Annotated in this window: 35 protein-coding genes (2 of these 35 cut by a window edge); 5 read left to right on the forward strand and 30 right to left on the reverse strand. The window is 71.5% G+C overall.

What is annotated here, in order from left to right; genetic code table 11:
* The 14 genes from AB1046_RS05915 to AB1046_RS05980 all read right to left on the reverse strand — a co-directional run.
* A protein-coding gene (locus AB1046_RS05915; protein WP_369373322.1) for an LLM class flavin-dependent oxidoreductase crosses the window boundary here: on the reverse strand, nt 1–530 show its beginning. The gene continues 589 nt to the left of window position 1, outside the view; 530 of the gene's 1119 nt are visible here — the first part of the coding sequence; it begins with the start codon at nt 528–530; the stop codon falls past the left edge of the window.
* The gene (locus AB1046_RS05920) at nt 530–1663 is read right to left on the reverse strand and encodes an LLM class flavin-dependent oxidoreductase (RefSeq protein ID WP_369373324.1); all 1134 of its coding nucleotides are present in this window, start codon (nt 1661–1663) and stop codon (nt 530–532) included. Before AB1046_RS05920 ends, AB1046_RS05915 begins: the two co-directional genes overlap by 1 nt.
* Nucleotides 1664–1704: 41 nt before the next feature.
* Nucleotides 1705–2922 carry an LLM class flavin-dependent oxidoreductase gene (locus AB1046_RS05925; protein ID WP_369373326.1) on the reverse strand — a complete coding sequence of 406 codons (1218 nt, stop codon included), beginning with the start codon at nt 2920–2922 and terminating at the stop codon, nt 1705–1707.
* Nucleotides 2923–2930: 8 nt separating this feature from the next.
* Nucleotides 2931–3941: an ABC transporter substrate-binding protein gene (locus AB1046_RS05930; RefSeq protein WP_369373328.1), complete on the reverse strand. Its 1011-nt coding sequence runs from the start codon at nt 3939–3941 to the stop codon at nt 2931–2933.
* A gap of 59 nt (nt 3942–4000) precedes the next feature.
* Entirely contained in the window at nt 4001–4765 is a 765-nt protein-coding gene (locus AB1046_RS05935; protein ID WP_369373330.1) for an amino acid ABC transporter ATP-binding protein, read from the reverse strand.
* Nucleotides 4762–5865, reverse strand: a complete 1104-nt coding sequence (locus tag AB1046_RS05940; protein WP_369373332.1) for an amino acid ABC transporter permease — start codon at nt 5863–5865, stop codon at nt 4762–4764. Before AB1046_RS05940 ends, AB1046_RS05935 begins: the two co-directional genes overlap by 4 nt.
* Entirely contained in the window at nt 5862–6497 is a 636-nt protein-coding gene (locus AB1046_RS05945; RefSeq protein ID WP_369373334.1) for a GNAT family N-acetyltransferase, read from the reverse strand. Before AB1046_RS05945 ends, AB1046_RS05940 begins: the two co-directional genes overlap by 4 nt.
* 181 nt (nt 6498–6678) lie before the next feature.
* Nucleotides 6679–7668, reverse strand: coding sequence for a uridine diphosphate-N-acetylglucosamine-binding protein YvcK (gene yvcK / locus AB1046_RS05950; protein WP_369373336.1), 990 nt, complete (start codon nt 7666–7668; stop codon nt 6679–6681).
* Nucleotides 7669–7685: 17 nt separating this feature from the next.
* Complete coding sequence (rapZ, locus tag AB1046_RS05955) at nt 7686–8624, reverse strand: RNase adapter RapZ (protein ID WP_369373338.1); 939 nt, start codon at nt 8622–8624, stop codon at nt 7686–7688.
* Nucleotides 8625–8643: 19 nt separating this feature from the next.
* The gene (uvrC, locus tag AB1046_RS05960; RefSeq protein WP_369373340.1) at nt 8644–10593 is read right to left on the reverse strand and encodes an excinuclease ABC subunit UvrC; all 1950 of its coding nucleotides are present in this window, start codon (nt 10591–10593) and stop codon (nt 8644–8646) included.
* A 41-nt stretch (nt 10594–10634) separates the two neighbouring features.
* Entirely contained in the window at nt 10635–11336 is a 702-nt protein-coding gene (locus AB1046_RS05965; protein ID WP_369373342.1) for a hypothetical protein, read from the reverse strand.
* A 108-nt stretch (nt 11337–11444) separates the two neighbouring features.
* The gene (locus AB1046_RS05970; RefSeq protein WP_369373344.1) at nt 11445–11930 is read right to left on the reverse strand and encodes an OsmC family protein; all 486 of its coding nucleotides are present in this window, start codon (nt 11928–11930) and stop codon (nt 11445–11447) included.
* Between the two features lie 47 nt (nt 11931–11977).
* Nucleotides 11978–14923, reverse strand: coding sequence for an excinuclease ABC subunit UvrA (gene uvrA, locus AB1046_RS05975; RefSeq protein ID WP_369373346.1), 2946 nt, complete (start codon nt 14921–14923; stop codon nt 11978–11980).
* 82 nt (nt 14924–15005) lie between these two features.
* Nucleotides 15006–17804, reverse strand: a complete 2799-nt coding sequence (locus tag AB1046_RS05980; RefSeq protein ID WP_369373348.1) for a tetratricopeptide repeat protein — start codon at nt 17802–17804, stop codon at nt 15006–15008.
* Nucleotides 17805–18028: 224 nt separating this feature from the next.
* Between AB1046_RS05980 and AB1046_RS05985 the strand changes: the two genes are divergently transcribed.
* Nucleotides 18029–18265 (forward strand): hypothetical protein, encoded by a 237-nt coding sequence (locus AB1046_RS05985; RefSeq protein WP_369373350.1) that lies wholly within the window; start codon nt 18029–18031, stop codon nt 18263–18265.
* Between the two features lie 93 nt (nt 18266–18358).
* Here the strand turns inward: AB1046_RS05985 and sthA are convergent, their stop codons facing one another.
* Nucleotides 18359–19777: a Si-specific NAD(P)(+) transhydrogenase gene (gene sthA, locus AB1046_RS05990; protein WP_369373352.1), complete on the reverse strand. Its 1419-nt coding sequence runs from the start codon at nt 19775–19777 to the stop codon at nt 18359–18361.
* A gap of 89 nt (nt 19778–19866) precedes the next feature.
* Between sthA and AB1046_RS05995 the strand changes: the two genes are divergently transcribed.
* On the forward strand, nt 19867–20148 hold the full coding sequence (locus AB1046_RS05995) for a YciI family protein (RefSeq protein WP_369373354.1): 282 nt from the start codon (nt 19867–19869) through the stop codon (nt 20146–20148).
* A 39-nt stretch (nt 20149–20187) separates the two neighbouring features.
* Here AB1046_RS05995 and AB1046_RS06000 read toward each other — a convergent pair whose 3' ends face one another.
* Nucleotides 20188–22230, reverse strand: a complete 2043-nt coding sequence (locus AB1046_RS06000; RefSeq protein WP_369373356.1) for an NPCBM/NEW2 domain-containing protein — start codon at nt 22228–22230, stop codon at nt 20188–20190.
* A gap of 250 nt (nt 22231–22480) precedes the next feature.
* Here AB1046_RS06000 and AB1046_RS06005 point away from each other — a divergent pair, with 250 nt between their 5' ends.
* Nucleotides 22481–23347, forward strand: coding sequence for a hypothetical protein (locus tag AB1046_RS06005; protein ID WP_369373358.1), 867 nt, complete (start codon nt 22481–22483; stop codon nt 23345–23347).
* Between the two features lie 12 nt (nt 23348–23359).
* On the opposite strand, the gene AB1046_RS06010 is transcribed toward AB1046_RS06005, so the two are convergent.
* From AB1046_RS06010 to AB1046_RS06040, 7 genes are all read right to left on the reverse strand, one after another.
* On the reverse strand, nt 23360–24406 hold the full coding sequence (locus AB1046_RS06010) for a TerC family protein (protein WP_369373360.1): 1047 nt from the start codon (nt 24404–24406) through the stop codon (nt 23360–23362).
* A gap of 292 nt (nt 24407–24698) precedes the next feature.
* Nucleotides 24699–26807 carry an excinuclease ABC subunit UvrB gene (gene uvrB, locus AB1046_RS06015; RefSeq protein ID WP_369373362.1) on the reverse strand — a complete coding sequence of 703 codons (2109 nt, stop codon included), beginning with the start codon at nt 26805–26807 and terminating at the stop codon, nt 24699–24701.
* 48 nt (nt 26808–26855) lie between these two features.
* Nucleotides 26856–27542 carry a pyroglutamyl-peptidase I gene (locus tag AB1046_RS06020; protein ID WP_369373364.1) on the reverse strand — a complete coding sequence of 229 codons (687 nt, stop codon included), beginning with the start codon at nt 27540–27542 and terminating at the stop codon, nt 26856–26858.
* Nucleotides 27543–27574: 32 nt separating this feature from the next.
* Nucleotides 27575–28204 carry a dephospho-CoA kinase gene (coaE, locus tag AB1046_RS06025; protein ID WP_369373366.1) on the reverse strand — a complete coding sequence of 210 codons (630 nt, stop codon included), beginning with the start codon at nt 28202–28204 and terminating at the stop codon, nt 27575–27577.
* Between the two features lie 77 nt (nt 28205–28281).
* Nucleotides 28282–31110: a BTAD domain-containing putative transcriptional regulator gene (locus tag AB1046_RS06030; RefSeq protein WP_369375590.1), complete on the reverse strand. Its 2829-nt coding sequence runs from the start codon at nt 31108–31110 to the stop codon at nt 28282–28284.
* 144 nt (nt 31111–31254) lie between these two features.
* Nucleotides 31255–36954: an RHS repeat-associated core domain-containing protein gene (locus AB1046_RS06035; RefSeq protein WP_369373368.1), complete on the reverse strand. Its 5700-nt coding sequence runs from the start codon at nt 36952–36954 to the stop codon at nt 31255–31257.
* On the reverse strand, nt 36951–43187 hold the full coding sequence (locus tag AB1046_RS06040; protein ID WP_369373370.1) for a LamG-like jellyroll fold domain-containing protein: 6237 nt from the start codon (nt 43185–43187) through the stop codon (nt 36951–36953). Before AB1046_RS06040 ends, AB1046_RS06035 begins: the two co-directional genes overlap by 4 nt.
* A gap of 231 nt (nt 43188–43418) precedes the next feature.
* Between AB1046_RS06040 and AB1046_RS06045 the strand changes: the two genes are divergently transcribed.
* A complete protein-coding gene (locus AB1046_RS06045) occupies nt 43419–45710 on the forward strand; it encodes a S8 family serine peptidase (RefSeq protein WP_369373372.1) in 2292 nt (763 codons plus the stop codon).
* Nucleotides 45711–45731: 21 nt separating this feature from the next.
* Here AB1046_RS06045 and AB1046_RS06050 read toward each other — a convergent pair whose 3' ends face one another.
* Complete coding sequence (locus AB1046_RS06050; protein WP_369373374.1) at nt 45732–46964, reverse strand: cytochrome P450; 1233 nt, start codon at nt 46962–46964, stop codon at nt 45732–45734.
* Between the two features lie 166 nt (nt 46965–47130).
* On the opposite strand from AB1046_RS06050, the gene AB1046_RS06055 reads away from it, so the two are divergent.
* On the forward strand, nt 47131–48999 hold the full coding sequence (locus tag AB1046_RS06055) for an ABC transporter ATP-binding protein (RefSeq protein ID WP_369373376.1): 1869 nt from the start codon (nt 47131–47133) through the stop codon (nt 48997–48999).
* Between the two features lie 39 nt (nt 49000–49038).
* On the opposite strand, the gene AB1046_RS06060 is transcribed toward AB1046_RS06055, so the two are convergent.
* From AB1046_RS06060 to AB1046_RS06085, 6 genes are all read right to left on the reverse strand, one after another.
* The gene (locus AB1046_RS06060) at nt 49039–51780 is read right to left on the reverse strand and encodes a tetratricopeptide repeat protein (RefSeq protein ID WP_369373378.1); all 2742 of its coding nucleotides are present in this window, start codon (nt 51778–51780) and stop codon (nt 49039–49041) included.
* A 216-nt stretch (nt 51781–51996) separates the two neighbouring features.
* Nucleotides 51997–53487 (reverse strand): 30S ribosomal protein S1, encoded by a 1491-nt coding sequence (gene rpsA / locus AB1046_RS06065; RefSeq protein ID WP_369373380.1) that lies wholly within the window; start codon nt 53485–53487, stop codon nt 51997–51999.
* Between the two features lie 186 nt (nt 53488–53673).
* Nucleotides 53674–55395 (reverse strand): dipeptide ABC transporter ATP-binding protein, encoded by a 1722-nt coding sequence (locus AB1046_RS06070; protein WP_369373382.1) that lies wholly within the window; start codon nt 55393–55395, stop codon nt 53674–53676.
* On the reverse strand, nt 55392–56354 hold the full coding sequence (locus AB1046_RS06075; protein ID WP_369373384.1) for an ABC transporter permease: 963 nt from the start codon (nt 56352–56354) through the stop codon (nt 55392–55394). The genes AB1046_RS06070 and AB1046_RS06075 overlap by 4 nt, the downstream gene beginning before the upstream one ends.
* Nucleotides 56351–57358, reverse strand: a complete 1008-nt coding sequence (locus AB1046_RS06080) for an ABC transporter permease (RefSeq protein ID WP_369373386.1) — start codon at nt 57356–57358, stop codon at nt 56351–56353. Before AB1046_RS06080 ends, AB1046_RS06075 begins: the two co-directional genes overlap by 4 nt.
* A gap of 121 nt (nt 57359–57479) precedes the next feature.
* A protein-coding gene (locus AB1046_RS06085; RefSeq protein WP_369373388.1) for an ABC transporter substrate-binding protein crosses the window boundary here: on the reverse strand, nt 57480–57671 show its final stretch. Its footprint extends 1452 nt past the window's final position; only the last 192 of its 1644 coding nucleotides appear in the window; its start codon lies beyond the right edge, outside the window; its stop codon occupies nt 57480–57482.

Raw genomic sequence — 57671 nt, forward strand, 5'->3', positions numbered from 1 at the left:
TGCCAGATGCGGAACGGGCCCGCGAACGGGCGTGGCAGCGTGGTCGCGTGCTCCAGCCTGGGCCGGTGCCTGCCCTCCCACGTGACGTCCTCGCTGGCCAGCAGGAGTCGGAGGAGCTCGTAGTTCTCCCGCAGGTATTCGTACTGCTTGGTGATGTCCAGCCCAAGCAGCGGGTACTGCAGGTCCTCGTTGCCCTTGCCGATCACGATCTCCAGGCGGCCGCGGCTGAGCTGGTCGACCGTCGCGAGGTCCTCCGCGAGCCGGATCGGGTCGTGCAGGGACAGCACCGTGACGCCGGTGGAGAGCAGGATCCGGGACGTGCGGGCCGCGATGGCGCCCAGCAGCACGGTCGGGGCCGACGACAGCACCGCGCCCGCGTGCCGCTCCCCCACCGCGAAGGAGTCGAACCCGAGCTCCTCGGCGAGCACCGCCGTGTCCACGATCCGGTTCAGCCGGTCGGCGGGGGCCACCGTCTCGCCCGTGACGGGATGGGGCGGGTTGAACGCGATGTCCAGGACCTGGAAGCGCACTAGGCGGCCGCCCCCTCGGTTGCCTGCCCCGCCGTGGCGACCGCGCGGTCGCGCTCCGCGACACCCTCCTTGACCAGCGGGATGACGTACCGGCCGAAGTCGATCGCGTCGTCTACCAGGTCGTAGCCCCGGGCCGAGATGACCCGCACACCCAGGTCGTAGTAGGCGAGCAGCGCGTCGGCGACCTGCTCGGGCGTGCCGACCAGCGCGTTGGAGTTCCCGGCACCGCCGGTCGCCTTCGCGGTGGCGGTCCACAGCGCCGTGTCGAACCGCTCGCCCTGGGCGGCGATCTCCAGCAGGCGCTGCGACCCGGCGTTCTCCGGCTTGTCGATCGGGTGCCGCCGGCTCAGCACACCGCCCTGGGCGGCCTTGCGCGCCTCGATCCGGTCCAGGATGCCGTGCGCCTTCTCCCAGGCCAGCTCCTCGGTCGGCGCGATGATCGGCCGGAACGCGGCGTGGATCCGCGGCGGCGTGGTGCGGCCCGCCGCCTGCGCCTCGGCGTGCACGCGGGCGATCTGCTCGGCGGTGCGGTCCAGCGGCTCGCCCCAGACCGCGTAGATGTCGGCCTCCGCGGCGCCCACCGGGTAGGCCGCCTCGGACGAGCCGCCGAACGAGATGGTGGGCACGTGCCCGGGATACGGCTTGGCGTCCAGCACGAAGTCGTCGAAGTCGTAGAACTGGCCGTGGTGGTCGAACGGCTCGGCGCTCGTGAACGCCCGCTTGACGATCTGGATGTACTCGCGGGTGCGGGCGTACCGCTCGTCCTTCGTGAGGGTGTCGCCCTCCCGGCCCTGCTCGCGGTCGTTGCCGCCCGAGATGAAGTGCACGGACAGCCGCCCGCCCGATACCTGGTCGAGCGTCGCGAACGTCTTGGCCGCATACGTCGGGTAGGAGACGTTGGGCCGGTGCGCCAGCAGCAGCTCGATGTTCGGCACGTGCGCGGCCACGTGCGCGGCCAGCGCGGCGGGCTCCGGCCCGGACGAGCCGTAGGCGAACAGGACGCGGGTCCAGCCGTTGTCCTCGTGCGCGCGCACGATGCGGACCAGGTAGTCGAGGTCGAACGGCTTGGTGGTGCGCTCAGTGGTCTCGGAGGCGTCATTGGTGGCGGCGATGCCGAGGAACTCGACGGGCATGGGGGTTCTCCTTCGGTGCGGGCTGAATCTTGTGGATCAGGTCAGACGGCGCCGGCCGCCGCCGGGGTGGGCACCCGGTCGGTGCTGCCCCAGGCCTCGGCGAGCAGCTCGAAGGACCGGCGCGTCTCGGCGGGGTCGTGGGTGGCGGTGGTGACGAGCAGCTCGTCGGCGCCGGTCACGCGCTGGAGCGTCTCGAGCCGTTCGACGACGGTCGCCGGGTCACCGACGATCCGCGTGTCGACCCGGTCGGCCACCAGCGCACGTTCGGCGTCGGGCCGGTCGGTCCAGGCGGTGGCCGCCGACGGCGACGGGTAGGCGATCGCACCGCGCTCGCCGCGGCGGATGGACAGCACCCAGTCGGCGAACGGCTCGGCGAGCACACGGGCGCGTTCCTGGGTCTGCGCGACGAGCACGTCCGCGGAGACGGTCACGTAGGGCTCGGCCACCACCCCCGGCCGGAACGCCGCCCGGTAGGCGGCCACCGTGTCCAGGATCGTGGCGGGGCTGACGTGGAAGTTCGCCGCCAGCGGCAGGCCCAGCGCGCCCGCGACGGTGGCGCTCTCGCCCCCGCTGGACGCGAGCAGCCACAGGTCGAACGCCGCTCCCTCGACGGGCGGGCTGGTGTAGGCGCCGCCGGTCCGGTCCCGGTAGGTGCCGCGCTGGACGTCGAGCACAAGCTCGACCTCCTGCCGGAAGTCGGCGGGCGTGCGCTGCGCGCCGATCACGTCCTGCTGGGCGAGGATCCGTTCACGCAGCGCAGGGTCGTTGAGCCCGTTCGGCGGGGCGGGCGGCACGTACAGGCCGTCGACGAGCCGCGGCGCGGCGGACGCCGGTGGGCGGGCGGGCGGCCCGGCGTCGGGGGCCTTGGCGGCGTCGGGCTTTCCAGCACCACCCGGCTTGGCCGACGGCGGCACCGTGAACGCGCGCCCGAGCCCCAGGTCGACCCGGCCCGGGTGCAGCGCCGCGATGGTGCCGAACTGCTCGGCGGCGACCAGGGGCGACGTCGTGGACAGCAGGACCGCGCCGGAGCCGACGCTGATCTGCGTGGTGCGGGCGGCGACGGCGGCCGCCAGGACCGCCGGAGCGGCGGAGGCGACGCCGGGGGCGAGGTGGTGCTCGGCGTACCAGACGCGCCGGTATCCGAGCTGGTCGAGGTCGACCGCGAGCGCCACGGCGCGCTGGATCGCCTGGACGCCGGTGGAGCCCTCGGCGACCAGGGCCAGGTCGAGGACGGACAGCGGGACTCTGCGTGTGGTCATGGTGGTGGTCACTCCTCGGTCTTGGGCAGGCCGGGCGGGTTGGTCTCGGCGCGTTCCACAGCCTCGACCTGGAGGCCCCAGCGTTCAAGCACCTGCTGGTAGGAGCCGTCCTCGATGGCGTGGTTGAGGGCGGCGGTGACCGCCTCGGCGGCGCCGGCGCCCTTCCTGGTCGCGACGGCGATCTGCGCCGTGTCGGGCCAGCCGCCGTTCAGGGTGCCGACCACCTTGAAGTCGTCCGGGGATACGGCCGCCTGGTAGGCGAGGGAGGCGTTCGGGCCCACGTATGCCTCGACGCGTCCGGACTGGAGGGCGAGCAGCACGTCGGAGAGCTGCTCGTAGTACTCGGGGCCCTGGATGGGCTCCAGGCCGTCGGCCTGGTTGAGGCGGTCCCACTCGAGCAGGATCGCCTCCTGGTTGGTCCCGGAGCCGACGCCCACCACCCGCCCGGCGATGTCCTCGCGCGAGTCGATGACCAGGTCGGAGTCGGCAGCGGTGAGCCAGCCGAGCTCGTCGATGCGGTAGCTGGAGAAGTCGATGGTCTCCTTGCGCTCCTCGGTCACGGTGACGTTGGAGATGACGGCGTCGACGTCGCCGGACTGGAGGGCGAGCGGCCAGTCGGCCCAGGCCCGCACCTCGAGCCGCAGGTCCTTCCCGAGGGCGTCGGCGACAAGCTGCGCGATGTCGGTCTCGTTGCCGATGGGGGTCTCGTCGTCGTCGGCGAGGAAGGCGAGCGGCGCTGAGCCGCTGGCACTGACGGCGAAGACGATCTCGTCCTTGTCCGCCCACTCCTCGGGGAGCAGGTCTATCGCCGCCGAGTCCTCGGTGGTGCGCACACGGTCCTGGTCCGGGCTGGTGCTGACCTGCAGGCCCGCGGACTCGGGGGCGTTCCCGGCGAGGCCGGCGGCGTCGTCCGTCTCGGGTCGCTCGGTGCTGACGGCCGAGCAGGCGGCGGTGAGCGCGAGCAGCGGTACCGCGGCCAGCACGAGCAGGCGGGTTCGGACGGGTCGGGAGACGGTCACGGTGGGTCCCTTCGGGTCTGGTGCAAGGTTCGGGGTTGAGCTCGGTTCAGGAGCGGCGGTCACAGGACCTTCTCCAGGAAGGCCTTGGTCCGGGGGTTGGTGGGGTGGTCGAGCACGTCGCCGGGCGGTCCCTGCTCGACGACGACGCCCTCGTCCATGAAGACGACGGTGTCGGCGACCTCGCGGGCGAACCCGATCTCGTGGGTGACGACGACGAGCGTGGTGCCGGTGCCGGCCAGCTCCTTGATCACCTCGAGCACCTCCCCGACGAGCTCCGGGTCGAGGGCGGAGGTCGGCTCGTCGAAGAGCACCACGGACGGCCGCAGGGCGAGCGCGCGGGCGATGGCTACCCGTTGCTGCTGGCCGCCGGAGAGCTGCCGAGGCCGGGAGTCGGCGCGGTCGGCGAGCCCGACCCGGGCCAGGAGATCGCGGCCCTGAGCCTCAGCCTCGGCGCGGGGCCGGCCCTGCGCGAAGATGGGCGCCTCCACGACGTTCTCCAGCGCGGTGAGGTGCGGAAACAGGTTGAAGTTCTGGAACACGAACCCGATCTGGGTCCGCCGGCGCAGGATCTCGCGCTCGGTCAGCTCGCGCAGGGTGTTGCCGCGCCGGGTATACCCGATGAGCTCGCCGTCCAGGGACACGAACCCGCGGTCCACCTTCTCCAGGTGGTTGATCGCGCGCAGCAGGGTCGACTTGCCGGAGCCGGACGGACCGATGATCGCGACCACCTCGCCGGACCGGACGGTGAGGTCCACACCCCGCAGCGCCTCGAGCAGGCCGTACGACTTGTGCACGCCCCGGATCTCCAGCAGTCCCCCGCTCATGCGGCACCCCCTGGCGTTCGCGGGGCGGCTCCGTTGCGTGGGGCGACCCAGCGCCCGACCCGGACGCGGGCGGCGAGGGCGGGCGGGACGCCGTCGGGCACGGGTGTGCCGGTGAGGCGCGACCAGCCGACCTGGATCTCCCACCGGACCCGCTGCAGCGGGGTGGGCGGCAGGGTGCGCAGCGCACCCTTCGCGTAGTGCCGCTCCACGTAGTACTGGACCACCGTGATGAGCGTGGTCAGGGCCAGGTACCAGATCGCCGCGACGATGAGCAGCGGCACCACCCGGCCGTTGCGGCCGTAGATGACGCTCACTATGTAGAACAGCTCGCCGTAGGCGAGGACGTACACGATCGAGGTGCCCTTGAGCAGGCCGATCACCTCGTTCACGGCGGTGGGCACGATGGACCGCATGGCCTGCGGCAGGATGATCCGCCGCACCTGCCGGTGCCGCGGGAGGCCCAGCGAGGCCGCGGCCTCGTGCTGGCCCTGGTCGACGCCGAGGATCCCGGCCCGGACGATCTCCGCGCTGTACGCCGCCTGGGACAGGCCAAGTCCCAGGATCGCCGCCCAGAACTTGTCGATCAGGGAGAGCGTGTCGAAGAACAGGAACTCCGGCCCGAACGGGATGCCGATGCTCAGCACCGGGTACAGGTAGGCGAGGTTGTACCAGAGCAGGAGCTGCAGCAGCAGCGGCACCGAGCGGAACACCCAGGTGTAGGCCCAAGAGACCGCTTGCAGCAGGGGCGAGCGTGACAGCCGCATCAGGGCCAGCACCGTGCCGAGCGCGAAGCCCACCACGGACGCCGTCGCCGTGAGCCGGACCGTGGCCCAGGCGCCCTCCAGGATGGACGGCCACGTGAGGTAGCGGGCCACGATGTCCCACTCCCAGCGCTCGTTGGTCACCAGGGAGGAGACGACCATCGCCAGCAGCACCAGGACGACGGCGGTGGCGATCCACCGGCCCGGGTGCCGGGCCGCGACGACCCGCAGCTCGTCGTCGGACGGCGCTGCGCCGCGCTGCCCGTCGTCTGCGCCCGGCGGCAAGCCGGGCGGTGGGTACACGAGGCGCGACTCGCCCTCGGCCAGGTATGCGCTCATGCTTCGGCCAGCCACTTCTCGAAGGGGAACGGCTCGAACGGTGGCGGGCTCGACGGCTGCCCCGCTGTGGCCGACTCCCCTGCTGCCGCCGCCGAGAGCGGTGTGTACCCGGTGGACCGGTACAGCGCCGCCGCCTCCGGCTGCCGGGGGCCGGTGGTCAGGTAGAGCCGCGGGTACCCCAGGTCACGGGCCCGCGCCTCCAGCTCCGCCAGCACGCGCCGCGCCAGGCCACGGCGCCGGTGCGCCGCGTGGGTCCAGATGCGCTTGAGCTCCGCCGTCGGGACCACCGGGACGCCGTCCGCGTCCCGGGCATCGGCCCGGGCCAGGCGTGCGACGTCCCCGCGCTCTGGTTCCAGCCGACGGCGGAACGCGCCGCCCGCCACCGGCTCGCCGTCCTCCAGGAGCAGCACGAGGGCGCCGACGGGCGGGGCGAACTCCTCGGCGGCGTAGTGCGTCATCTCGGCCCGGTGCTGCTCCTCGGTCAGCAGGTCGTGGTACCGGGTGCGGTACTCGACCGAGAGACCGGCGAGGAGCGGTTCGACCAGGGGGTCGGACAGGTGCACGTCCCGGACCTCCAGGGCGGCGACCCGCGTGGCGACGGCGGCGGGCACGACTGTGCGGTTCGGGGCCATGGGGGTCCTCTCGGGGCGTGGCGAAGCAGACCCGCGGGTCTTCCTCCGACTGCAATTCCTATCAATTTGATAGGAATTCGATCTGCGGGAAGGTACGTCCGCCCCCAGGGCATGTCAACGGACGTCTAGGAGGTCTCGCATTCCGGACGGAGCGCCCGGTCACGCACTTGCGAGCGGCGCCTCAGACGTCGCCGTAGACGCCCTCGAACACGTCCCGGTAGGCCGCGGCCAGGCGCAGGCCGTCGTGCCGGGCGGTGTCGTCGCCGCGCCGGACCTGCCGCATGATCACGCGCGCGCCCATGGACGCGGCCGCGGCCTCCAACGCCGTGACGTCCTCCACCGCTGACGGGTCCGCCAGCACGGCGTCGATCCGCAGGCCGGGGGCGTGCTTGTGCAGGGCCTCCAGGTGGTCGACGGCGGTGAGGCCCGCCGTCTCGCCGTTCTCCGCGGAGAGGTTGAGCGTCACGCAGCGTCGCGCCTTGGTGACGTGCAGGGCGTCCGCGAGCTCGGGCACCAGCAGGTGGACCAGCACCGACGAGTACCAGGACCCCGGCCCGAGGACCACCCAGTCGGCGTCGAGCACCGCCTGGACCGCCTCCGGGGAGGCAGGCGGGTCCGCCGGGAGCAGGCGCAGCTGTTCGATCCGGCCCTCGGTCACAGCCACCCGGCTCTGCCCGACCACGGTCACCAGGTCCGGCTCGGGCTCCCCCGGCGCCACGGCGTGCCGCACGTCCGCCTCGACCACCAGCGGCACCGACGCCATCGGCAGCACCCGGCCGCGGGCGCCAAGCAGGCGGCCCACCCAGTCCAGGCCCTCGACCGCGTCGCCGAGCAGCTCCCACAGGGCCACGATCAGCAGGTTGCCGACCGCGTGGTTGTCCAGCTCACCCTTCGACGAGAACCGGTGCTGCAGCATCGCGCTCCAGGTGCGGCCCCACTCGGAGTCGTCGCACAGGGCCGCGAGCGCCATCCGCAGGTCGCCCGGCGGCAGCACGTCCAGCTCCTCGCGCAGGCGGCCGGACGAGCCGCCGTCGTCGGCCACCGTCACGACCGCCGTGAGGCGGTCCGACATGAGGCGCAGCGCGGACAGGCTGGCGGAGAGGCCGTGGCCGCCGCCCAGGGCGACGACTGACGGGTTCTTGCTCCACTCCGGTGCGGGGATGTCGGGCACGCCCGGCGCGTGCGGGATCATTCGCGGCCCAGATCACGTGCCGCGACAGTGACAAGCTGCCCCTTGGCACGCAGGCGTTCGGCGATGGCCTCCGACATGGCTACGGAGCGGTGCTTACCGCCCGTGCATCCGACGGCGATAGTCACGTAGCGCTTCTCCTCGTTGAGATAGCCGGCGAGCACCGGCGCCAGGGCGTCGACGTAGCGGTCCGCGAACTCGACGGCGCCCGGGCGGGCGAGCACGTAGTCGCGCACGGGCTTGTCGCGCCCCGTCAGGTGCCGCAGCTCGGTGATCCAGTACGGGTTGGCCAGGAACCGTACGTCCACCACGTGGTCGGCGTCCAGGGGGATGCCGTACTTGAACCCGAACGAGACGATGTTGACCCGCAGCACCTCGGTGGCGTCGTGCGCCAGCCACTTGCGGATCTCGCGGGCAAGGTCGTGCACCGAGAGCTCGGACGTGTCGATCCGCAGGTCGGCCCGCTCCGCCAGGGTCGCGACCACCGAGCGTTCCTCGGCGATCCCGTCGAGGATCCGGCCGTCGCCCTGCAGCGGGTGGGGGCGGCGCACCGACTCGAAGCGGCGGACGAGCACCTCGTCGCTCGCGTCGAGGAACAGGATCCGGTAGGCAACCCCGGCCTCGCTCATGTGCACCAGCACCTTGTCGAGCTCCGAGAAGAACTCCCGGCCGCGTACGTCGACGACGACGGCTACCCGCTCGATGGTGGAGCCCTTGGCCATCAGGTCGACCAGGGGCACGAGCATCATGGGCGGCAGGTTGTCGACCACGTACCAGTCGAGGTCCTCCAGCACGGCGGCGGCGCGGGAGCGGCCAGCACCCGACATCCCGGTGATCACCAGGACCTGCGGTTCGTTCGTCTCGGGGGTGTGCGTGGCGGCCTCGATCGCGGCGATTCCCTCGGGGGCCGTGGTGGGTGACGGCTCGGTGTTGCTCATGCCGCCAAGCATGCCAGCGTCAGGCCTTCAGGGCCGCCACAACTGCCTCCGCCGTCTTGTCGCCCATGCCGCGCACGCTGGCGATCTCCTCGACGCTCGCGGTCTTGAGCCGCTTGAGCGAGCCGAAGTGCGTGAGCAGCACCTTCTTGCGTGCGGGGCCGAGCCCGGGGACGTCGTCGAGCACGGAGGCGGTCATGCCCTTGCTGCGCCGGCGGCGGTGCTGCGTGATCGCGAAGCGGTGCGCCTCGTCACGGACGCGCTGCAGCAGGTACAGCCCCTCGCTGGAGCGCTGCAGGATGACCGGGTAGTCCTCGCCCGGCACCCACACCTCCTCAAGTCGCTTGGCGAGGCCGCACAGCGCGACGTCGGTGATGCCGAGCTCGTCCATCGCCCGCTTGGCGGCGGCGACCTGGGGCGGCCCGCCGTCGACCACCACGAGGCTGGGCGGGTACGCGAACCGCGCCTTCTCCTCGGGGGCGTCGGCGTCCACCTCGCCGGAGGGCAGGTCCCCCGCCGACATCTCGACGTCGTTGGCCTTGAGCCGGTCGGAGAGGTACCGGCGGAAGCGGCGCGTGATGACCTCGTGCATGGCCTCGGTGTCGTCGCGCGCGCCGGCGCCGTCCGACCCGCGGATGCTGAACGAGCGATACTCGCTCTTGCGGGCCAGGCCGTCCTCGAAGACCACCATCGAGGCGGACTGGTACGTGCCCTGCGTGTGCGAGATGTCGTAGCACTCGATGCGCAGCGGCGCCGACTCCAGGTCGAGCGCCTCCTGGATCTCGCGCAGCGCCTGGCTGCGGGTCGTGAGGTCACCCGCGCGGCGCGTGCGGTGCAGCATGAGCGCGTGCTCGGCGTTCTTGCGGACTGTCTCCGCGAGCTCCTTCTTGTCGCCGCGCTGCGGCACGCGCACGTCCACGCGGGCGCCACGCAGGCCGGTGAGCCACGCCCCGACCTGGTCCAGGTCGGGGGGCAGCACCGGGACGAGGACCTCGCGGGGCACCGCGTCCCTCGACTCGGGTCCCGTGGTCTCCTCCACGGAGCCGTACACCTGCTGCAGCAGGTGCTCCACGAGCTCGCCGTCGGTGATGTCCTCGACCTTCTCGACCACCCAGCCGCGCTGACCACGGATGCGGCCCCCGCGGACGTGGAACACCTGGACCGCGGCCTCCAGCTCGTCCCCCACCAGGGCGAACACGTCGGCGTCGGTGGCGTCGCCGAGCACCACCGCGTTCTTCTCCGTGGCGCGCCTCAGGGCCTCGATGTCGTCGCGCAGGCGGGCCGCCTGCTCGTACTCCATCTCGGCGGCGGCCTCCTGCATACGCTTGGTCAGCCGGCGCTCGAACTTCGCGGTGTCGCCGGCCATGAAGTCGCAGAAGTCCAGGACGAGCGCCCGGTGGTCGTCCACGCTGATGCGGCCCACGCACGGCGCCGAGCACTTGTCGATGTAGCCGAGCAGGCACGGGCGGCCCGACTGGCCGGCCCGCTTGTAGACCCCGGCGGAGCAGGTCCGGATCGGGAACACCCGCAGCAGCAGGTCGAGGGTCTCCCGGATGGCCCACGCGTGCCCGTACGGGCCGAAGTACCGCGTGCCCTTGCGCTTGGCCCCGCGCATGACCTGGGCGCGCGGGACCTCTTCGCCCAGGGTCACCGCGAGGTACGGGTAGGACTTGTCGTCCCGGTACTTGACGTTGAACCGCGGGTCGTACTGCTGGATCCAGGTGAACTCCAGCGCGAGCGCCTCGACCTCCGTGCCCACCACCGTCCACTCGACCGACGCCGCGGTGGTCACCATCCGCCGCGTGCGCTCGTGCAGGTTCGCCACGTCCTGAAAGTAGTTCGACAGGCGCTGGCGCAGGTTCTTGGCCTTGCCGACGTAGATGACCCGGCCGTGCTCGTCGCGGAACCGGTAGACACCGGGGGACGTCGGGATCTCTCCCGGCTTGGGTCGATAGGTAGCTGGATCCGCCATGCCCCAAACCTAAACGTTGCCACTGACAACCGGCGGCACCGTCACCGCTGGACGATGCCGTCCGCCGTGACCGACACGTCCACCGGGTCGCTCAGCACGAACTGTCGCGGGTCCTGGACCGGGTCGATCTCGACGAACGCCCGGACCTCGTAGTCGCCGTCCGGCAGCTGGGTCTCATACGTCGCCGCGCCGCCGTCGCCACTCGGGGCGCAGTGCGACAGGATCCCCAGGACCGGGTCCAGGTGTTCACCGCCGGCCGTCTCGACCGGCGCGGAGTCGGCCAGGGCCGGCAGCTCGACCACTACCCCGGCCTGGGTCCAGACCGTCGCGGGCGGGCTGACGTACACCGCGCCGTCGGGCCCGGTCAGGGTCACCGGCAGGAATCGGTCGCCGTTGTGCGACGGCTCGCCGTTCGCGACGTCGGTCACCTCGCCCGTGATGTCTAGCGTGTACTGGTCGCTGACGCTCGCCAGGTCCGCGGCCGGCATACCGCACGACCACTGCGTCCCCTCGAACCAGGGCGGCTGGTACCCGTCCTCGTAGGGCGCCGAAGCCTCGGTGGGCTGATCGGTCGGCTCCTCGGAGGGCGTCGCGGTCGGCGTCGGGGTTCCGGTGTGCGTGGCCGACGGCGATGCGCCGCCGTCCGGGTCTTCGGGTGCATCCGCCGTGCAGGCGGTCAGGCCGGCGAGTGCGACACCCACCACCATCACCGCGACGAGCCGGGACTTCCGTGTCTTAACCATGGTTCTCCTCGCCCGGACGCCCCCGTGGCGCCCGTCATACCTGCTGACGGCCGGGTGGGCGCGAACGTTGCCCCCGGGTCAGGCCGAAACTGGTCAGGCCGAGACCGATCAGGCCGAGACCGCGAGCGGCACCGGCGAGACGTGCACCGGGAAGTTCACCGACCGGGCGATGAAGCACATCGCGTGCGCCTTGTGGTGCAGTGCGGCGACGTGCTCGTCGGTCGCGAGCTCGCCCGCGTCCGCCACCACCTTCGGGTGCAGCGTCACGTCCGTGAACGCGCCCTCGCCGCGGGCCTCGACCCGCATGGTGCCGGTCGCCGCGTCCGAGTACCCCCGCACCACCAGGCCCGACTCCGCCGCCAGGTGCAGGAACCACAGCATGTGGCACTGGACCAGGCTCGCGACGAACAGCTCCTCCGGGCTGTTCCGCGCCGGGTCACCCCGGAACGCCGGGTCCGACGACCCGAGCAGCGGCGGCTTGTGCGGCAGGTCGATCTCGTGGTCCCGGGAGAACGCGGTGTACGACGCCGTGCCCTTGTCCCCCGCGCCTGTCCACCGCACCGTTACGGCGTAGTCATGCGTGGCTCCACTCATGCGCCCACCCTAGGGGTGACCGGGTCACGAAGCCATGGCTGGCTGTCTCAGGCCGTGGCGCCCGCCTTCGCCTTTGTCGTCTTCCGGGCGGCGGGCTTACGCTTCGCCGCTCCGTTCGCCGCCGGCAGCACCGGGACCTCCCCGGCCTGCGCGTGCCCGTCGAGGATCTCCGCGAGATACGTCCCCGTGTGGCTCTCCGGGACGGCCGCCACTGCCTCGGGTGTGCCCTGCGCGACAACCAGACCACCGCCGCTGCCGCCCTCGGGGCCCATGTCGATGACCCAGTCGGCACTCTTGATGACGTCGAGGTTGTGCTCGATCACGATCACCGTGTTGCCCTTGTCGGCGAGCGACTGCAGCACAGCGAGCAGGCGGCGCGTGTCCTCGAAGTGCAGGCCGGTCGTCGGCTCGTCCAGCACGTACGCCGAACGGCCCGACGAGCGCTTCTGCAGCTCCGCCGCCAGCTTGACGCGCTGCGCCTCTCCGCCGGACAGCGTGGGCGCCGGCTGCCCGAGCCGCACGTAACCCAGCCCGACGTCGACCAGCGTGGAGAGGTGGCGCGAGATCGCCGGGAACGCCTTGAAGAACTCCGCGGCCTCCTCGATCGGCATGTCGAGCACGTCGGCGACCGTCTTGGCCTTGAAGTGCACCTCGAGCGTCTCGCGGTTGTACCGCGCCCCGTGGCAGACCTCGCACGGCACGTACACGTCCGGCAGGAAGTTCATCTCGATCTTGATGGTGCCGTCGCCCGCGCACGCCTCGCAGCGGCCGCCCTTGACGTTGAACGAGAACCGGCCCGGCCCGTAACCCCGGACCTTGGCCTCCTCCGTCTCCGCGAAGATCTTGCGGATCCGGTCCCACACCCCGGTGTAGGTGGCCGGGTTCGACCGCGGCGTGCGCCCGATCGGACCCTGGTCCACGTGCACCACCTTGTCGAGCTCCTCCAGGCCCGTGACGCGCCGGTGCCGCCCGGCCACCCGGCGCGCGCCGTTGAGCTGGTTCGCCATCACCGTGTACAGGATCGAGTTCACCAGCGTGGACTTGCCGGAGCCGGACACGCCGGACACGACGGTCAGGACCCCGAGCGGGAACGACACGTCGACGTCGCGCAGGTTGTTCTCGCGCGCGCCCACCACCGTGATCTGCCGGTCCTGGTCGGTCGCCCGCCGCTGAGCCGGGACCGGGATGGAGCGCCGTCCGGCCAGGTAGGCGCCCGTGATCGAGTCCTGCTGCTCCAGCAGGCCCGCGTAGTCGCCCGAGTGGATGACGTGGCCGCCGTGCTCACCCGCGCCGGGACCGATGTCGACGATCCAGTCCGCCGCACGGATCGTGTCCTCGTCGTGCTCGACGACGATCAGCGTGTTGCCCAGGTCCCGCAGCCGGGTGAGCGTGTCGATGAGGCGGCGGTTGTCGCGCTGGTGCAGGCCGATCGACGGCTCGTCCAGCACGTACAGGACGCCGACCAGGCCCGAGCCGATCTGGGTGGCGAGCCGGATGCGCTGGGCCTCGCCGCCCGACAGCGTCCCGGCGGGGCGCTCCAGCGTCAGGTAGTGCAGCCCGACGTCGAGCAGGAAGCCAAGGCGGGCGTGGATCTCCTTGAGGACCTCCGTGGCGATCTGCGCCTCGCGCACGCCGAGCTCGATCCCCTTGAGGAACTCGGCCGCCTCACCCACCGGGAGGCGGCAGACGTCGGCGATGGACAGGCCGTCCACCTTGACCGCGAGCACCTCCGGCTTGAGCCGCGCGCCGCCGCACGTGGGGCACGGGACCTCACGCATGTAGGCCTCGTACTTGTCCTTGGACCAGTCGGAGTCGGTCTCCCGGTGCCGGCGCTCCAGGAACGTCACCGCGCCCTCGAACCCGGTCGAGTACTGCCGCTCGCGGCCCCAGCGGTTCTTGTACTTGACGTGCACCTTGTGGTCGCGCCCGTGCAGGATCGCCTCCTTGGCGCGCTCGGGCAGGGCCCGCCACGGCACGTCCATGGAGAACGCCATCTCCTCGGCGAGGGCCGTCAGCACTCGCTCGAAGTACTCCGAGGACGTCTGCGCCCACGGGGCGACGGCGCCCCCGCGCAGCGTCTGCTCGTCGTCCGGCACGATCAGGTCCGGGTCGACCTCCAGGCGGAAGCCGATGCCGGTGCACTCCGGGCACGCGCCGTAGGGCGCGTTGAACGAGAAGGTCCGGGGCTCGATCTCGTCGAGCGCCAGCGTGTGCTCGTTGGGGCACGCGCGCTTCTCGGAGAACTTCCGGGTGCGCGTCAGGTCGTCGATGTCGGCGTCGACCAGCTCGATCATCACCAGGCCGTTCGCCAGGTTGAGCGCGGTCTCCACGGAGTCCGTGAGCCGGCGCTGCACACCCTCGCGTGCCACGAGGCGGTCCACGACCACCTCGATGTCGTGCTTGAGCTTCTTCTCCAGCGTCGGCGGGTCGGTCAGCTGCACGACCTCGCCGTCGACCCGGGCGCGCGCGAAACCCTTGGCCTGCAGCTCCTTGAACAGGTCCGCGTACTCGCCCTTGCGACCACGCACCACCGGTGCCAGCACCTGGTACCGCGTGTCCTGCGGCAGCTCGAGGATCTGGTCCACGATCTGCTGCGGCGTCTGCGACTGCACCTTCTCGCCGCAGACCGGGCAGAACTGCGTGCCCGCGCGTGCGTAGAGCAGGCGCAGGTAGTCGTAGACCTCGGTGATGGTGCCGACCGTGGACCGCGGGTTGCGGTTGGTCGACTTCTGGTCGATCGACACCGCGGGCGACAGGCCCTCGATGAAGTCGACGTCAGGCTTGTCCATCTGGCCCAGGAACTGCCGCGCGTAGGCGGACAGGGACTCGACGTACCGGCGCTGGCCCTCGGCGAAGATCGTGTCGAACGCGAGCGACGACTTACCCGAGCCCGAAAGACCCGTGAAGACGATGAGCGAGTCCCTGGGCAGGTCCAGATCGACGTTCTTGAGGTTGTGCTCTCGGGCTCCCGAGACGACGAGACGATTGCTCACACAGGCATCCTAGGGCGGCTCACTGACATTCGCACGCCTGTTCTATGAATCACTCTGACTGACTCGTCACACCCGCCGGGCCTCAGCGGACCGCGCGGCCGTCCACGGCGCCCGGACGACGCACCCGTGCCTGCAGGTCCAGGGCGCGCAGGAGGTCCTGCTCGTGGGCGTAGGACCCGTCGACGAGCCGACGGCGCACGTCCACGACCTCCTGCGCGTGCTCGGCGGCGGAGTCCTGCATCCCGAGCTCCAGGTGGACGGAGACCATGTTCGACAGCGCCGCGGCCAGGCTCGGCAGGTGGAGGTCCGGGCTCCGGCGCGCGAGGTCCCGGCGTACGCGCACGGCCTCCGCCGTCGGTTCGACACCGTCGGCCGGACGGCCCGCGTCGATGAGCGCCGCACCCAGGTTCAGGAGCGCGTCGGCAAGGTCCGGCTCGAACCGGTCGGGGTCGCTCCGCGCGAGCTTCCGCAGCTGGGCGACGGCCTCCTCGGTGGGCGCGACGGCGTCGTCGACCCGGCCGAGCTCCGAGTAGAGCACCCCGAGGTTGGACAGCGAGCGGGCCAGGTACTCCTCGCCCGGGTTGCCCTCCTCGGCCAGGCCGCGCCGGATCGCCAGCGCCTCCTGCTCCAGGGGGAGCGCCTCCTCCGGCTCACCGGCCCGCGAGTAGGTGACGGCGAGGTTCGACAGGGAGGCAGCCAGCATCCGGCGGTACCGGGCGGGACTCTCGCGCGCGAGGCGCCGGCGCAGCAGCACCGCCTCCCGCTCGAGCGCTATCGCCTGGTCCAGGTCGCCGAGCCTGGAGTACACGGCGCCGAGCGACGCGAGGCTGTAGGCGAGCGTCCACGTGTGCGCGGCGGCATTCTCGCGCGCGAGCTCCCGGCGCAGCACAACGGCCTCGCCGAGCGGCTCGATCGACTCCCGGTCCCGGCCGAGGGCGGCGTAAGCGTTGCCGAGGTTCGTCAGCGCGAACCCGAGCGACGGCCGGTGCCGGTACGGCGCCTGGAGCACCAGCTTGCGGCTGATCTCCACGGCCTCCAGGGCGAAGGCGGGGGCCTCCTCCGGGCGGCTCTCGGTCAGCGTGACCGCCCGGTTGGACAGCGTCTGCGCCAGGGTGACGCCCCACTGCCGCGGGTCCCGCGCCACGAGGTCGCGCATGATCGGGAGCAGCTCGGCGGTCCCCTCGTCCTCCTCCTGGTGGTGGCCGGTCTCGCTCTGCACGATGGTCAGGCTGATCAGGGTGCGAGCCAGCTCCCCCTGGGCCCAGTTCCTGTCGCGCTCGGGAGCCGCGCGGCACACCTCTACCGACTCGAGGTGGAGCACCATGGCCTCCTGGGTCCGTCCGGTCCCCCAGTGCACGGAGCCCAGCATGTTGATCGCACCGGCCAGCGCGGTGCGGTACCGGTCCGGGTCACCGGCCGCGATGCGGCGCCAGGCGACCACCCCGGCCTCCAGCGGGCTCAGCGCCTCCGCCAGGCGCCCGGACTCCTTCAGCGCAAGACCGAGGTCGACGAGCGCCTCGGCCCGGCCCACCGCATCACGTGCCGACTGGACCCACCGCTCGCCCCGGTCGACGTCGTCGGGGGTGGCACCGTGGAGGCTGCGCATCCGCAGGAGGAACGTCGTGCGCAGGATGCGCGGGTCGTCGCCGAAGGAGTCGGCAGCGCGGCGCAGCAGCTCGTTGGCCAGCTCGGCCACCCCGGGCAGGTCGCCGAGCTCGACCTCCAGGCGACGGGCGACCCGCACCACCCTCAGGGCCACCTTCCGGGACAGCCCCCACGTGCACGCGCCGACCAGGGCGACCGACCGGACCAGGCGCTCCACGATGAGCAGGTCGCCGACGCGGTCGTGCCCGGCGGCGCTCGCCCCGAGCGCCACCTCGGAGCACTGCAGCCCGACGAGCCACCGCGCACCCGCCTTCGCGGGTACCCCGGGTACCACCCTGCGCAGCACGTCTCGCGCGCTCGCGACGTCGTCCGCGCCCAGCAGGCAGGCGGTCGCCACGACGTCCTGGATCTCGTCGGGGGTCAGGTCCAGCCCGGCCTCACTCGCCGACTCGGCCCAGAACGCCACCGCCACGTCCAGCAGGTCCCGGACGGGGCCGGCCGCACTCTCCGCCGGGACGGGCACGCCGGCCGAGGCGAGGGCGGCGAGCAGGGCCGCGGCGTGCAGGTCGAGCACCCGGGTGGCGCCCACCTGGGCAAGCGGGGGCAGGACCGGGGTCACCGTGAGCTCGACCCCGAGGTGCTCGGCGAACGCGGCAGCGGCGGCGTCCAGCACGGCGACGTCCGACAGGCCCGGGCCCAGGGGCAGGTCGAGCGCGTGCTGCGAGGCGTCACCGAACTCGAGCCGCGCCCACAGGGTCGAGCCCCAGCGCAGCCGCCGCAGCCACTCCCCGGCGACGGGGGCGAGCAGGAGGACCCGGGTGCGGCCGTCGGCGGGCCGGGCGGCGGCGTCGAGCATGGCGCCCAGGTCGAACCGCGTGGCGGCGTCGTCGACGACGAACAGCACGTCGCCCTGCGGCCGCGCACGCACGGTCGCGGCCTCCCGGCCGCGCGGCACTGGCACGACCGACCAGCCGGCCGCGCTCAGCCCGGTGCCGAACTCGTGCGCGAGCCGGGTCTTGCCGCTGCCGATCGGGCCGATCAGGAGGCGCACCCTGATCGGCGGGGAGCTCTCGGCCCAGGAGCGGAGCTCGCCGAGCTCACGGTCGCGGCCCAGGAACGGGACTACTGCCTGTGCGGGGTCCAGCAGTGCGGCCGGGCGGCGGGCGTCGTCGTCTGCCAGGGGCTCAGGTGCAGCCGAGAGCGAGCCGCGACGAGCCGCGGTGCGGGCGGCTCGGACCGCGGCGGCCAACCGGGTCGACACCTCCGAGACCACCACGATGAGCAAGTCAACCGGACGAACGTCCAAGTCTCAAGAGGTAGCGGCGAATCGGTTCACCCTGTGAACGCAAGGTTAACGTTCAGACAACCGCCCACGTCCGACAAACACAGCACAGACGACAATGGGTGCATAGGTTGCATACCGCACCCCATCGCGACATCCTTCCCTCGGCCGGGTGAAAGCCCGTCCGCTCCACTACCGCACGGACGAAAGGCAGGCACGTGAGCCTGAACCTGAACAAGCTCGTCGACAAGGCCTACAAGGACCAGAGCATCGCCGCGATCCTGGCGGCTCCGCCGTCGGCGCTGCTCGGCCTGACGCCGAAGCACGACGAGATGCTCGCCGAGCTCAAGATCAAGACGGTCGAGGACCTGGGCAACTGGCAGCACGCCGTGCACGCGCAGGCGCTCGTGACGCTCGCCGACGCCGAGGTGCCGGCGGTAACCGGCGACAAGTGAGCCTTCCGGCTTGACCTGTCGCGCTAGACGCACGACGGCGCCCGTCCACCTCACGGTGGGCGGGCGCCGTCGTCGTCGGGACGCAGTCGCCGGCTACAGCCCGAACCGCTCCACGTCCCGCATCTTGTTCGTCGCGTCCAGGGCGGCGACCTTGTAGGCCTCCGAGAGCGTCGGGTAGTTGAACACGGTGTCGACGAGGTGGTCCACCGTGCCGCCCGCGGTCATGATCGCCTGCCCGATGTGGATGATCTCGGTGGCGCCCGTCCCGAACACGTGCACGCCCAGGATCTTGCGGTCCTCGGTAGAGACGAGCAGCTTGAGCATGCCGTAGGAGTCGCCCACGATCTGCCCGCGCGCCAGCTCGCGGTAGCGGGCGAGCCCCACCTCGTACGGCACGCCGGCGGTGGTGAGCTGGTCCTCCGTGTCCCCGCAGTAGGAGATCTCGGGGATCGTGTAGATCCCGATGGGCTGCAGCTCCAGCAGCGAGGAGATCGGCTCGCCGAACGCGTGGTACGCCGCCAGCCGGCCCTGCTCCTGCGACGTCGCCGCGAGCGCTGGGAACCCGATCACGTCGCCGACGGCGTAGATGTGCTCGACGTCGGTGCGGAACTGCTTGTCGACCAGCAGCCGCCCGCGCTTGTCCGCCTCGAGCCCCGCGGCGGCGAGGTCGAGGCCGTCGGTGGAGCCCTGCCGACCCGCGGAGTAGAGCACGCAGTCGGCGGGGATCCGCTTGCCGGAGGCCAGCGCGGTGACGGTCCCGCCGTCGCTCGTGCTCACGGACTCGACGGTCTCCCCCAGCCGGAACGTGACCGACATGTCGCGCAGCTGGAACTTCAGCGCTTCGACCACCTCGGAGTCGCAGAAGTCGAGGATCTTGTCGCGTGCCTCGACGACGGTGACCCGCGTGCCGAGCGCGGCGAAGACCGACGCGTACTCGATGCCGATCACGCCGGCGCCCACCACGACCATGGTCCGGGGCACCTCGGTCAGGTCGAGGATCCCGTCGGAGTCGACCACGCGGACGCCGTCGAACGCGATGTTCGCGGGCCGCGCGGGGCGGGTGCCGACGGCGACGACCAGCTTGTCGGCGTTCAGGCGCCGGACGACGTCGCCCTCGCGGTCCGTCACCTCGACGTCGTGCGGCCCGGCGAAGCGGGCGGTGCCTACGACGGTCTCGACGTTGTTGCGGGCGAGCTGGCTGCGGACGATCTCGACCTCGCGCCCGATGACGTGCTGCAGGCGGGCCAGCAGGTCCGGGACCGTGATGTGCTCCTTGAGCCGGTAGCTGGAGCCGTACACGTCCCGCATATGCAGGCCGGTCAGGTACAGGACGGCCTCGCGCAGCGTCTTGGACGGGATTGTGCCCGTGTGCAGGCTCACGCCGCCGACGTGGTCGCGCCGTTCCACCACCGCTACCCGCTTGCCGAGCTTGGCGGCGCCGATCGCGGCCTTCTGGCCGCCCGGCCCGGAGCCGATCACGACGAGGTCAAAGTGGTTCTCGCGCGCATCCATGGTCAGAGTGTGGGGGCTGGACCTGCGTCGTGACGAGCGAGGTCATCAAGAATTAACCGGCCGCCTGCGGTGGATGGCAGGCTGAGGCCATGAGCACCTACGCCGTGAGCTACACGTACACCGACGATGTCGCGAAGCGCGACGAGGTCCGCCCCAGCCATCGCGAGTTCCTGCTCGCGCTCAACGCGGACGGCGTGGTGCGCGCCTCGGGTCCCGTCGACGGCGGGATCGCGGCCCTGATCATCGTCGAGGCTCAGTCCGCCGAGGCGGCGCTGACCATCCTGGACGCCGACCCCTTCGCGGTCGAGGGGGTCATCGCCGAGCGCGGCGTGCGGCAGTGGGACGTGGTGATCGGCGGCCTCGCGGAGTAGGCCGCCGACCACCACGTCCCTGTCGGTCACGCCGATCAGTCACGCACAGGTGAGCTCCGGCGCCGCCCAGGTCGAGTGGTCGTAGCTGATCGACCCGTCGGCGTCGCCGGCCAGCAGCACCAGCTCGGTGACGCCGGTGGTGTCGACGTCGAGCGTCGCCGCCCCGTCCGCGCCGGTCAGCACGCCGGACTCGGCGAGCACCTCGCCGTCGCCCACCACGGTGAAGGTGACCGACCCGAGGTCGCCCACCTCGTCGTCGACACCGACGTCGGTGGTCAGCCGCGTGCAGTGGCCGCCGAGGTAGTAGACGACCTCGGAGTTGGCGTGGGCGCCCAGGCCCTTGGCGTAGACCACGCCGCCGATGGTGATCGGGTTGCCGTCCGTCGACTCGTCCAGGCCCAGCTCACCCCAGCCGACCTGGGAGCTCACCACGTCGAGGTCGCTGACCTGCGCGGTGCCCGACGGCGGCACGGCGATCCGCACGCTCCCGTGCCCGTCAGCGGTCACCCGGCCGGCCTTGCTGGTGTACCGCAGCGAGGCGGCCAGGTCCTGCAGTCCGGCTGCAGCGGCGTCACCCACGCTGACCTGCCACGTCGCGGTGAGCGATCGGCCAGGGCGCAAGGTGCGGGCGTCGGGCACATCGGCCTCCCGGGCACTCCACCCGGCCGGCACCGCGAGGTCCCAGGACAGCCTGGTCGCGTTGGTCGTGCCGAGGTTGGTCACGGTCACCGACGTCTCGAACGACGTCCCGGGCTCGAGGTACTCGGACTCGGTCTCCGGGACGACCTCCGCGGAGACCAGCGGGGCGGCCTTCCCCGGCCGTGCCTGCTTCACCTCGACGTAGACCGAGCCGTGCGCCGGGACCGAGGCCCGGATCTCGCCGCGGGTCTCGGTCACGCCGCCGTCCCACAGGTCACGGACCGAGTAGGCGCGCGCGTCGTCCAGGCCGAGCACGTCGGCAGTGGTCGAGACCGTGCCCGCATGGTCGGAGCGGTTGAGCAGCACGGCCGCCACGCCGCCGTCGGACAGGGGCTTGGCCCAGACCTCGACGTCGCCGTCCTGCGCGACCCGGTGCCCCTGGATGCCCGCCCAGTCCTGGTTGACCGCGACCACCTCGGGGTCGGTGAGCATCTCCAGGGTCTCGGCGTCCATGTCGCGCAGGTCGTTGCCTGCGATGAGCGGGGCGTTCATGACCGACCACAGGGCCATGTGCGAGCGGTACTCGGCGGTGGTCATGCCGCCGTTGCCGACCTCGAGCATGTCGGGGTCGTTCCAGGCGTTCGGGCCGGAGTACGCCTCCAGGCCGACCTGCTGGTCGAGGATCGAGGTGACGCTCCCCCAGTTGTCGGAGATGTCACCGGTGGTGCGCCAGAGGTGTCCCAGCTCCGGGCCGAAGCTCGCCCACGGGTCGCTCTCGCCCCACTCGCAGATCGAGAACACGATGGGCCGGCCGGTCGCCAGCAGCGCCTCCGCCATCGCGGTGTACCGCTCCAGGGCGGGGCGGCCCTCGTTGTTGCAGTTGTCGTACTTGAGCAGGTCGACCTCCCACTCGGCGAACTTCGCGGCGTCCGCCTCCTCGTGGTCGAGGCTGGCCGGCAGGCGCTGGCACGTCAGCGTCCCCGCGGACGAGTAGATGCCGAGCTTGAGCCCCTTGGCGTGCACGTAGTCGGCGAGGGCCTTGATACCGCTCGGGAACCGCTCGGGGTCGGCCTGGAGGTTGCCATCGGCGTCCCGCTCGGGCGCCATCCAGCAGTCGTCGATGTTCACGTACTCGTACTCGGCGTCCGCCATGCCGGAAGCCACCATGGCGTCCGCGGTCTCGCGGATCAGCTCCTCGTCGATGTCGCAGGCGAAGTTGTTCCACGAGTTCCAGCCCATGGGCGGCGTGGGGGTCAGGGGCAGCTTCTCGAGGGCCGCGGCTGCCTGCTCGCCCGACGACGACAGTGCCGACGACAGTGCCGGCGACAGAGACGACGGCGGTGGCGCAGCCGTCGCCGGCAACGGAGCGAGCGCCAGCGCGGCTGCACCGGCGATTGACGTGAGCGCTGACAGGAACTTCGTCAGGGTGCGCGTTCGGGTCACGTGCAGGCCTCCTTGCCTGGTGGATCTATGCCGGTCCGCCCAGTAACCGGGGCGGACCGTAGGCAATTTCATCCGCCCGGCGGCGCCCTGTCAACGCTGTCAGGCAACCCGGCTCAAACACCTTTTTTGCCGATACTCCACCATCTGAAGATTTTTGCGTAAACATCACGCCGAAAGGATGGCGTGCCGCGCTTCGTGGTGCACATGATGCCGTTTCAAATACTGCCGATGACGTTCGGGAAGGTGCGACATGACCTCGGTCGACTGGACGTCGGTGGCCTACGAACAGATCAGCCCGCGCATCTGCGTGTCGACGCCGTACTACGCGCTCACCGACCTGGCCAGCTCCGCCCCCGGGCAGACGAGCGCCGGCGTCCCGGTCCAGTCCCCGACCGGGCGGCAGGCGACCCTGATCAACGTGGCGGAAGCGGGGCGGCACCTCGCCATCCTCGGGCTGTGTGCGGTCGTCACCACCCGGCCCGACGCCGACCGGCACTACTACCTGGCCCACCGCGGCGTCGGGCGGATGTATCCGCCGGCGGGCAGCCTGACCGCGCTGCACGGGACCGCTAACGGCCGGATGACCGGCCGCAACCGCGCCGTCGCCGAGACCGAGCTGCGCGATGCCGACGGGAACCTCGTGGCCCGGCTCGACCTCGAGTACCTCGTGCTGTCGGTCCCCGTGTTCCAGCGCATGATGGGCCCGGCCGGGGCAGCGGACGCCACCGAGCCGGCCAACCCGTACACGGCGGCCGCCCCGCTCGTCGACGTCGCCGCCGACGCCCGGACCGCCACCGCCAAGCTCGCCGTCGAGGCCCCGCTGTGCCGAGGGCACTTCGACGGCCATCCGGCGCTGCCCGTGTCTGTCGCGGGTTATGCGGCGTTCGCACTCTTCGACCACGTCCTGGCGGCCGCCGCCGGACCGGAGGCGAGGTGGCAGCCCGGCGTCTTCCGCCTGCAGGCTGACCACCTCGCCTCGGCGGGCCAGACGTGCACGGTCGACGTCGAGCCGTCCGCGCCCGCCGAGCCCGAGTCGCACGACCAGGCGTTCACCGGGACGCTCCGGTCCGGCGACCGGAACATCTTCTCGATCCAGGTCGACTACTCCCTGGTCTGACCCGTCAGGGCCTTACTTCGATGCGTCCTCCGCCGAGGCCGACTCGGTCCGCTCCGCGTCGATCCGTGCTGCCTCGATCTTCTCGTCGTGGGCCGACTTGATCAGGCTTGCGACGGTGCCGACGATCAGCGATACGACGATCACCGTGAGCGACAGCCAGATCGGCACCTCCGGCGCCCACTCGAAGCCCTCGCCGCCGTTGATCCAGGAGACCGTGTTGGTGTGCAGCGCCTCGAGGATCAGCTTGACGCCGATGAAGCCCAGGATGGCCGAGAGCGCGAGGGGCAGGTAGACCAGCCGGTCGAGCAGCCCGCCGAGCAGGAAGTAGAGCTGGCGCAGACCCATCAGCGCGAACAGGTTGGTGGCGAACACGATGAACGGGTCTCGCGTGATCCCGAAGATCGCGGGGATCGAGTCCACCGCGAAGAGCACGTCGGTCGAACCGATCGCCAGGAACACGATGATCATCGGCGTGAAGAGCCGGCGACCGTCGATGGTGGTGGTCAGCTTCGCGCCGTCGTACTGGTTGTGCAGCGGCAGGACCCGCCGCATCGAGCGGATGAGGAAGTTCTCCTTGTAGTCGTCGTGCTCCTCCGGCTTCTCGGGGATCGCCTGCTGGATCGCCGTGTAGATGAGGAACGCGCCGAAGATGTAGAAGAGCCAGGTGAACTGCTCGATCAGGGCCGCACCCGCGAGGATGAAGGCCGCACGAAGGACCAGCGCCATGATGATGCCGACCATCAGCACGAGCTGCTGCTCCACGCGCGGCACCGCGAACCGGGCCATGATGATGACGAACACAAAGAGGTTGTCGACGCTCAGGGAGTACTCCATGAGCCAGCCGGCGTAGAACTCCGCGGCCGGGGTGACACCGCCGACGCCCCAGATGATCCCCCCGAAGATCAGGGCGAGACCCACGTAGAAGCCCACCCAGATGGCGCTCTCCTTCATGGACGGGACGTGCGGCCGGCGGGCGACGATCAGGAGATCGGCCACCAGCAGGACAACCATCGCCGCGAGTGAGATCACTTCGAAGGTCACGGGAAGTTCGTGGACCATTGTTGCCTTCCGGAACTGGGAGGAACGCGCGCACGCATCGAGCCTCCGGTGTGTACAACAGGGCACCGGAGGTCTTCCTCGCTCGCCTGTGCACCAGCCTGGCCGAAACCACGCAATGGCGCACTACGAGCCGGCCAGGCCGAGCTGACGTCATCGGCAGCTGTGATGACGACCAAGCCGTTTCGAGGTACTCCCCTCCTACGGTGCGAAGCATACGGGACTCGGCGATTGTTCCCGAACGTGACCCGCGACACGGCTCAGGCGAGCGTGCCGCGGGTACGAGCCCGTGGACTCACGCCGTGGCGGCCTGCATCTGCCGCAGCTCCTTCTTGAGCCCCGAGATCTCGTCGCGCAGCCGGGCCGCCACCTCGAACTGCAGCTCGGCGGCCGCTGCGTGCATCTGGTCGGTCAGCTCCTGGATCAGCTCGGCCAGCTCGCTCGCCGCGGCACCGGACAGCCGGTTGCCCGACGTCGCTGCCTCCTTCGGCGTGCCCGGCACCCGGGCGCCCCGGCCCTCGCCCTTGCGGCTGTTCCGGAACCCGCCGGCCAGCAGCTCCTGGGTGTCCAGGTCCTCGCGGGCGAGCATGTCCGTTACGTCAGCGATCTTCTTGCGCAGCGGCTGCGGGTCGAGGCCCCGCTCGGTGTTGTACGCGACCTGCTTCTCGCGGCGCCGGGTGGTCTCGTCGATCGCCATGCGCATGGCCGGGGTGACCTTGTCCGCGTACATGTGCACCTGGCCCGACACGTTACGGGCGGCGCGGCCGATGGTCTGGATCAGCGACCGCCCGGACCGCAGGAAGCCCTCCTTGTCCGCGTCGAGGATCGCCACCAGCGACACCTCGGGCAGGTCCAGGCCCTCGCGCAGCAGGTTGATGCCGACCAGCACGTCGTACTCGCCGAGCCGCAGCTCGCGCAGCAGCTCGACGCGGCGCAGCGTGTCCACGTCGGAGTGCAGGTAGCGCACCCGCACACCGCGTTCCAGGAAGTAGTCGGTGAGGTCCTCGGCCATCTTCTTGGTCAGCGTGGTCACCAGCACGCGCTCGTTGCGGTCCACGCGGTCGCGGATCTCGCCCAGCAGGTCGTCGATCTGGCCCGTGGTGGGCTTCACCACGATCTCGGGGTCCACCAGGCCGGTGGGCCGGATGACCTGCTCGACGACGCCGTCGGACAGCGAGCGCTCGTAGTCACCCGGGGTGGCCGACAGGTAGACCGTCTGCCCGATGCGCTCGGTGAACTCCTCCCACTTCAGCGGTCGGTTGTCCATGGCGCTCGGCAGGCGGAAGCCGTGGTCCACGAGCGCACGCTTGCGGGACGCGTCGCCCTCGTACATGGCGCCGATCTGGGGCACCGTCTGGTGGGACTCGTCGATGACGAGCAGGAAGTCCTCGGGGAAGTAGTCGAGCAGCGTGTTGGGTGCGGTGCCCGCCTCGCGGCCGTCGATGTGCATCGAGTAGTTCTCGATGCCGCTGCAGGTGCCGATCGAGCGCATCATCTCGATGTCGTAGGTGGTGCGCATGCGCAGCCGCTGGGCCTCCAGCAGCTTGCCCTGCTTCTCCAGCTCGGCCAGCCGGCCCTCGAGCTCCTTCTCGATGCCGCCGATGGCTCGCTCCATGCGCTCCGGGCCCGCCACGTAGTGCGTGGCCGGGAACACGTAGATCGACTGCTCGTTGCGCACCACGTCACCCGTGAGCGGGTGCAGGGTCTGGATCGACTCGATCTCGTCGCCGAACATCTCGATCCGGATGGCGAGCTCCTCGTACACCGGGATGATCTCGACCGTGTCGCCGCGCACCCGGAACGTGCCCCGGGTGAACGACACGTCGTTGCGGGTGTACTGCATGGTCACGAACTGGCGCAGCAGCTGGTCCCGGTCCACGACGTCCCCGACGTCGAGCCGGACCATGCGGTCCACGTACTCCTGCGGGGTGCCCAGGCCGTAGATGCAGGAGACCGAGGCGACCACGATGACGTCGCGGCGCGTCAGCAGCGACGAGGTGGCCGAGTGCCGCAGCCGCTCGACCTCGTCGTTGATCGACGAGTCCTTCTCGATGTACGTGTCCGACTGCGCGATGTACGCCTCGGGCTGGTAGTAGTCGTAGTACGACACGAAGTACTCGACCGCGTTGTTCGGCAGCAGCTCCCGGAACTCCGTGGCAAGCTGCGCGGCCAGCGTCTTGTTCGGTGCCATGACCAGCGTCGGCCGCTGCAGCTTCTCGACGAGCCAGGCAGTCGTCGCCGACTTGCCCGTACCCGTGGCGCCGAGCAGCACCACGTCCTTCTCGCCCGCCTGGATACGGTCGGCCAGGTCGGCGATCGCCGTCGGCTGGTCGCCTGCCGGCTGGTACTCGGAGATGACCTCGAACGGGGCCACCGTGCGCTGCAGATCGGTCACGGGTCGCATGTGACTACCGTACGGCCGACCACTGACACTCCCGCACTGGAGGGTCGGTCAGTGCAGCGTCCCCGCGGCCGTCGCCGGCTCCACCACGTCGCCACGGGCCGCGGCGAGCGCCGTGCGCGCCACGATCTCCAGGGCCTGGGCGATCGCTTCGAGCGGAAGGTGCGCCTCGCCGCCGTCGGACAGTGCGGAGGACTCCGCTGATCCACCTAACTCCTCGGTGCTGCGCGGTACGTGTACAAAGCCTGAGAGCACGCCGGGCCGCTGGGCAAGCGCGTGCTGCAGGGCGTAGAAGGTGGCGTTGCACACGTAGGTGCCGGCGCTGTAGGAGACGACGGCGGGGATGCCCGCCGCGCGCACCGCGGCGACGGCAGCCTTGACCGGGAGCGTGGCGAACCGGGCGGCGGGGCCGCCTTCGGCCACGGGAGCGTCGACGGGCTGGGCGCCGCCGTTGTCGGGGATCCCCGCGTCCATGAGGTTGATCGCCACCCGCTCGACGTGCACCCGAGTGACGCCGCCGGCCAGGCCGGCGGCGACCACGACGTCGGGCGAGTGCTCGTCCAGCAGCCGCAGCAGCGGGCCGTCGGCGGCCCGAACCGGGTCGAACTCCACGGGCAGCACAGCGGTGACCAGCTCGTCGGGCCCGGTCCAGCCGGCGGCGAGGATCCGGACCGCATCGCCGGAGGCATTGACGGCGTCGCCGCCGAACGGCTCGAACCCCGTGACCAAGACCTTCATCGCGCACGCTCCCTACCCGGCGCCGGGCCGGTTCACACGGAGTCTGCCTCCGCCTCCTGCGCGACCTCTGCGGCAACGCGCTGCCACAGGGTATCCACCTGTGTGCGCAGATTGTCCTCTCCGCCCGATCCGTCGAGGGTGACATCTGCGGCAGCGAGCCGCTCGTCGTCGGTGGCCTGCGCGGCGAGGCGGGAGCGTGCGGCGTCCTCGCTCAGCCCGCGCCCCTCCACGAGGCGGCGCACGCGCTGCTCCGCAGGCGTGTGCACCACCACCAGGAGATGGAAGTTGCCGGCCAGGCCGGACTCGACCAGCAGCGGGATGTCGTGCACGACGACGGCGGTCGAGTCTGCAGCTGCCGCCCTGGCCTCGCGCTCGGCCGACAGCCGCCGCACCTCGGGGTGCACTATGCCGTTCAGCCGGGTGCGGGCCGCGTCGTCGGCGAAGATCAGGGCGCCGAGGCCGGGCCGGTCCAGGCTGCCGTCCGGCGTCAGGACGACGTCGCCGAACGCCTCGACGACCTCCGCCAGGCCCACCGAGCCGGGCGCAACCGCCTCGCGGGCCAGCAGGTCGTGGTCGATGACGACGGCGCCGAGCTCGGCCAGGCGCGCTGCCGCGACCGACTTTCCGGCCGCGATCCCTCCGGTGAGTCCGATGCGGAACATGTGGTCCTAAGTGGGCGGGAAGGTTTTCAGTCCTGCTGGGCGTCCAGGCTACTCCCGACAGCCCTGGCCGCCCCAGCTCACAGGCCGGTGACCCCGTAGTCCCGCGCCAGCCGGTCTCGCTCGACGTCGGCCGTGAACGGAGCCGTGCCGTCGAGGATGCCCAGGGCAGCTCGCCAGGCGCGGCGGGCACCGACCTCGTCACCGAGCCGCGCGTGAAGGTCGCCGATCGTGCGGTACCCCTTCGCGACCCCGTTGCGGTAGCCGAGCCTGCTCCGCATCCGCGTCGCACGCTCGTAGGCCCGCAGTGCTCCCCTGAGGTCCGCCGCCTGCTGCCGGCAGAATCCGAGGCTGTCCCAGCTCGCCGCAACGGCGCGCTGGTCGTCGATCTCCTCGGCGAGCCGCAGCGCCTTCTGACACCAGGTCACCGCCGTGTCCAGGTCACCGAGGTGCGCGAGGTCCCAGCCGATGGCGTTCATCGCACGTGCCTCACCCATGCGGTCCCCCGTTGTCCGTGCGTGGTCGAACGCCCGGCGGTCATGTTCGAGGGCCTCGTCCCACCGCTCCCCGGACTCGGCCACGGCCCCGAGCCCGAGGTGCACCTCGGCGCCGCCCGCGAACGGCTTCAGCTCGCGGTTCAGCTCGTCCGCACGCAAGAAGTGGCCGTGCGCTCGCACGTGCTCACCTCGGCGGTTAGCGGCCTTGCCCAGATGAAACTCGGCGCGCGCGGCCATGTCGCGCATGCCGCCCCGGTGGGCAGCGGCCAGGACGGCGGTCTGGGTGTGGGTCGCCTCGCCCCACCGCCCGCTCCACTCCTGGAGCTCGGTGGCGAGAGACCCGATCTGGACGCAGTCGACGTCGTGTCGCAGATCTCCCGCCAGCCGCACGACGGCCACCAGGTTCGCGTGCTCCGCGGCGAACCATCGCTCCGCCTCGGCCTGGGAACCGATCGGCGGAACGCTGACGCCCCGGGTGTCGACCGGGCTGTCGGCTGCCCCGGCCAGCACCGCGGGTCGCAGCCCCGGCCGGTTCACCGCCTCGCGTACCGCGCGGGCATAGTGGTCGAGGAGGCGCCGGACCGCCTGGCGATTGTCGAGACGCGCGCTGAGCTCACCGGCGTAGGCGTGCAGCAGGTCGTGCAGCCCGATCCGGCCTTCGGCGGCCGTCACCAGGTACGCCGACTCCAGCTCGGAGACCCGCCGGCGCGCCTGGTCGACCGGCAGCCCGGCCAGGCTGGCGGCGGCCTCGATCGACAGGTCCGGCGTCGGGTGCACACCGAGCAGGCGGAACAGCCGGGCCGCGGGTGCCGACAGGGACTCGTACGACCGGGCGTAGACCGACCGCAGGTCCGCCGCGTCCTCGCCCAGGGTGAACTGGTCCAGCCTGGGACGGGCCGACCGGAGCTGGTCGAGCACAGAGCCGAGGCCGGCCTCGCGGTGCCGCGCCGCGCGGGCCGCGACGATGACCAGAGCCAGCGGCAGCCTCCCGCACTGACCGGCGATCTCGTCCAGCAGGGCCTCGTCAGCCGAACGGGTGGCCCCGAGGCGGCGCACCAGCAGCTCGCGCGCGTCGCTAGCGGGCAGCACGTCGAGCTCCATCCCGGTCGCCGCCTCGCGGGCCACCAGACCGTCCAGGCGGTAGCGGCTGGTCACCATCACCAGCGAACCCGGGGAACCCGGCAGCAGCGCGCGCACCTGCTCGGCGTTCGCGGCGTCGTCCAGGACGATGAGCAGCCGGCGCCCGTCCGTCAGCGTCCGGTAGCGGGCGGCGCGCTCCTCGAGCGTGTCGGGGGTCTCCGAAGCCTGTTCCCCGAGCGAGACCAGGAGATGCTGCAGCGCGTCGTCGGCGGACAGCACCGCGCCCGGGCGGCTCCCCCGCAGGTCGAGCCAGATCTGACCATCGGCGAACCGGTCCGCCGCGCGGCGGGCCCACCACCCCGTGAGCGCCGTCTTGCCGATCCCGGGCTGGCCCGAGATGACGACGACCGCGGTATCGGACGGGCCCGCCTCCACACCCCCGGGCGCCAGAGCGTCCAGCCGCTCCTGCTCCCGGCTGCGCCCCACAAGAGAGGCCACGTGCGGAACCTGGCGGGGCACGACGGCCTCGGCCTGCGGCCTGATGACACCGAGACTCAGGGCGCCCGTCGCGCTCAGCACGCGGCTCGCCGGATCCTCGCCGGCGAGGGCTCGCACGTGGAGCTCGCGCAGCCGGGCGTCGGGCTCCACCCCCAGCTCCTCGCCCAGGTTGTTGCGCAGGCGGCCGAAGGCGGTCAGCGCCTCCGACCGGCGGCCGGACTCGCTCAGGCCGCGGATGAGCTGGAACCAGATGCCCTCCCGCAGGGGGTGACGCTCGGCCAGGTCCTGGAGCATGGCGACGTCCACGGGCCTGCCCGCCGCGTTCAGCAGGTCGTGCTGCCGCTCGATCGCGGCCAGGCGCTGCTCGGTCAGGCGGGCGCGCGCACCCTCCAGGCACTCGCGCGGCACGTCGGCGAGAGCCTCGCCACGCCATTCGTCGAGGGCGCTGCACAGCGCGACGAGCTCGGCGTCGCTCCCCTCCTCCCGGGCTTTCGCCGCCACGGCCAGCCAGCTCGTGAACCGGCCCACGTCCGTGCTGTCGTACGGCACGTCGAGCAGGTAGCCGTCCGGGCGGGTCTGGACGAGCCCGCCCAGCGGCCCCAGCGCGGTGCGCAGCCGGTTGATCACCACGTGTGTCGACTTCCGGGCGTTCGACGGCGCGGTCCGGCCCCAGAGGGCTTCGGCGAGCTCGGCCGCCGGTACGACGGTCCCGTGCCTGAGGACGAGCAGCGCCAGCGCCGTCCGCGACTTGGGGGAGCCGATCAGGATCTCACCGGTGTCGGCGACGACGACCAGCTCCCCCAGCACTCCGAAGCCCATCCGGCCCACTCCCATCCCCGTCACAGAAGACCTTCAGGAAGTGTGACCGGAGGCGGGCAAGAAATCACCTAAATAGCGCGGTCCTGAGCGCCGTCGGCAAAGTTCACCCGCCCCCTCCGGCAGGTCCGCTTCGAGCAAGCGGACCTGCCGGGCGGAGCGTCAGAACACGCTGTCGCACTGGGTGCGGTCCCCGTCGACCATCCGGCAGATCGTCTTGCTGGGCGTCCGGGTGATGACCGTCGACTCGTAGGTGCGGCTCTGCCGTTCTCCGTTCAGGTTCTCCCAGCTCTCCGTGAACTGCTTCCGGGTCGACTCGACCCGCCACTTCACGTAGTACTTCACGGAGTGCGGCTGGTTGTCCTTGGGCGCGTAGGAGTGGGTCGTGTCCGTGCTCCACGAGACCGTGTTCGCCTCTTTCACCGAGGCGCTCACGTCGAGTGCCTTGGCCACGGTGCCACCGAAGCTGATGGACTTCTCGACGGTACGGCTGCCGCCCTGACCGAAGTGATAGGTACAGGTCTCCCCGATCTTGTCCTGCGAAGGGCCACCGCACATCAGGCCACCGATCTCCTCGTACTCGTAGGCGGTGGTCGTGGGAAACACGCGCTCGATGACGTCGGCCTCGTAGGGCGAGTCCTTGCCGCCGATGTACACGTTCCTCTTGTAACGATTGACCGTGGGCTGCGGCCCGCTCGGCTTGATCTTGAAGACCGACTGGATCGCCTTGACGATCGTCTGGATCGCCTGGAAGAGCCAGCCGAAGAACAGGCCGTCCGCGTCGGAGGCCGACGCCGGGTTGTTGTTCGCGTACGCGTAGCCATTCATCTGCTGCATGTCATGGTGGTCGATGAGCGGGTCCACCGAGATGAACCTGCCCAGCTCCGGGTCATACTCCCGGGCCCCGAGATGGGTGAGCTCGACAGCGGCGTCGATCGTCCCGCCCACAAAGCCCTTCTCGCCCGGCCACCCGGTCGGCTGTTCACCACGCGCCATCCCGAACGGGTCCATCCGGCGTACCGACGTCGCAGAAGTCACCGAGTTGATCGCGACCTGCGCCGTCCCGTGCTGGTCGCTCGCGGTCCAGGTCAGGGTGTTGTCGGTGCGCACGGCGACCGGCTGGCCGGCGTGCGTGTAGTAGCGCGTCGCGGTGAGCTCGCCCGTTGCCTCGTCCGCCTGCAGCTCCTGGCCCGGCAGGTACAGGGTGGAGGCGTCGGAGGCGTGCCGGATCACGCGGTCGCCGTCGGCCCCGTAGACGAACGAGGTGACCTCGTCGCCCTCCGTGACGGACTCGACCCTGCCGAGCTGGTCCCACTCGAGCCGCTGGTCGCCGCGCTGGATCGTGTTGCCGGCGGCGTCGTAGGCATACTCGTCCGCCGAGATCTGCGTCCCGTCGGCTGCCATCGTCTTCGCCGACTCGACCACGTTCGCCTGCTCGGCACCCGGCTCCGGGTACTCGTACCGCTCGGTGACGTTCCCCTTGACGGCGTGGTCCACCTTCGTGAGCCGGTTGCCGGCCTCGTCGTAGGTGAACGACTGCCAGTACGCCGCCGGCCCGGAGAGCTCGTCCACGCTGCGTTCCTCGGCGCACGAGGTGCCAGGGGTCCAGGCCTCGGTCAGCCGGCGCAGGTGGTCGTACTCGAAGCACTGCCGGTCGGTCGAAAGCTCCCCCGGGGTGTCGGTGATCGAGAGCACGTTGCCCGCGTCGTCGTAGTCGTAGGCCAGGTCCGCCTGCTCGGGACGCGGCACCTCGGCGTCGACGACAGTGCGTTCCACGCGGCGGGTGTAGTCCTCGTAGTAGGTGGTGATCCAGGCACGGTGCTCGGTCTCGTCGAACTCGGTGGCGCAGTCGTTCGCCTGGTCGTCCTGGTCGGGCACACCGCCGAGCTGGACACGCTGCATCTCACCGAGCCGCGTGTACGTGGAGCACGACGCGTAGTAGGTGGTCCCCCCGGCGCCGTCGGCTCCCCCGTAGGTCGTCGCCGGGCGCCCGGCGTCGTCATAGGTGTGGAAGATCTGCTCCTGCGCCAGGTCGCCGATCGCGGGCAGGATCTCGCTCTTGAGGCTGCCGTCCGGGTTGTAGGTGTACTCGGTGGCGTACGTCCGCGGACCGCCGTTGCCGTCGCCGAGGATCCCCTCGGACTGCGGGATCGTCAGCAGGCTCTGCTTGGTCTGGTAGGTCGCGGTGTAGGAGTTCGTCTTCGAGGTGAGTGCGTTGCCGTCGGCGTCGAGCTGGATCGCCGACGTCGGTCGCCCCTTGGCGACCGTCACCGTGCCGTCGGGACGCACCAGACGTGTGGTGTCGTACGTCCACCTCGCCAGCACGGTCCCGTCGCTGCCGCCGTCCCGCACGGAGGTCTTGCGGCCCAGCGCGTCGTACTCGTGGCTGAGCACCTGGCCGCGGGAGTCGGTCGTCCGGACGAGCTGGCCCGCCGCGTCGAACACCGACTCCGTCACGCCGGCGGACGGGTCGTCGCCGCGGACCTGCTGCCCAGACAGGTCGTACTCGTAGTCCCACTCGCTCCCGGCCGGATCGATGACCTTCTCGAGCTTCCCGGCGGGGGTGTACTCGTACCGGGTGATGTCGGCAGCACCGGTGGGCGTGTCACCGCGGAACTGGTGCAGCTCCTTGACCTTGCCACGCGCGTCGGTGACGGTCATGGTGGGCGTCCCCCCGTCGGGCGGCGTGACGTACGTCCGATCGCCGCCGTACCGGGTGAGGGTCTTCCAGTCCGTGACCGTGTTGGTCTGGAACGCCGCCTCGACCGGCCGGTTGGCCGCGTCGTACTTGGTGACGTTCTGCCCCAGCGACTCCGAGTCCGCAGCGCGCCACAGGCGCGAGTCGACAGGATCCCCGTTGAAGAAGGGGTTGGTGACTATGTACTCGCGGCCCTGGGTGTCGTACCGGTGGTCCGTCAGCAGGCGGCCGCCGCCGGCGGCCGGGGCCTGCTCCTGTCGCACGCGGTAGCTGCCGTCGTAGATGGTGCGCGCCTCGACGTACCTGGCCTGCGCGTCGTTCGAGTTCGGGCCGAGGTGGCGCGCGGTCACCACGTTCGGCGCATCACGGCTGATGGCATAGTCGAAGGTGGCCGACGGCGCAGCCGGGTACTTCGTCCGGAGGCGGTCGGTCCCCCACACCTTGATCACCCGCCCCAGGGCGTCGTAGACGTTCTCGCTGATCAGGCCGTTCGGGTCGGTCACCTTGACCGCCTGCCCGTTGCTGACCTCCAGGTCGGTCCTGGTCGCGAAGCCCTTGGGGTCGGTCACCACCGTGGCGGTCGTCGGCCCGCCGGCCGCAGGTGTGTAGGCGGTGGTGGTGGCCCGGTCCAGGGCGTCCGCCGTCCGGGTCACCCGCCCGTGCGCGTCGTACGACGTCGTCGACCGGGTCTCCCATACCGGTTCGCCCGCCTCGTAGCGCACCGCCTTCTCCACCAGGGTGGGGTTCCCCTTCGTCGGCGCCGCTCCCTCACCCTGCCCGTCGTACCGGGTCCGCTGGTCCACGACCGCGTGCTCCGGGTACGACGGCGTCTCGCCGCAGCCGACCGCGACCGTCTGGACGCGTACGGGGAACGACACGAGCCAAGCACTCTCGTTGGCGGCGTACGTCGTGGTGGTGCACAGGTCGTCGCTCGTGACCAGGACGTCTCCCCGGTCGTCGACGGTGGCCGGCTGCCCGTAGTCGTCGTAGGTCGTGACCTTGCGCGTCTCGACCCGTCCGCCGGAGTCCTTCGGCGTAAACGTTCGCTCCGTGCCGATCCCGGTGAAGTACGCCTTGAGGTCACCGCGCGTGGCAGTGGGGCCGCGCCACACCGGGTCCGTGAGCGTCTTGATGACCACCGGCGAGTCGTCCGCGATGCCGTTCCGCGTGATGGACTCACGCTCGAACCCGTGCAGCCAGTCGTGGTCCGTGTGCTCACCGTTCTCGGAGTCCTTGATCACCACCGGACGCCGGCCACCCTCCGGGTTCAGCCGGTCCTGGTCCATCCCCCGGTAGTAGTACGTGTCGGTCCGCGTCTGCGGCCCGGACTCGTCCTCGGGGTCGCCCGCGATCTTGGTGACGTGGGAGAAGCCGCGGAACTCGTTCCAGTTCTTCTTGTCCGGGGGCGTGAACTCGCTGGTGTCGTAGTGCCACGCGGCGCCGTCGTACCGGTACTGGATCTGCTGCTCGATGCTGGAGCTGATCAGGTCGCTGACGACAAGCCCGGAGACCACGTACTTGTTGAACCAGGCGGTCTGCTCCGCATGTGTCTCGTCGGCCCAGGTCGCCGGGAAGCACCGGCGGTCGTTCGTGTGCGGCTGGGCCGGGACGCGGCCGGCGCCGTCGAGGCAGTTGGCGGGGGCATAGGTGACGCTGATGACGCCGCCGGCCTCGGACACGACGCTCGTGATCCGGTACCGGTTGATCGGCGTCTGGTTGTCGGTCACCACCCGGTTGGCCATCTGCGCGCCCTCGAACGTGACCTTCGGCAGCGTGGCGCCTGCGCCCCCGCCGATCAGGCCCGTGTGCTCGATCGACTTGAGCCAGAGCGCGGCTCCCGAGCTCCCGTCGCCCGGGCTGGGGTAGGACTGGTCGAGCTTCCACCGGTCGACGGCGACGAGCTCACCGCCCTTGCGGACCTTGGTGGTCACCGTGTCCAGGCGCTGACCGGTCCAGAACGTGGGCGAGAAGTTCTCGGCACAGGTCGCGCCATCGCACGACCGGTTCAGCGGCGTGTCCGGCCAGTTGTGGTGCTTGGCTGTACTGCACTCCGCCGCCGGGAGGCCCGGGATGCACCTGATCGCCGTGCCGAACTCCACCGTCGCGGCGGCCGTGCTCGACGCCGTCGTGTGCAGCCCGTACTGGATCTGGTTCAGCCAGCCGCCACGGTCGTAGGTGATCGCCTTGTCGCCGTCGTTGAAGTCGCCGTACCGGTTGGTCTCCTTGGTGTAGTCGTAGTGCATCGTGTTCCCGTTGCGGTCCACGACCTTGTCCAGGTTCCACCGCCAGGCCTGGTCGCACCGCGACGCCGTGAACGACGCCTCGCTGAAGCACGGCTCGCCCTTGTCGTCGCCGTACACCCGGACCTTCCACACGGAGTTCGACGCCGGCCGCGACCCGAAAAAGTACTGGGTGCCGTCGGTGGTGGTGATCTTCCACCCCTCGCCGTCCGTCTGACCGCCGTCCGCCGTCCCGATCTGCTGCACCCGGGTGTAGCTGTCGTTCTTGAGCTTCCAGCTCTCGCCGCCGGAGCGGATCATGATCCCGCCCCCGCCGTCGAACACGGAGGTGGCGTTGTCGCTGCGCCAGCAGAGATCGCCGACGTTGTCGAAGCCCTTCTTGGGCGCCCGGCTGCCCTCCTTGTCCTCCATGCACGCGCCGTACGTGCGCTCGACGAAGCTCTCCCCCAGGCTCCAGCCGTCGCCCACCCAGCCCGGCTGGTTGTTCGTCGCGCTGGTCCGCCCATCCACGGCTGAGGATGCGTAGCCCAGCGCCAGGCTCGGCTGGAGGCCGCCGGGGGTCGGCGGGACGCGCAGCGGGTAGGACCAGGTGAAGTCACCGGTCTGCTTCGACACGTCCCACGTGGCGGTCGGCGACAGCGGCGTCGCCGTCGGCCGCCCGCCGCCGTCGGACACCTCGCTGCCGGGCTGCTGCCCCGAGCCGAGGGCGTCGTCGGTCGAGTCGCCGCGCGCCGGGGTGTCCATGGCATCCGCGGGCACCACCGGCACCGAGGGCATGCTGCCGATGCCGCCCGGTGTGGCCGCGGAGGCATCGGGCGGCACCTGGGCCACCACCAGCAGTGAGGCCACCAGGGCGGTCATCGGGACCGTCGCGATCCACCGGCGACGGAAGGTGCGCTGCTCAGGGCTCGAGTGCCGGGTCATGGCTGGTCTCCTTCGGTCTGTGCGGCGAGATCCGCGATCTCCTGCGCGGACAGGGCGCCCATCCAGGTGTCGACCTGGTCGATGGCTCCCGTGAAGAACTCGGCGTTCGCCGCGCGGAGCTGACCGCGCCCGATCGCCATGCGGCGTTGCGCCGCGGAGAGGGTCACGCCGTCCTGGATCCCGACCAGGGCGCCGTCCATGTACAGCCGTAGCTGCCTGGCCGGGTGGTCGTACACGCCCACCAGGTGCGTCCACTTGTTGAGCGCCGCCGGCGGCCCGGAGTAGGCCCGCGCGAAGGTGCCGTCGTCGGCGTCCGTGGTCCAGCCGCCGAACGACCAGCGCCCGATGTTGCCGTCGTACTGCAACGAGAAGTCGCTCATCCTGGTCCCGTCCTGCGAGGCGATCGTCTGCACGCCCTCGCTGTCGGCGACCCGCACCCGCGCGGCGACGGTGATGCTGCCGTAGGTCGGCGCACCGCCGAACGTGCCCTGCGCGAATCCGGGACTGGCGGCGTTCAGGGAAAGGGCCCGACCGAACCGGCCGTCCACGAACCCGAAGGTGCCGTGGGCAGTTGTCGTGCTCTTGCGCCACGATGTGTCGGCGACCGTGTCGTCGTCGAACGTCCAGGTGCCGTGCGGCGGATCCCAGACGTCGTTGTACACGGCACCCACCTCGGCGTCGGACACACCCTTGTCGAAGATCCGGACGTCGTCGATGTGGCCCTTGAAGGGGATGGTGAACTCGCTGCCGGCGTCGCGCTGATGTGCGCCGATCCGGAAGGTGCCGGACGCCCCGACGGACTCGACGCCGGGCAGGAGCTCGGACATGCGGCCGTTCACGTACAGGCGCATCTGGTCGAGGTTCGGCACGTAGACGAGCGCGAGGTGCGTCCAGTGACCGACCCGCACGGTCTCGTCGGAGTAGACCTCCTTGACGACGGTCGTGCCGTCGGCGCCGCGCGACGCCATGACCGCGGCCCACCGGTTGCCGGCCCGCGTGAGCACGTAGTTGTGCCCGCCGCTGACGACGGCCTCCCAGGCTCCGCTGCTGCTCGCGGTCGACGGCCAGACCCAGGCCGACGCCGCGAACGCCTCGCCGGCGCCGGGAACGGGCTCCGCCGCGGACGCATAGCTGTCCACACCGTCGAAGCTCCGCCCCCGGCCGTGCCTGCCGCCGACGACGTCGGTGGCGAGCGCACCGTGCATGGTCGTGGCCACTGACCCGACGGCGTCGACCGGCGCGGCCGTGCCGTCCGCCTCGTCAAGCTTCCAGTGATGAGCGGGCGTGGGAGGCTTCGGCGGAACCGGGTCCAGCAGCCCGCCCGAGGCGTAGAACTGGTGCAGCTCCCTGACGCGGGTGTCGTTGAACGCGCCGGTGTAGGCCCGCACGTCGTCGACCACACCGGGGAAGTACTCCGCCGGGTTACCCGACTCGTCGCGGCCGCGGCCGATCTGGAGGTCCCCGGGCGACGGCCAGGCCTCGACGCCGTCGCCCTCGCTCACGCGCACCGCGTCGACGAAGAGCCAGATCTTGCCCGTGGGAGCGTGGAAGATCCCCGTCAGGTGCACGGGCCGGTCGAAGTCGCACGGAGCATCCGGGTCGGGGTCGAACGGGTCGCACCGGAACAGCCCGATCGAGGCGACCTTCGTCTTGTTCTCGTTGGACATCTCGAAGACCCAGTCGCCGTTCTCGTGCGCGGCGTCCGCCCCGGCCTGGTAACCGAGCCGGAACCGGCTGTCGCCGTCCGACGCGCCGTCCAGGCTCAGCGCCGTGTGCACGCACTCGCCGGGACCGGGTTCGGCCCCGCCTTCCTCCCAGTCGTCCCAGGTACAGGCTTTGTCCCGGTCGAGCTGCACGACGGCGGAGACCGTGAACGACCCGTCCGTGCGGACGTCGAGGTCCGAGGCGGAGAGGTAGTCGTCGACGCCGTCCAGCTCGAGCGCGTTCCCGACCACGCCGTCGGTCCAGCCGACCTGCGCCGCGGCCGGAGCCGCAGCCGCGCTGCCGCCCACGGCGTCCGCCGCGCTGGCGCCCTGGCCCTCGTCGAGACGCCAGTTGTGCCGCAGCGTCAGGTCCCGGCCGGCCAGCTCAGAGACCTCGTCCGGGAAGAGCGCCCTGCCGTACGCGGTGACGTCGTCGACCGAGCCGAGCACCCGGTTCTGGCGGTTGCCGGCGTTCAGGGCGGCGCCGATCTGCAGCCCGCCTGCCTGGTGGTTCCACGCGGCCGGCGCCGGCGCCGTGCCGGCCGCTTCGCCGTTGACGTAGAGCGTGATGGTCTTGGCAGTCGCGTCGTAGACCCCCGCGAGGTGTGTCCACACGTCTTCCTGCGCTTCCGGCCCCTCCACCACGTAGGGCGTACCGGCGGTGTCGGTGGGCGGCTTCTGGAACCCCCACCGGCCGTTCGCCAGCTTGACGAGCTGGAACGCGCTAGTGGTCTGCCCGTCCTGGGACACGATGGTCGAGGTGCCGTTCAGGTCGTCGATCCGGGCCCACGCGGTGACCGCGAAGCTCTTGGTCGGGTCGACCGCACGGGGTGCCGAGATCCAGTCGTCCCCGTCGCCCGTCAGCGCCTTGTCGGTGCCGTCGGAGGGCAGATCGGTCTGCCCGGGCCCCCACTGGCAGGCGGCCGCGGACGTCGCGCCGTTGCAGTGCACCGTCCCGTCCAGGGCCTGCCCGGTCTCGTTGGTCGCGTCCCCGTCCAGCAGCCAGCGGCCCACGGCGACGTCGTCGCGCACCACGATCGCCTGGACCTCTTCGGCGCTCAGCGCCCTGGTGAACGCCCGCACCTCGTCGATGGCCCCGTTCCACCGTGACGACGGCGTCCCGTCCAGCCCTCGGCCGATCACGAACGAGCCGCTCGCCGCGAACTGGGTCTGCGCCCGGGCCGCGGGGGCGCCTGCCGGGGCGCCGTTCACATAGAGCCGGATGCTCCTGTTCGCCCCGTCGTGGACGGCGAACAGGTGCGTCCACCCGGTCGGGTCACCGGCGGCCACGCGGATCACGGCGTCGCCCGCCGCGCCCTGCGTGTCCGAGGCGAACGTGGCGTACTCCCACTGCGCGGTCGTGGCCCCCGTCCTCAGGTACGAGAGCGTGAACCCGCTGCGGTTGACGCCGTCCTGCGACAGTGCGACCACCCGGTCGCCCACCGCCAGGTCCGCCAGCACCGCGGCGTCCAGCCGGACGTGCCCGCCCACCGAGTAGCTGCGGTTGGTGGTCACGACCGGCCCGTCGGACGAGACCACCTCGCCGTCGGCCCCGCCCACGTGCACCGCCCGGCCGACAGCACCCTCGGCGACGCTCGGGTCCTGCTCACCGTCCGCGTCGCAGTCTCCGCAGAGGTAGGCGTCCGGGTGCAGCACACCCGCCTGACCGCCGGGCACGCTGTTCAGCGTGGTGCTGCTGCCGTCCTTGTCCTCGAACTTCCACTGGGCGGCCTGCACGTTCGAGCCGGCCACCGCCGCCTTGACCTCCGTGGCCGTCAGCACCCGCTCGTAGAGCTTGACCTCGTCGACCATGCCCGGCCAGTGGTCGACCGCCGCCGCACCGTTCCACATCGTCCGGCCGATCTGCACGTCGCCGTCGGCGTCCCAGTCCTTGCACGCGGCCGTGCGGGTCACCTCACCCGCCGGCTCGCCGTCGACGTAGAGGCTCAGCTTCCGCGTGCGTGCGTCATAGGTCCCGGTGAGGTGGGTCAGCACGTCGGTCTCGGACGGCTCGGCCGAGGCTGCCATGGACGTGCCCTTGTACTCCTCGTCGGAGCAGGCCATGCCGAACACCCAGCGGCTGCCCTCTTCCACCCCGTCGCCGTCCTCGTCCGGCCGGTTCCACAGCACGAAGCCGGAGAAGTTGGTGCCGTCCTGGCTGACCGCGGCGCGTGCCCCGGTCGTGTTGTCCAGCCGCACCCACGCGGAGACCGAGAAGCTCGCGTCCGTGCGGACGGCGTTCGGCGCGCTGGCGTGCCCGGTGCGGCCGTCGAACGACAGGCCCTGGTTGATCGCACCGTCGGCGTACGACGCGCCGTCGTGCAGCATCACGTCGCGGTCGCCCAGGTAGGCACGGTCCTTGCCCGTGCCGTCCAGCGACCAGTCCGCGTAGGCGCCGTTGCCGGGACGCACCCGCAGGTGCTGGACCACGAGCGGGCTCTTGTTGCCGGCACGGTCGACGGCCTGCACAGAGAAGGTCCGTGGGCCGTCGCCGGGCGGGGTCGTCCAGACCGAGGCGTTCCCGCCGAGCGCGTCGGCGTCGATCTTGTTCGCCGGTTGGCTGGTCCAGCCCCACAGATAGTGGTCGACGTCGTCGTCGCCGGCGGCGTCGGTGCACTTCCCCGCCGTCACGAGCGCGGGGGTGCACGCAGTGAAGTCGAACCGGCCCTCGACACCCACCCCGCCGTGCCAGCGGTTCTCGGCGCTGTACAGGAAGTTGCCCACCACCGGCGCGGTGGGCGCCTTGCGGTCGACGACAAACTTCGGCCCGACGCCGACCGGTCCGTCGTCGTGCCAGTCGCGGGCGTTCACCTGCCACGTCACGGTGTTGACGGCGTTCTCGGCGGTAGTGATCGGCCGCGAGTGCACGGTCCCTGACTGCGCGGCGTTCGGGCTCACGTAGTCCGTCGTCTGACCGTTGCTCGTGTACCGCCAGACACCCTGCAGCCCGTCACCGTCGGGATCGTTCAGGGTCGCCTTGATGCTCACGCTCGAGTCGCTGATGTACGGCACGCCGGCGCACCACTTGCAGGGTGCCTGCAGCGGCGGGTCGGTCAGCAGTCCTGCCGGGGCTTCCGGCACCGTGTTGAAGCGGGCGATCAGCTTGGCGTTGTTGTTGTACTTGCGCCACCACGGTGAGTTCTCGGTGTCGGCGTCGTTCGCCGGCGAGACCAGGAACGACGTGTGCCCGCCGCGGTTGACCTTGGCCGTGACGTCGACCGCTGCCGTCTTGGCCCCGGGGCAGCCCCACTTGGCGTTGACCTTGGGCACCAGCATCTCCATGGCCGGGCCCTCCCAGCCGGGCTTGTTGTTCCACGTCGTGCCTGGTCCGGGTTCCCACGTCGCCTTGTGCACGAGGTGATACCGGTTGGTCGCGTTGCAGTCCGGGCTGTACTCGACGACCGCGTTCAGGTCCGCGTCCACGACCACCTTGCCGGCCAGGAAGCTCGTGTCGAACCGCCAGTACGTCCACGCGACGCCGATGTTCTGCAGGCCGCACGCGCCCCACCCCGACCAGCACCTGCCGACCTGCGCCAGCGGCGGCTCGCCGCTCGTGTTCCAGCCGTTGAAGTTGGGCAGACCCGAGAGCACCGTCGCCCAGCCGAACTTGTCTGCCGTGTGGTCCCTCATGATCGTGATCGGGAACTGCGTGTCGCCGTCGACGGCGCTCTCCTCGGGCGTCAGGCTTCCCGAGCCCGGCTCGCCACCGGTGTCCAACGCGACGGGCTGCCCCTCCGCGTCGGCTCCCACCGGGGGCGGCGCCGAGATGGCTCCGTCGCCCTTGGCCGCCTCGACCGTGAGGCCGCCGTCGCGCCGCTCGACGGCGTCGCCCTCGCCGCCGGACACGTCGAGGTTGAACGGGTCGGCGATCAGGGCCTCGGCGGCCGCCCGGTCGCGCACCACCAGCCGCGTGGAGAAGCCGTACGAGTAGGCGACCACCTGCAGGTCCACCCCGGGCCGGACGTCCGCGTAGGTCGCAATGGCGCCGTCGAGCGACGCAGCCGGGAGGCTCTCGGAGGAGGTGAGGCCCAGCTCTGCTCCGCCCTCCTGGATCGCTGCGAGCTCGGTGGCGGATCCGCCCGGCGAGAAGGCGAGGTCCACCGGCGTCGCGCCCGGGCGCAGCAGGCCGTCCTTGCCGGGGCTCAGGTCCGTGTTGATCTTCTGCCAGGTCCCGTCCTCCGCCCTGGCCCGGATCGGGGACGAGTTGAGCTCCGCGACCATCTGCCCGTCGGGTTCCGCGTAGACCGACTGCGTCTCGGTCCGCAGCTCGGGTGCCTCGACTCGCTTGCCGGTCGCTCGTGCGGTGGCCGCCGCCTTCTGCTCGGCGCGCTCCTCGCGCGTCGGTCCGGCAAGGTCGAGGGCCGACGGCGCGGCAGGCGCCTCCGCCGCGGTGTCGACGGCCGCTGCGGACGCAAGACCCTCCGCCTGGGCGGGGATGGTGAGCGCACCGGCGCCGAGCGGCACGGCGATCGCCAACGAGACCACTGCCGCGAGCGCACGGCGTGACGGGGTACGACCTGCCTTCGGCATCAACCAGCCGACAGCCCTCGTGCCTGACTCGGAATCCCCGCCTGAACGCATCGCTCAACCCTTCGTCGTCGTCCGGCACCTCAGCCGGACACCACACAGGCGAGCATCTTGGGGAGGGCTAACAGATCGCTCTCATTTCGACCACGGCCGAATCACCCACAGCGGTGTGGCACGACCTCTGCCGGCCCGGAGTGCGGCGCCGTACGGTGATCCGCGATCTGGGAGGCAACCATGAGTCAGTCGATCAACCCGCAGGCCGGTCCCGCACGCCGCACGTCGCCCGGCGCGGTCGCTCTCGGCGTGGCCACCGCCGTCGCCGTCGTCCTGGCGTCCGTCGCGCTGGCTCCCGGCGCGCTGCCTGCGGTGGCAGGCCCGGGCGCACCGCCCGCACAGGCCGGCGACATCCTCGGCGAGCGGAGCCCCGCTGCGATCCCGGGCGAGTACATCGTCGTGCTCGACGACGCCGCGCCGTCCCGCGTGGCCGCCGAGTCCCGGGCTCTGGCGAAGGCGTTCTCCGGCGAGCTGCGGAGCACGTTCGAGCACACGGTCTCGGGGTTCAGCGCGACCATGTCCGCCGCCGACGCCCGCCGGCTCAGCCGGGACCCGTCGGTCGCGTATGTCGAGGCGAACCAGCGGATGAGCGTGGCTGACGTCCAGGCGCCGACCCCGAGCTGGGGCCTGGACCGGGCCGACCAGCGCGCCCTGCCCCTGACCGCCTCCTACACCTACCCGAACACCGGCGCCGGGGTGACGGCCTATGTCATCGACACCGGGATCCGGACGAGCCACCAGGACTTCGAGGACCGCGCCGTCTCGGGCACCGACATCGTCGACGGCGACGCCGATGCGACCGACTGCAACGGCCATGGCACCCACGTGGCCGGCACCGTCGGCGGCGAGGCCCACGGCATCGCCAAGGACGTCTCCCTGGTCGGGGTCCGGGTGCTGGAATGCGCGGGCGAGGGCACCTCCGAGGACGTGATCGCGGGGATCGACTGGGTCACCGCCCACCATCAGCCGGGTGAGCCGGCGGTCGCCAACGTGTCGCTCGGCGGCGGGTTCAGCCAGGCCGTGAACGATGCCGTGACCGCCTCGGTCGCCGACGGGATCACCTACGCGGTGGCGGCCGGCAACGAAACAGGTACCGACGCGTGCACCCGCTCCCCCGCGTCCACGCCCGCGGCGCTCACTGTGGGCGCCACCACCAGCGCCGACGCGAGGGCTGCCTACTCGAACGTCGGCACCTGCCTCGACCTGTTCGCGCCCGGCTCGTCGATCACCTCGGCCTGGCACACCAGCGACACCGCCACGAACACGATCAACGGCACCTCGATGGCCGCACCCCACGTGGCCGGCGCCGCCGCCCTCTACCTCGCGACGGGTCCCGCGCTCACCCCGGCCCAGGTCTCGGCCGCCCTGCTCGACGCCACCACCCCCGACGTCGTGACGGGAGCCGGCGCCGGCTCACCGAACCGCCTGCTGTACACCGGGGACGTGCCGCCGCCCACCCGGGACTTCGCGGTATCGGTCGACCCCACCGAGGGGATCGTCCAGGCGGGAGCATCGCTCACGACCACCGTCTCGACCAGCACCACGCTCGGCGACCCGCAGCCGGTCGCCCTGACCACACGCGGACTCCCGGCCGGCGTGTCGGCGTCGTTCGACCCGGCCACCGTCACCTCGGGCGAGACGTCCACGCTCACGATGACCGCCGCGACGTCAGCGCCACCGGGGACCTACCTGGTCCAGGTCCGCGCGCGCGGCGCGACGTGGCACGCCGCCACCTACCGCCTGACCGTGGCCGGCCCGCCGGGCTGCACCCAGACCAACGCCAGCGACGTGCCGATCCAGGACAATGGGACGGTCGAGTCGGTCGTCTCCGTCACGGGCTGCGCCGCAACCCCCAGCACGGCCGCGGTAGTTGACGTCGCGATAGTGCACAGCTACATCGGCGACCTCTACGTCGATCTGATCGCCCCGGACGGTACGGCCTACCCGCTGCACCGCGGCACGGGCGGCGCGGCCGACGGGATCAACACCAGCTACCCGGTCAACCTGTCGGCCGAGTCCGCCAACGGGCCGTGGCGCCTGCGCGTCCGGGACACCCAGCCCGGGGACACCGGGTTCATCAACTCCTGGGCGCTCCACCTTGATCCGCCGACCAGCCCGCCGCCGGTCTGCGCCGGCACGAACACCACCGACGTGCCGATCCCCGACAACACCACGATCAACAGCCCGATCACCCTGTCGAGCTGCCCCGGCAACGGCTCGGCGTCGGCGCAGGTCCGCGTGGACATCACCCACCCCTACCGCGGCGACCTCGTCGTGCGGCTGGTCGCCCCCGACGGCAGTGTCTACCCGCTCCTCGACAAGGTCGGCGGCGCCACCGACGACGTGCACCAGACGTTCGTCGTCAACCTGGCCTCCGAACCCGTGGACGGCACCTGGAACCTCCGCGTCCAGGACACCGCAACGGGCGACGCGGGGACCCTCACCGGCTGGTCCCTCACGCCCCGGCCGTAGGTGCCCCGGAGCCCGCCCGGGTCAGACCCGGGCGGGCGTCCGGGCCGCCTGCCGCTCGGGCGTGAACGCCACCGGCAGCTCCGCCGGGTACCGCGACCAGGGCGACGGCGCCCAGGTCACCTCCGGGTCGGTCAGCCGGAGGTCCAGGCGCTCCATGAGGCTCTCCACCGCGATCTTGACGACCAGCCGGCCGGGGCGCCGGGCCGGGCAGGCATGCGGCCCGACCCCGAACGACAGGTGCGACCGGTTGCCTGCCTCGAACAGGTCGTCGCCGGTGCGCACGCGGGGGTCGTTGTTCGCGGCGGCGACACCCATCACTATCGCGTCCCCCGCCCGGATCCGGGCGGTGCCCAGCGTGCAGTCGGTCACGGCGTACCGGGCGGGCAGGTTCGCCACGGGCGGCTCGCTCCACAGGGTCTCGTCCATCGCGTCGTCCAGGCCACGCCGCACCCCGGTGACCCGCCCGGTGTACCGGGGGTCGGTGAGCATGCGGCGCAGCGTGGCGGCGATCCAGGTCACGAGCATCTCGTTGGCCGCGCAGATCGCGACCACCATGGAGTGCACTATCTCCGTGTCGCTCTCGAAGCTGGGGTGCTCGACGAGGCGGGCGGTCAGGTTCGGTCCCGGGTTGTCCCGGGTCGCCAGCACGTGGTCCAGCACTATCTGGTCCATGTCGGCCAGGGCCGCCACGGCGTCACCACCGTGCCCGAAGATGCCGTGCGCGCACCGCAGCAGGGCGATGCCCTGGCGTTCGTCGAAACCGAACATGCCTGACACGGCCAGGAACGAGACGGCGGCGGCGTACCCGCCGATCAGGTCCGCGTGGCCCTGGGCCGCGAACGAGTCGATGAGCCGGCTGCAGACGCCGCGCACGAGGGCCGCGGTGTGCGCCTCGTCGATCCCGGCGAAGGCCTCGTCCATCGGCAGGCGCAGCCGCCGGTGGTCCGGGCCGTCCGCGTAGTACAGCGCGCGCCGTCCGGCCGGGGACAGGATGGCGTGCAGGGTCGACCCCATCGGCAGCTGCTCCTTCCAGTGCCGCGGGTTCCGGGCGAAGACGCTCTCGGTGCGCATCACCTCCATGACCTCGGCGTGGCCCAGCACGAGCCAGCCAGGCACGCCGGGCTCGAGGTCGACCGGCGCCACCGGCCCCCACTGCTCCTGGAGCCTGAGCAGCGCCGCGGTCATGTCCTTCGCGCCGGTGAGCTCCACCAGCGCCACTCGACCTCCGCTGCGCTGCGGTTCTGAGTCAGACATGGCACTCCACCCATCGATATTCATCAAAATTGTCCATCGAATCGTTGGGCGACCTGCGTAGACGCCCGATCGTGGGTTTCTATCACGAGCGGCTAGGAACGCGTAACACCCCTGTGGTCCCGCATGGGACGATGCCAGGGTGAGCTTGCAAGGAGGCGGTGGGAGCATGGGCGGCGGTCGCGCGATGCGCTCGTTCACCCAGGACGGCTCCGTCGTCCAGCAGCGGCTGGGGTGGGCCACGCTGCGGCGCATCGCCGGGTTCGCCCGCCCCTACCGGGGCCGGCTCATCCTGTTCGTCCTGATCCTTGCCCTGGAGGCCGCGGCGGGCGCGGCCACGCCGCTGCTGTTCCAGCGGATCATCGATGACGGCATAGTCGACGGCGACACGCGCCTGGTGGTCCTGCTGGCGGCCGCCGCGGGGCTGCTCGCGATCCTGGCCGCCGGGCTGTCCGTGGCCGACCGGCTCGTCTCGTCCCAGGTCGGCGAGGGCCTCATCCTCGACCTGCGGGTCGCCGTGTTCGACCACGTGCAGCGCATGCCGCTCGCCTTCTTCTCCCTGGCCCGCACCGGCGCCCTGGTGCAGCGCCTCAACGGCGACGTGCTCGGGGCGCAGCGCGCCTTCACCTCGACCCTGCAGACCGTGGTCTCCAACACGCTGACCATCACCTTCACGCTCGCGGCGATGTTCACCATGTCGTGGCAGCTCACCCTCGGGGCGCTCGTGCTGGTGCCGCTCTTTGTGTTCCCGGCCCGCTGGTTCGGCCGCCGGCTCGCCGCCCTGACCCGGCGCGGCATGGAGGTCGACGCCGACCTGGGCCAGGTCATGAACGAGCGGTTCAACGTGTCCGGCGCCCACCTCGTGAAGGTCTTCGGCGACCCGGCCACCGAGTCCGAGCGGTTCGCGGGTCCCGCCCGCGAGCGCCGCGACCTGGGCGTGCGGACCGCGCTGCTGGGGACGTGGTTCCGGGTGGGTCTCTCCACCATCGCGTCGCTGGCCGTAGCGGGCGTGTACGGGCTGGGCGGCCTCCAGGCCATCGCCGGTGAGCTGACCGTCGGTACCGTCGTGGCGCTGGCGACGTACCTCACGCGCCTGTACGGGCCTCTGACGGCGATGGCCAACGTCCAGGTCGACATCATGACGGCGCTCGTCTCGTTCGAGCGGGTGCTGGAGGTGCTGGACCTGGAGCCGTCGGTGGCCGAGAAGCCGGACGCCGTCGACCTGCGCGCCGCCGTCGCCGTCCGGGGTGCGTCCGTCTCTCTGGCGGGGGTCACGTTCCGGTACCCGCGGGCCGACGAGGTCTCGCTCGCCTCCCTGGAGTCGGTGGCCACCCGACGCAAGGACCCGACGTCGGACACGCTGCACGACGTCTCGTTCGAGGTTCCCGCGGGCTCGATGGTGGCGCTCGTCGGCCCGTCCGGGGCGGGGAAGACCACGGTGTCCCAGCTGGTCAGCCGCATGTACGACCCGACGTCGGGCGCGGTGCGCATCGCCGGGACCGACCTGCGCGACGTGACGTTCGAGTCCCTGCGCGCCACGATCGGCGTCGTCTCCCAGGACGCGCACCTGTTCCACGACACGATGGCGGAGAACCTGCGGTTCGTCAGGGCGGAGGCGACGGACGCCGACCTGGAGCGGGTGCTGCGCCAGGCGCGCATCTGGGACCTGGTCGAGCGCCTGCCCGACGGGCTGGAGACCGTGGTGGGCGACCGCGGCTACCGGCTGTCGGGCGGCGAGCGGCAGCGCCTCGCGATCGCCCGGCTGCTCCTGAAGGCGCCCGACGTCGTGGTGCTCGACGAGGCGACGGCGCACCTCGACTCGGAGTCCGAGGCGGCAGTGCAGGCGGCCCTCGACCAGGCGCTCGCCGGACGGACCTCGCTGGTCATCGCGCACCGGCTGTCCACGGTCCGCGCTGCGGACCTGATCGTGGTGCTCGACGACGGGCGGGTGGTCCAGTCCGGGACGCATGCCGAGCTGATCGCCGCCGGGGGCCTGTACGCCGACCTGTACCGGACGCAGTTCGCGGAGACGGCCTGACCCAGGGGCCGGCGCCCGGCGGCCCGGCTGGCGGCCCAGCTAGCGCACGGCCTCCGGACGCCCGATCGCGGCCTCTATCTGCGCGAGCACCCGCCGGGACCGCTCCAGCTCGGGCCGGTACCGCTCCGGCAGGTCGGCAGCGAGCCGTCGGCGCATCTCCACGGCGTCCCGCGCGTGCCCGAGCGCGGCGGCGTTGTCGCCGACCGCGCTCAGCGCGCTGGCGAGGTTGGAGACAGCCAGCGCCAGGTCGGGCCGGTGCTTGTCCGGGTTCTCGACGGCGAGCTGCCGCCGCATCATCACCGCCTCCTTCATGGGCCGCAGCGCGTCGTCGGCCCGGTCCAGGTCAAGGAGGGTCGCGCCCAGGTTCGCGAGCGCCTCGGCGAGGCCGGTGCGGTACTTCTCCGGCTGGTCGCGCACGAGGCGGCGCAGCATGTCGACGGCCTCCTGGGTGGGCGGGAGGGCCTCGTCGAACCGGCCCAGGTCGGCGTATCGCACGCCGAGGTTGGACAGGGACTGCGCGAGGTACTTCAGCGATCGGGCGTTCTGGCTCGCGAGCCCCCGGCGGATGCCCACCGCCTCCTCCTCCAGCAGCACCGCCTCGTCATACCTGCCGCGCCGGGCGTACGTGACGCCGAGGTTGGAGAGCGAGTGGGCGAGGTAGTGCAGGTACCGGTCGGGGTGCTCGCGGGCGAGCCCGCGCCGGATCTCCAGCGCCTCCCGCTCCAGCCGGAGCGACTCGTCGGCGCGGCCCGTGGTCGAGTACAGGGCGCCGAGCGCGGACAGCGCGCCGGCGAGGTCGGGCCGCGTGCCCCGCTCGTTCTCCTTCGCGAGCCCGCGCTGCAGCTCCAGTGCCTCCAGGAGCACCACGCCCGCCTCCTCGTAGCGCCCGAGGGCCTCCAGCGTGGTGCCGAGCTGGCCGAGCGACCAGGCCAGCTCGCCGAGGTGTTCGGGGCGGGCGGCGGCCAGCCGGCGCCGGATCGCTACGGCCTCCGCGTTCGCGGGCAGCGCGTCCGCGGGCCGCCCGTTCTCGGTGAGGGCCTCGAAGTTGCCCAGTACCGCGGCGACGCGTGGTTCGTACTGGACGGGGTCGCCCTCGGCGAGGCGGCGGTAGATGTCGAGGGCGGCGCGCTGTGCCACCTCGATCTCGCCCACCCGGCCCAGCTCCGTGTAGGACACCCCGGCGCTCTGCAGGGCGCGAGCGTGCTCGGCGTCGGCCCACGGTGCGTCGCCGGCGGGCAGCTGGCGGCACAGGTTGATGACCTCCTCCTGGACGGCCAGGGCGTCGCTGTGCCTGCCGACCGCCCAGTACCCCGTCCCGAGGTTGTTCAGCGCGGTGCACAGCGCGGGGCGGTACCGCACCTCGTCGGCCCGGACGAGGCCGCGCCACAGGCCCACCGCCTCCTGCAGCCGGGCCACGGCCGCGCCGGGCTCCCCCTCGGCGACCAGCACGATCCCGAGGTCGGTCAGCGCCTCGCCGCGCTGGGCGGTGTCGCCGGCGGTCTCGGCGAGCTTCGCCACCCGGCGCGTGAGGCGGTCCAGCACGGGGACGGCCAGCGGGCCGGACGACCGCGGCAGCCGGCGCGCCACCCGGATCAGGCCGGGCAGGTCCTCGGGGTGCCCGTCGGGCAGGGCGGCCGTCACCGCCTCGATCAGCCTCCCGGACACGTCCCCGCCCGTGGCGGGCCGGTCCAGGGCCATCGACGTCGCGAACGCGACCGTCGTGAACGCCTGCTGCGGTGCCAGGTCGCGGGTACAGGCGGCGGTCAGCTCGTCCGACGTCGCCAGGACGCGTGCGACGAGCAGCTCCGCCAGGCGGGGGACGGTCAGGAGGTGCGCCCGGAGCCAGTCGACGGCGGCCGCTGCCCGGCCTGCCGCCGGCTCCACGCCCGCGCGGTGCAGCGCGCCGCGCAAGCCGTCATCAGTGCGGTCCCCCAGCAGCGTCGCCACGGCGAGCGCGGCCTCTGCGGCACCCGGGTCCAGCCCCGCCGCGGCGGCCGAGCGCGCCCACCCGGCGCGCTCGTGGTCGAGCACCACGTCCAGCGCGCCGGCCGGGTCGACGGGTTCGTGACCGCCGACGAGCACCGCGGCGAGCGCGGCAGCCTGCAGGTCAAGGGCGCGCAGGTGCTGGCCCGGCGCGGGCTGGAACAGCAGCTCAGGCACCGGACGGCCCAGGGCCCGGGCGAACCGGGCGACTGCCGCCTCCAGGTGCGCGCGGTAGTCGTCCGACCGGTCGACCGCCAGGCCGAGCACGGGATCGAACCCGGCGGCCAGGCTCTGGTCGAGCTCCGGCTCGAGCGCCAGCTGGGTGACCGACGGCGTCCGCCCCGCCCACAGCGTGCTGGTCCACCGCTCCCGTCGCCACCACAGCCCGCCGGTCCGCGCGATCAACAGGACGCGCAGCCGGCCGCGGGTCCTGGTCCGCCCGACGGCGTCGAACAGCGCCGGCAGGCCGGGCCGCGACGCGGCGTCGTCCACGACCAGCAGCACACGCCGGGCGTCGGCCGTCGCGGACACCGCGGCCGCCTCCTGCCCCGGCGGCACGTGGACCACTGTCCAGGCGGTGCGCCGCAGCCGCCGGCCGAGCTCCAGCGCCAGGCGCGTCTTGCCGACCCCTGCGAGCCCGCACAGCAGGCGCAGCGCCACCGGCTCCCCCGACCGCACCCAGGACCGCAGGTCCGAGAGCTCACGCCCGCGGCCCGTGAACGGCACCACCGCGCGCTCCGGCGCAAGGAGGCCCGCCGGGCTCGCGCCCCACGCCTCTTCGGGTCCGGGTCGACTCATGGGCAGTCATCAAACCCCACAGCGACGGTCCTGGCCAGCAGGTCTGTGATACGCCCGGAACCCGCCGATCGCAGTGTTTCCCCAGGTCAGGGGCGTGCGGATGACCCAGATCCGGGCGCGTGCACCGCAGTCCGAAAAAATGGCCCGGCCCGAGGCCGGGAACGCCGACGGCCCGCCGTCCCCCGAAGGGGACGACGGGCCGTCGAACAGCTCAGATCAGTTGCCCGTGAGCTTCTCGCGGAGCGCGGCGAGCGCCTCGTCCGAAGCCAGCGTGCCGACCTCCTCGACCGGAGCCGAGGAGTAGGTGGTGCTGCCACCGCTGCTGCTGCTGCCACCGGCGGGAGCCGAGGCCGGGGCCTCGGTCGACGCCTCGGTGTCGGCGGTCAGCGCCTCGGCGACCTGCTTGCGGTGCGCGGTCCAGCGCTCGTGCGCCTTGGCGTACTCCGCCTCCCACGCCTCGCGCTGGGTCTCGAAGCCATCGAGCCACTCGTTGGTCTCCGGGTCGAAGCCGTCCGGGTACTTGTAGTTCCCGGCCTCGTCGTACTCGGCGGCCATGCCGTACAGCGCGGGGTCGAAGTCCTCGGACTCCGGGTCCACACCCTCGTTGGCCTGCTTGAGCGACAGCGAGATGCGGCGACGCTCCAGGTCGATGTCGATGACCTTGACGAAGACCTCGGCACCGACGGTGACAACCTGCTCGGGCAGCTCGACGTGGCGCACGGCCAGCTCCGAGATGTGGACCAGGCCCTCGATGCCGTCCTCGACGCGCACGAACGCACCGAACGGGACGAGCTTGGTGACCTTACCCGGCACGACCTGACCGATGGCGTGCGTGCGGGCGAAGGTCTGCCAAGGGTCCTCCTGCGTCGCCTTCAGCGACAGGGAGACACGCTCGCGGTCGAAGTCGACGTCGAGCACCTCGACGGTGACCTCCTGGCCCACCTCGACAACCTCGGAGGGGTGGTCGATGTGCTTCCAGGACAGCTCGGAGACGTGCACCAGACCATCGACGCCGCCGAGGTCCACGAACGCACCGAAGTTGACGATCGAGGAGACGACACCCGGGCGCACCTGGCCCTTCTGCAGCGTCTGCAGGAAGGTCGAGCGAACCTCGGACTGCGTCTGCTCGAGCCAGGCACGGCGCGAGAGCACGACGTTGTTCCGGTTCTTGTCGAGCTCGATGATCTTGGCCTCGATCTCCTTGCCGACGTACGGCTGGAGGTCGCGGACACGACGCATCTCCACGAGGGAGGCGGGGAGGAAGCCGCGCAGGCCGATGTCGAGGATCAGGCCGCCCTTGACGACCTCGATGACGGTGCCGGTGACGACGCCGTCCTCTTCCTTGATCTTCTCGATCGTGCCCCAGGCGCGCTCGTACTGTGCGCGCTTCTTGGACAGGATCAGACGGCCTTCCTTGTCCTCCTTCTGGAGGACCAGGGCCTCGACGGCGTCACCGACGGCGACAACCTCGCCAGGGTCGACGTCGTGCTTGATCGAGAGCTCCCGGGACGGGATCACACCCTCGGTCTTGTAGCCGATGTCAAGAAGGACCTCGTCGCGGTCCACCTTGACGATCGTGCCTTCGACGATGTCCCCATCGTTGAAGTACTTGATGGTGGCGTCGATGGCAGCAAGGAAGTCCTCCTCGGTGCCGATGTCGTTGATGGCAACCTGGGGTGCGGACTTCGCAGGGGTGGAGATGGTCATTGAGTTCGATGCTCCGATGCGGACATGGCGTAGTACGGACAGGGACTGATGGGGCTGTGCTTGGGTGGGGCCGATGGTCGCCAAAGGGCGCACGGCACCGCCAGCCATCCTAGTGGCGCTGCGGCGCCCTGGTCAACGCGAGCTCAGGGCGCCGTGCAGGGTCCAGAGAGGTGCTCGGTGCGGACTTCAGAGCGCGAGCTCCAGGTCCTTGCCCGGGATCGCGTCGAGCAGCGCTCGCGTGTAGTCCGTGCTCGGCGAGTCGAACACCGTGTCGACGGTCCCCTCCTCGACCACGCGGCCCTCTTGCATCACCAGCACGCGGTCCGCGATCTGCCGCACGACGGCGAGGTCGTGCGTGATGAAGAGGTAGGTGAGCCCCAGCTCCTCCTGCAGGCCGGCGAGCAGCTGCAGGATCTGCGCCTGGACCACTACGTCGAGCGCCGAGACGGCCTCGTCGCAGACCACGAGCTCGGGCGACAGCGCGAGCGCGCGGGCGATCGCGACCCGCTGCCGCTGGCCGCCGGACAGCTCGGCGGGGAACCGACGCAGGTGGCCCTTGCTGAGCGCCACCTGGTCGGCGAGCTCCTCCACGCGAGCCCGGCGGGCCGCGGCGTCACCGTAGGAGTGCGCACGCAGCGGCTCCTCGATCGCGCGGTACACCGAGTAGAGCGGGTCGAGCGACGAGTACGGGTCCTGGAACACGGGCTGCACCCGGCGCCGGTAGGCGATCTGGTCCCGGTGGTTGCCCGCGCCCACGAGGCCGCCGTCGAACGTGATGGAGCCGGTGGTGGGCTTCTCGATGTCGAGGATCATCCGGGCCAGCGTCGACTTGCCCGAGCCCGACTCCCCCACCACGGCGACCGTGGAGCCGCGCGGGATGTCGAGGCTGACCCCGTCCACGGCGGTGAAGTCCTTGCTCCGGGACAGCAGGCCGCTGCCGCGGATGGAGAAGACCTTGCTCACGTCCTTGACGGAGACCAGGACGTCAGCCCCGTCCGCGCCGTCGGCGGCGACGTCCTCGCCGCGGGCCAGCAGGGCGTCGTCGAGCACGTCGTCGAGGCCGCGCTCGCGCGCGATCTCGATGCGGCGCGAGGCGAGCGACGGGGCCGCCGCCATGAGCCGCTTCGTGTACTCGTGCTGCGGCGCGGTGAGCACCTTGCGGGCCGGCCCCTGCTCCACGATCTCGCCGTGGTACATGACCACCACGACGTCGGCGCGCTCGGCCGCGAGGCCGAGGTCGTGCGTGATCAGCAGCACCGCGGTGCCGAGCTCCTGCGTCAGGCCGGCGAGCTGGTCCAGGATGCCGCGCTGCACGGTGACGTCCAGGGCGGAGGTCGGCTCGTCCGCGACGAGCAGCGCCGGGCGGCCTGAGAGGCCCATGGCGATGAGCGCGCGCTGGCGCATGCCGCCGGAGAACTCGTGCGGGTACTGGGAGGCCCGGCGCCGGGCGTCCGGCAGACCGACCTCTTCGAGCAGCTCGACCGTGCGCGTGCGCGCGTCACGCCGGGTCCGCAGGCCGTTGTCGATCAGGCCCTCGTCGATCTGCTGCCCGATCCGCATGATCGGGTCGAGGTTGGTCATCGGGTCCTGGGGCACGAGGCCAAGCTCCGTGCCCCGCAGCTGCGCCATCCGCTGCGCGGACACGTGGCCCAGGTCCTCGTCCTTGAACCAGATGTGGCCCTCGGCCACGGACCCGTTGCTCGCCAGCAGGCCCAGCACCGCCATCGCCAGGGTGGTCTTGCCGGAACCCGACTCCCCCACGACCGCGACGGTCTGGCCGCGCCGGATCGTCAGGTTCGCGCCTGCGACGGCGCGCGCGGCGCCGCCCTCGGTCCGGAAGTCGACGCACAGGTCCTCGACGCGCAGGACGACGTCGTCGGGAGTCTTCTTGTCAGGGGTGTCGCTCATCGTCGGGTCCTGTTCCGGGGGTCGAGGGCCTCGCGCAGGCTCTCGCCCACGAGGGTGAAGCCGAGGGCCGTCACGGCGATGCAGATACCGGGCAGGATCGCGAGCCGCGGTGCGACCGCCAGCTCCTGCTGCGCGGCCGTCAGCATGCGACCCCACTCGGCCGTGGACGGCTCGCCGCCGCCCAGGCCCAGGAAGGAGAGCGCGGCGGCCTCGATGACGGCAGTCGCCAGGGTCAGCGTGGCCTGCACGATGACGGGGCCGACGCTGTTGGGCAGCACGTGGCTCATCGTCACCGAGCGCCGGCTCAGGCCCAGCGCTGACGCGGCCAGCACGTAGTCCTGGCCGCGCTGCGCGAGCATCGAGCCGCGCAGCAGCCGGGCGAAGATCGGGATCTGCACCACACCGATGGCGATGATCACCGACATCGACGACTGGCCCGCGATCGCGGCGATCGACACGGCCAGGAGCAGCGACGGCACGGACAGCATGAGATCCACGAGGCGCATCGCGGCGAAGTCGACCCACTTGCCGAACCAGCCCGCGAGCAGGCCCAGCGCCATACCGCCGGCGAGGCCGAACAGCGTGGACAGGACACCGACCAGGAGCGAGGCCCGCGCACCCCAGATCAGCTTGCTCAGCACGTCGCCGCCGTAGCGGTCCAGGCCGAGCAGGTAGTCGGACGACGGTCCGGGGATCATCGTCGGGCGCACGTCGGCGCGGCCCGGCAGCTCGCTGGGGCCGTACGGGGCGAGCAGCGGCGCGAGCAGCGCCACCAGGACGAAGGCCGCGACGATGACGAACCCGGCGATCGCCACGGGGTTCTTGCGCAGCGTGCGCCAGGCTCGCGCCCAGACGCCCTCACCGGCACGGTCGGGTCCGTCCGGGCCGTCACCGTGGATGCTGGTGTGGAGCGGCTCGGCGGCCGCGCCTCCGGTCACGGGAAGCTCTCCTGCGCTCATTGCTGCCTCCTCAGCCGGGGGTCGATCAGCCCGTACGAGACGTCGACGAGCAGGTTCACGAGGGCGTACACGATCGCGATCATCAGGACGAAGCCCTGCATCACCGGGTAGTCGGCGTTGAACACGGCCTCGGCGAGGAACGAGCCGATGCCGGCGAACGCGAACACGGTCTCGGTGAGCACCGCTCCTGAGAGCAGCAGGCCCACCTGCAGGCCGATAGTCGTCAGCACCGGGAGCATCGAGTTGCGCAGGATGTGCTCACCGCGCAGCCGGGCCGCCTTGATGCCCTTGGCGCGGGCGGTGCGGACGTAGTCCGCGTTCTGCACCTCGGACACGGCGGCGCGCGTCATGCGCGCCACGATCGCGAGCGGGATGGTGCCGAGCGCGATGCCGGGCAGGATCAGGTGCACCAGTGCGTCCCAGGCCGCGTCCCACTCACCGGTGAGCAGGCCGTCCAGGACGTAGAAGTTTGTCGGATGGGTGGCGACCATCGTTGGATCCAGGCGCCCGGTGGAGGGGAACCAGCCCAGCTCCACGGCGAACACGTACTTCAGGATGAACGCGAGGAAGAACACCGGCACGGTCACGCCGATCAGCGACACGACCACCGACGAGTGGTCGATGAACGAGCCGGCGCGACGGGCCGCGATGTAACCCAGCGGGATGCCGATGCCGATCGCGATGATCAGCGCCACCACGGTCAGCTCGATCGTCGCGGGGAACCGCGTCATGAACTCGTCCAGCACCGGGCGTCCGGTCCGCGTGGAGACACCGAAGTCTCCGGTCAGCAGGCGGCCCAGGTACCTGAAGTACTGGATGTGCAACGGCTGGTCGAACCCGTACAGGGTGTTGATCCTGGCGACGGCCTCGGGTGTGGCGCGCTCGCCCAGCAGGGCAGTGGCGGGGCCGCCGGGCAAGGCCCGGACCCATGCGAACAACAGCACCGACAGCCCTAGCAGCAGCGGTATCAAGAGCAGCAACCGCTGCACGATGAGGCGGAGCATACCTATCCTCGTAAAGTTCTTGATGTGACGGACAACGGTCGGGGCGCGGCAGGCGCCGCGCCCCGACCTGAGCAGTTCACCCTAAGGCGTGATGCACCCTAGGTATGTCATCTTCGTTCTCCTACTCGGTGAACGTGATGACGTTGTAGACCTCGTCCTGCACCGGCGAGACCGGGTAACCCTGGACCTGCTCGGTGAACGCGAGCGACGGCACGGGGCTGGCCAGCGGCACACCCGGCAGGAAGTCCATCACTGCCTCGTTCGCAGCCTGGTACAGCGCCTCCTGGTCGGCGACCGGCGCGTAGCGGGCGTC

The sequence above is a fragment of the Promicromonospora sp. Populi genome (genome assembly GCF_041081105.1).
In the GTDB taxonomy this organism is placed as follows: Bacteria; Actinomycetota; Actinomycetes; order Actinomycetales; family Cellulomonadaceae; genus Promicromonospora.

What these genes read in the sequence shown, in the direction of transcription:
- AB1046_RS05965 (WP_369373342.1), bottom strand. Translation starts at nt 11,336, where the DNA reads ATGGTTAAGACACGGAAGTCCCGGCTCGTCGCGGTGATGGTGGTGGGT.
- AB1046_RS06070 (WP_369373382.1), bottom strand. Translation starts at nt 55,395, where the DNA reads ATGAGCGACACCCCTGACAAGAAGACTCCCGACGACGTCGTCCTGCGC.
- AB1046_RS06075 (WP_369373384.1), bottom strand. Translation starts at nt 56,354, where the DNA reads ATGAGCGCAGGAGAGCTTCCCGTGACCGGAGGCGCGGCCGCCGAGCCG.
- AB1046_RS06080 (WP_369373386.1), bottom strand. Translation starts at nt 57,358, where the DNA reads ATGCTCCGCCTCATCGTGCAGCGGTTGCTGCTCTTGATACCGCTGCTG.
- AB1046_RS06040 (WP_369373370.1), bottom strand. Translation starts at nt 43,187, where the DNA reads ATGCCGAAGGCAGGTCGTACCCCGTCACGCCGTGCGCTCGCGGCAGTG.
- AB1046_RS06035 (WP_369373368.1), bottom strand. Translation starts at nt 36,954, where the DNA reads ATGACCCGGCACTCGAGCCCTGAGCAGCGCACCTTCCGTCGCCGGTGG.
- AB1046_RS05920 (WP_369373324.1), bottom strand. Translation starts at nt 1,663, where the DNA reads ATGCCCGTCGAGTTCCTCGGCATCGCCGCCACCAATGACGCCTCCGAG.
- AB1046_RS06060 (WP_369373378.1), bottom strand. Translation starts at nt 51,780, where the DNA reads ATGAGTCGACCCGGACCCGAAGAGGCGTGGGGCGCGAGCCCGGCGGGC.
- AB1046_RS06005 (WP_369373358.1), top strand. Translation starts at nt 22,481, where the DNA reads ATGACCTCGGTCGACTGGACGTCGGTGGCCTACGAACAGATCAGCCCG.
- uvrC (WP_369373340.1), bottom strand. Translation starts at nt 10,593, where the DNA reads ATGGCGGATCCAGCTACCTATCGACCCAAGCCGGGAGAGATCCCGACG.
- uvrB (WP_369373362.1), bottom strand. Translation starts at nt 26,807, where the DNA reads ATGCGACCCGTGACCGATCTGCAGCGCACGGTGGCCCCGTTCGAGGTC.
- AB1046_RS06045 (WP_369373372.1), top strand. Translation starts at nt 43,419, where the DNA reads ATGAGTCAGTCGATCAACCCGCAGGCCGGTCCCGCACGCCGCACGTCG.
- rapZ (WP_369373338.1), bottom strand. Translation starts at nt 8,624, where the DNA reads ATGAGCAACACCGAGCCGTCACCCACCACGGCCCCCGAGGGAATCGCC.
- AB1046_RS05970 (WP_369373344.1), bottom strand. Translation starts at nt 11,930, where the DNA reads ATGAGTGGAGCCACGCATGACTACGCCGTAACGGTGCGGTGGACAGGC.
- coaE (WP_369373366.1), bottom strand. Translation starts at nt 28,204, where the DNA reads ATGTTCCGCATCGGACTCACCGGAGGGATCGCGGCCGGAAAGTCGGTC.
- AB1046_RS05935 (WP_369373330.1), bottom strand. Translation starts at nt 4,765, where the DNA reads ATGAGCGGGGGACTGCTGGAGATCCGGGGCGTGCACAAGTCGTACGGC.
- sthA (WP_369373352.1), bottom strand. Translation starts at nt 19,777, where the DNA reads ATGGATGCGCGCGAGAACCACTTTGACCTCGTCGTGATCGGCTCCGGG.
- AB1046_RS05995 (WP_369373354.1), top strand. Translation starts at nt 19,867, where the DNA reads ATGAGCACCTACGCCGTGAGCTACACGTACACCGACGATGTCGCGAAG.
- AB1046_RS05945 (WP_369373334.1), bottom strand. Translation starts at nt 6,497, where the DNA reads ATGGCCCCGAACCGCACAGTCGTGCCCGCCGCCGTCGCCACGCGGGTC.
- AB1046_RS05925 (WP_369373326.1), bottom strand. Translation starts at nt 2,922, where the DNA reads ATGACCACACGCAGAGTCCCGCTGTCCGTCCTCGACCTGGCCCTGGTC.
- rpsA (WP_369373380.1), bottom strand. Translation starts at nt 53,487, where the DNA reads ATGACCATCTCCACCCCTGCGAAGTCCGCACCCCAGGTTGCCATCAAC.
- AB1046_RS06030 (WP_369375590.1), bottom strand. Translation starts at nt 31,110, where the DNA reads ATGGGAGTGGGCCGGATGGGCTTCGGAGTGCTGGGGGAGCTGGTCGTC.
- AB1046_RS06050 (WP_369373374.1), bottom strand. Translation starts at nt 46,964, where the DNA reads ATGTCTGACTCAGAACCGCAGCGCAGCGGAGGTCGAGTGGCGCTGGTG.
- AB1046_RS05940 (WP_369373332.1), bottom strand. Translation starts at nt 5,865, where the DNA reads ATGAGCGCATACCTGGCCGAGGGCGAGTCGCGCCTCGTGTACCCACCG.
- AB1046_RS06020 (WP_369373364.1), bottom strand. Translation starts at nt 27,542, where the DNA reads ATGAAGGTCTTGGTCACGGGGTTCGAGCCGTTCGGCGGCGACGCCGTC.
- AB1046_RS06055 (WP_369373376.1), top strand. Translation starts at nt 47,131, where the DNA reads ATGGGCGGCGGTCGCGCGATGCGCTCGTTCACCCAGGACGGCTCCGTC.
- AB1046_RS06010 (WP_369373360.1), bottom strand. Translation starts at nt 24,406, where the DNA reads ATGGTCCACGAACTTCCCGTGACCTTCGAAGTGATCTCACTCGCGGCG.